This window comes from Shewanella sp. SR44-4 (genome assembly GCF_014163715.1).
GTDB lineage: Bacteria > Pseudomonadota > Gammaproteobacteria > Enterobacterales > Shewanellaceae > Shewanella.
In genome coordinates this window covers 1-56,976 of the sequence record NZ_JACJDU010000033.1, presented here as the reverse complement: position 1 = coordinate 56,976, position 56,976 = coordinate 1, and the positions used below count along the sequence as shown (strand labels likewise).

Annotated in this window: 42 protein-coding genes; 18 read left to right on the top strand and 24 right to left on the bottom strand. The window is 40.7% G+C overall.

Annotation, left to right across the window (positions count from 1 at the left end; genetic code table 11):
* Positions 1 to 314: 314 nt before the first annotated feature.
* The 5 genes from H5125_RS14995 to H5125_RS14975 form a co-directional block, all read right to left on the bottom strand.
* The gene (locus H5125_RS14995; RefSeq protein WP_182744644.1) at positions 315 to 2,096 is read right to left on the bottom strand and encodes a M1 family metallopeptidase; all 1,782 of its coding nucleotides are present in this window, start codon (positions 2,094 to 2,096) and stop codon (positions 315 to 317) included.
* A gap of 560 nt (positions 2,097 to 2,656) precedes the next feature.
* Positions 2,657 to 3,628 carry a PstS family phosphate ABC transporter substrate-binding protein gene (locus H5125_RS14990; protein WP_101086502.1) on the bottom strand — a complete coding sequence of 324 codons (972 nt, stop codon included), beginning with the start codon at positions 3,626 to 3,628 and terminating at the stop codon, positions 2,657 to 2,659.
* 474 nt (positions 3,629 to 4,102) lie between these two features.
* A complete protein-coding gene (gene phoR / locus H5125_RS14985) occupies positions 4,103 to 5,398 on the bottom strand; it encodes a phosphate regulon sensor histidine kinase PhoR (protein WP_162023578.1) in 1,296 nt (431 codons plus the stop codon).
* 176 nt (positions 5,399 to 5,574) lie between these two features.
* The gene (gene phoB, locus H5125_RS14980) at positions 5,575 to 6,264 is read right to left on the bottom strand and encodes a phosphate regulon transcriptional regulator PhoB (protein WP_011638217.1); all 690 of its coding nucleotides are present in this window, start codon (positions 6,262 to 6,264) and stop codon (positions 5,575 to 5,577) included.
* Positions 6,265 to 6,460: 196 nt separating this feature from the next.
* Positions 6,461 to 7,405: a porin gene (locus H5125_RS14975; RefSeq protein ID WP_182744643.1), complete on the bottom strand. Its 945-nt coding sequence runs from the start codon at positions 7,403 to 7,405 to the stop codon at positions 6,461 to 6,463.
* Positions 7,406 to 7,730: 325 nt separating this feature from the next.
* On the opposite strand from H5125_RS14975, the gene rdgC reads away from it, so the two are divergent.
* Positions 7,731 to 8,642, top strand: coding sequence for a recombination-associated protein RdgC (gene rdgC / locus H5125_RS14970; protein WP_101086499.1), 912 nt, complete (start codon positions 7,731 to 7,733; stop codon positions 8,640 to 8,642).
* A gap of 17 nt (positions 8,643 to 8,659) precedes the next feature.
* The gene (locus tag H5125_RS14965) at positions 8,660 to 9,217 is read left to right on the top strand and encodes a glutathione S-transferase family protein (protein ID WP_162023579.1); all 558 of its coding nucleotides are present in this window, start codon (positions 8,660 to 8,662) and stop codon (positions 9,215 to 9,217) included.
* Positions 9,218 to 9,619: 402 nt separating this feature from the next.
* On the opposite strand, the gene H5125_RS14960 is transcribed toward H5125_RS14965, so the two are convergent.
* A complete protein-coding gene (locus tag H5125_RS14960) occupies positions 9,620 to 11,446 on the bottom strand; it encodes a M61 family metallopeptidase (RefSeq protein ID WP_182744642.1) in 1,827 nt (608 codons plus the stop codon).
* Between the two features lie 328 nt (positions 11,447 to 11,774).
* On the opposite strand from H5125_RS14960, the gene H5125_RS14955 reads away from it, so the two are divergent.
* The 5 genes from H5125_RS14955 (at position 11,775) to H5125_RS14935 (ending at position 18,394) form a co-directional block, all read left to right on the top strand.
* Positions 11,775 to 13,805, top strand: a complete 2,031-nt coding sequence (locus tag H5125_RS14955; RefSeq protein ID WP_182744641.1) for a lipopolysaccharide assembly protein LapB — start codon at positions 11,775 to 11,777, stop codon at positions 13,803 to 13,805.
* A 202-nt stretch (positions 13,806 to 14,007) separates the two neighbouring features.
* Complete coding sequence (locus H5125_RS14950) at positions 14,008 to 15,564, top strand: GGDEF domain-containing protein (RefSeq protein ID WP_182744640.1); 1,557 nt, start codon at positions 14,008 to 14,010, stop codon at positions 15,562 to 15,564.
* Between the two features lie 60 nt (positions 15,565 to 15,624).
* Positions 15,625 to 16,989 carry a nucleotide 5'-monophosphate nucleosidase PpnN gene (ppnN, locus tag H5125_RS14945; RefSeq protein ID WP_101086494.1) on the top strand — a complete coding sequence of 455 codons (1,365 nt, stop codon included), beginning with the start codon at positions 15,625 to 15,627 and terminating at the stop codon, positions 16,987 to 16,989.
* Positions 16,982 to 17,749 (top strand): flap endonuclease Xni, encoded by a 768-nt coding sequence (gene xni / locus H5125_RS14940; RefSeq protein ID WP_182744639.1) that lies wholly within the window; start codon positions 16,982 to 16,984, stop codon positions 17,747 to 17,749. The genes ppnN and xni overlap by 8 nt, the downstream gene beginning before the upstream one ends.
* A gap of 246 nt (positions 17,750 to 17,995) precedes the next feature.
* A complete protein-coding gene (locus tag H5125_RS14935) occupies positions 17,996 to 18,394 on the top strand; it encodes a DUF3192 domain-containing protein (RefSeq protein ID WP_101086492.1) in 399 nt (132 codons plus the stop codon).
* Positions 18,395 to 18,493: 99 nt separating this feature from the next.
* Here H5125_RS14935 and H5125_RS14930 read toward each other — a convergent pair whose 3' ends face one another.
* Positions 18,494 to 21,355, bottom strand: a complete 2,862-nt coding sequence (locus H5125_RS14930; RefSeq protein WP_182744638.1) for a prolyl oligopeptidase family serine peptidase — start codon at positions 21,353 to 21,355, stop codon at positions 18,494 to 18,496.
* A 439-nt stretch (positions 21,356 to 21,794) separates the two neighbouring features.
* On the opposite strand from H5125_RS14930, the gene H5125_RS14925 reads away from it, so the two are divergent.
* Positions 21,795 to 22,805: an isocitrate dehydrogenase gene (locus H5125_RS14925; protein ID WP_162023585.1), complete on the top strand. Its 1,011-nt coding sequence runs from the start codon at positions 21,795 to 21,797 to the stop codon at positions 22,803 to 22,805.
* Positions 22,806 to 22,907: 102 nt separating this feature from the next.
* Here H5125_RS14925 and rlmM read toward each other — a convergent pair whose 3' ends face one another.
* The 4 genes from rlmM to H5125_RS14905 form a co-directional block, all read right to left on the bottom strand.
* Positions 22,908 to 23,996, bottom strand: a complete 1,089-nt coding sequence (gene rlmM / locus H5125_RS14920) for a 23S rRNA (cytidine(2498)-2'-O)-methyltransferase RlmM (RefSeq protein ID WP_011638229.1) — start codon at positions 23,994 to 23,996, stop codon at positions 22,908 to 22,910.
* Between the two features lie 96 nt (positions 23,997 to 24,092).
* Complete coding sequence (locus tag H5125_RS14915; protein ID WP_011638230.1) at positions 24,093 to 24,473, bottom strand: DUF423 domain-containing protein; 381 nt, start codon at positions 24,471 to 24,473, stop codon at positions 24,093 to 24,095.
* Positions 24,474 to 24,649: 176 nt separating this feature from the next.
* On the bottom strand, positions 24,650 to 25,360 hold the full coding sequence (locus H5125_RS14910) for an alpha/beta family hydrolase (RefSeq protein ID WP_182744637.1): 711 nt from the start codon (positions 25,358 to 25,360) through the stop codon (positions 24,650 to 24,652).
* A complete protein-coding gene (locus H5125_RS14905; protein WP_011638232.1) occupies positions 25,341 to 26,252 on the bottom strand; it encodes a transcriptional regulator GcvA in 912 nt (303 codons plus the stop codon). The genes H5125_RS14910 and H5125_RS14905 overlap by 20 nt, the downstream gene beginning before the upstream one ends.
* 179 nt (positions 26,253 to 26,431) lie before the next feature.
* On the opposite strand from H5125_RS14905, the gene H5125_RS14900 reads away from it, so the two are divergent.
* Complete coding sequence (locus H5125_RS14900; RefSeq protein ID WP_162023587.1) at positions 26,432 to 26,656, top strand: hypothetical protein; 225 nt, start codon at positions 26,432 to 26,434, stop codon at positions 26,654 to 26,656.
* Between the two features lie 192 nt (positions 26,657 to 26,848).
* On the opposite strand, the gene thiI is transcribed toward H5125_RS14900, so the two are convergent.
* The 3 genes from thiI to pomA all read right to left on the bottom strand — a co-directional run bounded on the left by thiI (position 26,849) and on the right by pomA (position 30,306).
* Entirely contained in the window at positions 26,849 to 28,303 is a 1,455-nt protein-coding gene (thiI, locus tag H5125_RS14895) for a tRNA uracil 4-sulfurtransferase ThiI (RefSeq protein ID WP_162023588.1), read from the bottom strand.
* 305 nt (positions 28,304 to 28,608) lie between these two features.
* On the bottom strand, positions 28,609 to 29,535 hold the full coding sequence (locus tag H5125_RS14890) for a flagellar motor protein MotB (protein WP_182744636.1): 927 nt from the start codon (positions 29,533 to 29,535) through the stop codon (positions 28,609 to 28,611).
* Positions 29,536 to 29,538: 3 nt separating this feature from the next.
* On the bottom strand, positions 29,539 to 30,306 hold the full coding sequence (pomA, locus tag H5125_RS14885; protein ID WP_101086485.1) for a flagellar motor protein PomA: 768 nt from the start codon (positions 30,304 to 30,306) through the stop codon (positions 29,539 to 29,541).
* 338 nt (positions 30,307 to 30,644) lie between these two features.
* Between pomA and xseB the strand changes: the two genes are divergently transcribed.
* From xseB to dxs, 3 genes are read left to right on the top strand one after another with little or no spacing between them, the layout of a single operon-like run.
* Entirely contained in the window at positions 30,645 to 30,881 is a 237-nt protein-coding gene (xseB, locus tag H5125_RS14880; protein WP_011638237.1) for an exodeoxyribonuclease VII small subunit, read from the top strand.
* A gap of 39 nt (positions 30,882 to 30,920) precedes the next feature.
* The gene (ispA, locus tag H5125_RS14875) at positions 30,921 to 31,802 is read left to right on the top strand and encodes a (2E,6E)-farnesyl diphosphate synthase (RefSeq protein WP_182744635.1); all 882 of its coding nucleotides are present in this window, start codon (positions 30,921 to 30,923) and stop codon (positions 31,800 to 31,802) included.
* A gap of 22 nt (positions 31,803 to 31,824) precedes the next feature.
* Entirely contained in the window at positions 31,825 to 33,690 is a 1,866-nt protein-coding gene (dxs, locus tag H5125_RS14870) for a 1-deoxy-D-xylulose-5-phosphate synthase (protein ID WP_101086484.1), read from the top strand.
* Between the two features lie 228 nt (positions 33,691 to 33,918).
* Here the strand turns inward: dxs and grpE are convergent, their stop codons facing one another.
* Positions 33,919 to 34,524 (bottom strand): nucleotide exchange factor GrpE, encoded by a 606-nt coding sequence (gene grpE, locus H5125_RS14865; protein WP_162023589.1) that lies wholly within the window; start codon positions 34,522 to 34,524, stop codon positions 33,919 to 33,921.
* Positions 34,525 to 34,688: 164 nt separating this feature from the next.
* Here grpE and nadK point away from each other — a divergent pair, with 164 nt between their 5' ends.
* The 3 genes from nadK (at position 34,689) to H5125_RS14850 (ending at position 40,446) form a co-directional block, all read left to right on the top strand.
* The gene (nadK, locus tag H5125_RS14860; protein WP_182744634.1) at positions 34,689 to 35,567 is read left to right on the top strand and encodes an NAD(+) kinase; all 879 of its coding nucleotides are present in this window, start codon (positions 34,689 to 34,691) and stop codon (positions 35,565 to 35,567) included.
* Positions 35,568 to 35,897: 330 nt separating this feature from the next.
* On the top strand, positions 35,898 to 37,550 hold the full coding sequence (locus H5125_RS14855) for an L-lactate permease (RefSeq protein ID WP_101086482.1): 1,653 nt from the start codon (positions 35,898 to 35,900) through the stop codon (positions 37,548 to 37,550).
* A 91-nt stretch (positions 37,551 to 37,641) separates the two neighbouring features.
* Positions 37,642 to 40,446 (top strand): FAD-binding and (Fe-S)-binding domain-containing protein, encoded by a 2,805-nt coding sequence (locus H5125_RS14850; protein WP_182744633.1) that lies wholly within the window; start codon positions 37,642 to 37,644, stop codon positions 40,444 to 40,446.
* Positions 40,447 to 40,646: 200 nt separating this feature from the next.
* Here the strand turns inward: H5125_RS14850 and H5125_RS14845 are convergent, their stop codons facing one another.
* From H5125_RS14845 to H5125_RS14835, 3 genes are all read right to left on the bottom strand, one after another.
* Positions 40,647 to 41,735, bottom strand: a complete 1,089-nt coding sequence (locus H5125_RS14845; protein ID WP_182744632.1) for a GTP-binding protein — start codon at positions 41,733 to 41,735, stop codon at positions 40,647 to 40,649.
* Complete coding sequence (locus H5125_RS14840; RefSeq protein WP_182744631.1) at positions 41,732 to 43,003, bottom strand: DEAD/DEAH box helicase; 1,272 nt, start codon at positions 43,001 to 43,003, stop codon at positions 41,732 to 41,734. Before H5125_RS14840 ends, H5125_RS14845 begins: the two co-directional genes overlap by 4 nt.
* 141 nt (positions 43,004 to 43,144) lie before the next feature.
* On the bottom strand, positions 43,145 to 46,207 hold the full coding sequence (locus tag H5125_RS14835; protein WP_182744630.1) for an EAL domain-containing protein: 3,063 nt from the start codon (positions 46,205 to 46,207) through the stop codon (positions 43,145 to 43,147).
* 403 nt (positions 46,208 to 46,610) lie between these two features.
* Between H5125_RS14835 and yiaY the strand changes: the two genes are divergently transcribed.
* Both yiaY and H5125_RS14825 read left to right on the top strand, forming a co-directional pair.
* Positions 46,611 to 47,759, top strand: a complete 1,149-nt coding sequence (yiaY, locus tag H5125_RS14830) for an L-threonine dehydrogenase (RefSeq protein ID WP_101086477.1) — start codon at positions 46,611 to 46,613, stop codon at positions 47,757 to 47,759.
* Positions 47,760 to 48,026: 267 nt separating this feature from the next.
* Complete coding sequence (locus H5125_RS14825; protein ID WP_101086476.1) at positions 48,027 to 48,392, top strand: cytoplasmic protein; 366 nt, start codon at positions 48,027 to 48,029, stop codon at positions 48,390 to 48,392.
* A gap of 140 nt (positions 48,393 to 48,532) precedes the next feature.
* On the opposite strand, the gene H5125_RS14820 is transcribed toward H5125_RS14825, so the two are convergent.
* From H5125_RS14820 to H5125_RS14795, 6 genes are all read right to left on the bottom strand, one after another.
* A complete protein-coding gene (locus tag H5125_RS14820; RefSeq protein ID WP_101086475.1) occupies positions 48,533 to 48,901 on the bottom strand; it encodes an acyl-CoA thioesterase in 369 nt (122 codons plus the stop codon).
* Positions 48,902 to 49,124: 223 nt separating this feature from the next.
* The gene (ltaE, locus tag H5125_RS14815; RefSeq protein ID WP_101086474.1) at positions 49,125 to 50,135 is read right to left on the bottom strand and encodes a low-specificity L-threonine aldolase; all 1,011 of its coding nucleotides are present in this window, start codon (positions 50,133 to 50,135) and stop codon (positions 49,125 to 49,127) included.
* Positions 50,136 to 50,181: 46 nt separating this feature from the next.
* Complete coding sequence (gene tpx / locus H5125_RS14810) at positions 50,182 to 50,775, bottom strand: thiol peroxidase (protein ID WP_182744629.1); 594 nt, start codon at positions 50,773 to 50,775, stop codon at positions 50,182 to 50,184.
* Between the two features lie 370 nt (positions 50,776 to 51,145).
* Positions 51,146 to 52,870 carry a ubiquinone-dependent pyruvate dehydrogenase gene (gene poxB, locus H5125_RS14805; RefSeq protein WP_101086472.1) on the bottom strand — a complete coding sequence of 575 codons (1,725 nt, stop codon included), beginning with the start codon at positions 52,868 to 52,870 and terminating at the stop codon, positions 51,146 to 51,148.
* Positions 52,871 to 53,225: 355 nt separating this feature from the next.
* Entirely contained in the window at positions 53,226 to 54,059 is an 834-nt protein-coding gene (locus H5125_RS14800; protein ID WP_194956191.1) for a mechanosensitive ion channel family protein, read from the bottom strand.
* 25 nt (positions 54,060 to 54,084) lie between these two features.
* Positions 54,085 to 54,732 carry an OmpA family protein gene (locus H5125_RS14795; protein WP_101086471.1) on the bottom strand — a complete coding sequence of 216 codons (648 nt, stop codon included), beginning with the start codon at positions 54,730 to 54,732 and terminating at the stop codon, positions 54,085 to 54,087.
* A gap of 533 nt (positions 54,733 to 55,265) precedes the next feature.
* Here H5125_RS14795 and H5125_RS14790 point away from each other — a divergent pair.
* Positions 55,266 to 56,774 carry a peptide MFS transporter gene (locus H5125_RS14790; protein WP_101086470.1) on the top strand — a complete coding sequence of 503 codons (1,509 nt, stop codon included), beginning with the start codon at positions 55,266 to 55,268 and terminating at the stop codon, positions 56,772 to 56,774.
* Positions 56,775 to 56,976 lie beyond the last annotated feature (202 nt).

Here is a 56,976-nt window from a genome sequence, read left to right as displayed (position 1 = left end):
ACCCGGTCTTATTTATTGTACGAACAAGTATGTAATGATTAAAATGTAGTTTGAAGTAAGTGCAGTATGATGAGTTAGCCTTCTCCCCCGGAGTTAATTGATGACACTGCTTAGTGATTTATCCTACTTACCTCAAACTTCAGTTAAGATTGAGTTACTGCTACACCGTTTTAATGTTCATCATCATCCCCATTGGGAAGTATTAACACGCTAGCGCACCGTTAATGACAACCCGGAAAGAGTTATTTTGGCAGCCAATATGGCTGCCATTTTTTTTGTCTTTTTTTGATGTTAAAGGTCATAACATTTTCTTGTTAAAAATTGAGTAAATTATCTAACTGAATTTGCAATGAAGGATGATAACCAGCACGAGCTTTTTTATAAATTTCAGCTAATTCTTGTTGATAGCCTGCTATTTGTAATTCAACAAACAAAGGTCTAACAAATTTACCTCTGCCGATACGGCATAAATAATCACTTAATGCTGGTAATACAGGATCATAGTGATTACGGATGGCAACGCGATACCAATCACACGCTATTTCGGCATTGGGACTGTTTGTTAATGTAAAAGTATCATCTAAATCTAATAACGTGGCTTGGCTTACCATTAACGGTAATTGAGTCAGAAAATACTGCCAGTGATGAACTCGCCACTCACTCACCAACAACTCACTTGCTGAAGCGCCTTTGACAATAGCTTCCACAGCCAAGTCAACTTTATCCAAGCTGCTTGATGTAGGGCCTTTAAACCATAGTGGTAATCCTTGCCCGTATACCCATTCATTGAGTTCTGGCAGGGTTAATTTATCGTGATGTTCCACCAGCAATGTCTGTTTTACATAATCAATGAATGTTTCGGTAGTAATCGCGCGAAACGAAAAATGCTCAACATACTGGGATAGAAAGCTATCGAATGCAGGCCGGCCTAATCGGCTTTCAAGTTCATGAACAAACATCGATGCTTTATCGTAGGTAAACCGATTAAATGCCAGATTAGGATCTTGGTCTTGGACATTGGCGGGTAGAGTTTGGTTGACTAAGGGAGTCGATTCCATTTCCTCTTGCAAACGTCCGTACTCGATAACCCATTCGAGTTCTGCCTGCTCTTTACCATAAATAGCTTCAACAATACGATTGGTAAAGTAAGTGGTAAATCCTTCGTTAAGCCATAAATCTCGCCAAGTCGCATTACTGACTAAATTACCTGTCCATGAATGGGCTAATTCATGAGCAACCGTGGACACAAGACTTTTATCCCCAGCAATTAGCGTGGGAGTCATAAATGCCAGCATAGGATTTTCCATACCACCAAAAGGGAAACTCGGTGGCAAAACAATCATGTCATAACGCCCCCAAGCATAAGGCCCTAGTATGGACTCTGCCATTAAGATCATTGATTCAGTATCTTCAAATTCTTTAACTGCAGCAGCAAGCATACCGGGTTCAGTATAAATACCACTTCGAGGCCCAGTGGCTTGGAAGCTTAACTTTCCAACAGCAATGGCTAATAAATGTGTTGGAATGGGTTTGCTCATGCAAAACTCAAACACACCATTATCTGGCAATTCAGGGTTATTTTCAGCACTCATTACCACGCGTAAACCTTGCGGAGCGGTAACTGTCGCATTAAAGGTTATGCGTGCTTTTGGGGTATCTTGTAAAGGTATCCAGCTACGAGCATTAATGGGTTGCGATTGGCTGAACAGGTAAGGCAATTGTTTGCCTAAGGTTTGTTCCGGAGTAAGCCATTGAAGCCCCTGGGCAGTTGTTGATGTACGATAATGGATGACCACCTCAGTTAATCGTTCACCCACATCAATAACCAGCTTTTGACCCAATATGGCATTCACATCACTCACATAATATGACAACACATTAGCGTCGCTGTCGGTGATACCTTCTATGATCAAGTCTCGGCAATCTAGCACTAATGAAAGTGCAGCCATTTTTCGGGTAAACTGCAACCGGGCAACGCCATTGAGTTGCTGCAAGTCAAAATTAACCACAATATTAAGTTCAAGATGATGCACGCATAAAGCATCAGTATTGGCACTTGAATGGTAATCGTGTTGTTCGTTCCATTTTGCAGTCACAAAATATCCTTACAAAGGCAATAAAACATGAAATCTAGCAAAGATAATAGCATTAGCATCACCAAAAATATGCTGTAAAAATCCGCATTAATACCGAGTCACTCAGAGTCACTACGATTGTCAATTCAAGGCATATAGATTTATTAAGCAGCAAAGTTAGCTCTGCACTTCCAACTTTCGTTTTATGCTGCTTTGAACTTAATGGAGACTATCGATCAATACCTTCACATTTAATGTCTACCGCTACATTGATATCTGGATTTTCTACTCAAATTTATTTTAAATAAAAATAAGTACTTTTTTTGCATTCAAGGGAACTAACTGAAAAATGACTAGTCTGAATATATGAACCGAATTTTCATTACTTTATTAATAGCTAGTAGCGTTTTTTTGTTCATCATCATTCTCCTATTTGATAGTAGTAACAATCTATCGACAGTATTGCCCTTAGCAATAGCAGCAACCTCTTAGTTAGGTTGCTTTTTTTTATCTTTTTTTCAACGAAAAAAAACAAAAAAGGCCTCAAAGAGGCCTTTTTAAGTTTACGGAAAGTTCCCTAATTAAAGCTTGATACCTACTTTCTCTAAATCTTTAGTAATTACAGATGTTGGTAATGGAACATAACCATCTTTCTCAACAATTTGTTGACCTTGCTTAGACAATACGAAGCGTAAGAATTCACGATCCATTGGCGTTAGGTCTTTGTTAGGATGCTTGTTCACATAAACATATAAGTAACGTGAAAGTGGGTAAGTACCGTCGGCAGCATTCGCAGCTGTGGCTTCGATAAACTTATCACCCTTCTTAGAGATAGCGACCGCTTTTACACCAGCAGTTTTATAACCAATACCTGAATAACCAATGGCATTCAATGACTGTGATACAGACTGAACAACTGAAGCAGAACCTGGTTGCTCATTTACGTTTGGACGGAAATCGCCTTTACATAACGCTTTTTCTTTAAAGTAACCATATGTACCAGACACTGAGTTACGACCGTAAAGCTGAACATCTTTTGCAGCCCAGTTACCATCTAAACCGGCATCACCCCAACGGTTAATTTCTTTACCGCCACACTTATGTGTAGAAGAAAAAATCGCATCAATTTGTTCAATGCTTAAGCCTGTTATAGGGTTATCTTTGTGTACGAATACAGCTAACGCATCGATTGCAACACGAACTGCCGTTGGCTGGTAGCCATAATGCTTTTCAAACGCTTCAACTTCATTAGGCTTCATCTTGCGGCTCATTGGGCCGAACTGAGAAGTTCCTTCAGTTAACGCTGGTGGCGCAGTAGAAGAACCTGCCGCTTGAATTTGGATATTAACGTTAGGGTAAATATGTTTGAACTCTTCAGCCCATAACGTCATCATATTTGCTAATGTATCAGAACCAACAGAAGACAAGTTACCAGAAACACCACTTGTTTTTTCGTATATTGGTAAAGTAGGGTCAATAGCAGCCATTGATGCTGCTGAGAATACGCCAGCGGCTGTAAGAGTAATCGCGCCGACAAGTTTGTTCAGTTTCATTTTAATGCTCCAGAATTAAGCGTACTAAGTTTTTAAAACGTAGTCAGTATCGACCTCATTGATGACAAGTCTATGACATTGACATGACAGTTGTGTGACACCAGCAGTAAAACTGTCTTATTTGACAAAACAAAAACAAAGCCAATTAATATCAACAACTTAATGGATATAGGTAATAAGAAATTATTTAGTACAATAGATAAACACCCACTAAACACATTACAAACAAGATAATTACTGCTTAAAATTATAGCAATAACGCTACATTATGACATTCATCATACCGGTTTAATTGATGCAATTTATGCAATACCAGCGATTGATTCAACGCCATCTCTCTAAGACTAATTACATTAGTGCTCCTCAGCGGTTTTGAACTGATTAGCTCATTATTATTAGCCATTTGAACTGAGGAGCAGCAATAAAAAAACAGCACGTATGCTGTTTTTTAAGGATTGAAAATCTAGAGGCTAGCTATTGTCGAACTAACAAGTGCGCTGGAATAACAAAGCTGAAGATACTGCCTTTACCATACTCACTTATCACCTTAAGCTCACTGTGATGATGGTTTAAAGCATGTTTTACAATCGCTAGCCCCAAACCACTGCCGCCAGTTTTACTTGAACGGGCATTATCTACTCGATAAAAGCGTTCAGTTAAGCGGTTAATATGTTGTGGAGCGATACCCACTCCGGTATCGGTCACCGAAAACAACGCTCCGGTTGCAACACTTTTCCAATTAACCGAAATCGTTCCACCGGGAGTGGTGTAACGTATTGCATTTGAAATCAAGTTGGAACAAGCACTGCGTAATTGCAATTCATTACCATGGGTATTCAAACCGGGTTCGCAATTAAACACTAATGTATAGTCGGTGCCAGCAAGAGCTTTGGCTTCTTCTTTAAGAATTTCCATCATCAATGACATATTGACCGTTTGCGATAAATCAATATCAACCGCGTCTTCAATGCGCGACAGTGCCAATAACTGTTCAACCATCGACTGCATCCGAGTCGTCTGTTGCTGCATCAATGATAGTGGTTTGTGATTAGGAGAGTCTGCATCTTCCATGGTTTGCATAATTTCTAAATACCCCTGTAATACTGTCAATGGGGTCTTAAGCTCATGGGAAACGTTTGCCACAAAATCTTTGCGCATACCTTCTAACTGATGAATTCGGGTGACATCTCGAGCGATTAACAGCAATTGTCGATCACCATAGCTCATTACTCGAATTTCAAGTAAACGCTTATCGGACACGGGAGAAGGGATTTCTAATGGTTCTTTGTATTGTGCTTTCTTTATATAAGTCGAAAAATCAGGATGGCGAATAAGGTTATCAATTCTCTGACCATTATCCTGAGGCCAAACAAAGCCTAAGATTAACTGAGCGAGCTTGTTACACCATAAAATATTATGTTCGGCATCAAGCACTACAGCCGCATCAGGCAAGGCCTCAGCGCCTTGACGAAAACGGGCTAACAACGTAGCTAACTGACCCACTCTTCGTCGATTCTTGCCCTGCAGACGATATATTCCATTGAACACGCCCTCCCAACTTCCCCGCCCTTGTGGAGGCGTAAGCTTTTTATCTTTCCATAACCAGAAGTTTAAACGAGTAATTTGACGATAATGCCACACAAGTAATGCAATCGAGCCTAATAGCATAACGATAACAACTTGATTGAATAAAGCGCCGATAAGCATGAATAAAACAAGCAATATAGCTAACCGGAAAAATAAACGATATCCAGAGTACGAGATAAACATAGGCTACCTAAATACGAAAGTAACGCCGCCAACACATTCAGTGCCGTTACTGATTATTAGGGCTAACGAGGAACCACAAGATAGCCTAAATCGACTATTATGGCTAGACAGCGAAAAAAACAGTTTTTAAAAAGCTCTGCCTAGCATGGCAGAACTTTTCGAGCCGCCAATACGAATTACATTCTGGTTGAAAATCGATAACCAGCACCACGAACAGTTTGGATCAATTTATCATGTCCACCCTCTTCTACGGCTTTTCGTAAACGTCTGATGTGCACATCGACAGTTCGATCTTCAACATACACATTGGTGCCCCAAACGTTATCGAGTAACTGCTCTCGACTGTAGACTCGCTCAGGATGGGTCATAAAGAAATGCAATAAGCGAAACTCTGTCGGTCCCATATCGAGCACGGCGTCACCAACGGTCACTCTGTGACTCACAGGGTCGAGTTGTAATCCTTGCACATCAATAGTTTCTTCTAGGCGCGTTGGTGCGCTTCTGCGCAAAACGGCTTTAATTCGTGCGACGAGCTCTTTAGGTGAAAAAGGTTTAGTTATATAGTCATCAGCGCCCACTTCAAGGCCCTTCACTTTATCTTCCTCTTCTCCACGAGCTGTCAGCATAATAATCGGGATCTGACGCGTAAATTCATCTTGCTTTAAACGTTTAGCTAATTGGATGCCACTACCACCAGGGAACATCCAATCCAATAAAATTAAGTCAGGGTATGGCTCTTTAAGCAACTCAATTGCTGAATCAAAATCTTCAGCTGCAGCTGTCGTAAAACCATGTTGATCCATCACAAATGTCAGCATCTCACGGATTGCTGATTCATCTTCTACTATTAATATCCTAGCTGTCATATTGGGTTTCTACGTTAATTTGCCACGAGACTATTATTGGACACTTTTGTTACAGATTTATGATCTAACAGCTGATTCTGGCATTAAATACGCCTTTCTGTCATAAAAAATTCATTGCTGTTAATGCCATGTAACAAAAAAAGGGCCTAAGCCCTTTTTAATTGATTGAAGATTTAACCATCACATGATGACTGGTTTAGAACTTATGTTCGATACCAATACCAACATAGCTATCATCTTGGTCATTTGAATCAAACGAGTTGGCTGTGTAGAAAGCAAATAGTTTAGTTGGTTTACCTAGCTTGTAGTCAGCACCTACAGACCATGAATCGCCTTTGTTTTCCATGTCGACATACTGAGCTTTTAATGTCGCATCATTGATGTCATAAGCTGTACTTAATAAGAAACCGTTATCTGTTACACCGCTATCTATTGCTTCTTGTTGCTGGTACATACCACCAATAACTAAGCCAGCAACTTTACCTTGAACCGTTGCACGTGCAGTGTCATAACCTTTTACTTTTGAATCATAAGCAATCGCTGCATATATTGGTGTACTTTTAAGACCTGCATCACCGTACATTACAGCCATGCTCACACCATCTTCACCAGTTGTATTGTCACCAACAACTTGGTCTGAATCGCCAGATGCAACATACGTTACACCCGCTTGAAAATCACCAAACATAGGTGTGTAGTATGTCGCAGTTTGCGCCATACGGTTTTCACCTTTGAACATGTTTTTTACGTCACCAGATAAATCGTTAAACTGGTCAACTTTACCTTGAGATACTTTAAGGATAGTGTCGTTACGACCTACAGAAACGGCACCAAAGTTACCTTTTAAACCAACAAATTGGTTACGAGCTAAAAAGTTTTCTTTGTCATCATCACCGGTATTAACTTCGTATTCGATGGTATAGAAAGCTTCTAATGATTTGCTTAACTCAAACTCACCGGTTACACCAAAACGTGATGCATTACTTTGAATAGTTGTTTCAGTTTCATCATTAACATCATTAGACTGTGCTGTAACATTTAATTTTCCATAAACTTGTAGAGGATCTGCCGCATAAGCACTTGATACTAAAGAGGCTGCCATTGCAGAGGCTAATAGAGTTTTACAAAAAACATTCATCATTTCATCCTTTCGACGCATATTTCGTCATGGTTATTCTGGGTTAGTTGTATCGGAACGAGCAGAATTTTGCCTTGCGAATGTTTCAGAAATATTGCAATGCTTGATTAAAAATGAATATTTGCCATACCGAACCACATTATTGTGCAGTAGATCTAGCTACAGCGGTGGTTTCAAGGAAGTTTGGGGGAATGTGACAATTTGATGAATTCTAACCCTAGCGACGACAGCGATCGTATTATTAGTGTTTTTTTGTAGGTTTACCGCTTTGCATCTATCCCGTAAACTGCAGTAACTTATTTTTCCTGTTAATTAATGAGAGCCTTCTATGTGGTTTAAAAATCTCACCCTGTACCGATTCAACAAACCTTTTACGACAGATACCGAAACATTAGAAAATGCCTTAGCTGATTTCACTTTCTCTCCTTGTTCAAGCCAAGACATAAGCAAGTTTGGTTTTTCTAATGCCCTAGGCAAAAAAGGCCAGGCATTAGTCCATAGTGCCGAAAATCGCTATCTAATTTGCGTCACGAAAGAAGAAAAAATTCTCCCAGGCCAAGTAATCAAAGAAGCCTTAGATGAAAAAGTGGCAGAGATTGAAGAGTTAGAGAATCGGAAAGTCACTAAAAAAGAAAAAGACACCATTAAAGACGAAATCACCACAACATTATTGCCTCGTGCATTTTCTCGACGTAGCCAAACTCATGCACTCATCATGCCTGAGCTAGAAATGATTTTAGTTGATAGTTCTAGTGCGACTAAAGCGGAAGAGTTGTTGGCACTGCTTCGTAAAGCGATAGGTAGCTTACCGGTTATCCCGCTAAGTTATGCCACACCAATCGAATCAACATTAACGCAATGGTTGCAAGCGGGTGAAGCACCGGCGCCATTTGAAATGCAAGATGAAGCCGAGCTTAAGTCAGACTCTGATGAAGGCGGTATCGTTCGCTTTAAACAACAAGTGCTTCAAGAAGATGAAGTGCTTGCCCATATTGCGACAGGTAAGCAAGTGCACAAATTGGCATTGCATTTTGGTCAGTCGATTGCTTTTTTAATGCAGTCTGATGCCAGTATTAAACGACTTAAGTTTTCTGAAGAGTTTAGAGCAGGTAGTGATGACGTTGGTACCGAAGATCCATTAGCACGTTTAGACGCTGACTTTGCCTTGATGGGCAGTGAATTAGTGGCTTTCGTCAACGCGGTAAATCAAGCATTTGGTCCTTTAGAGCAAAGCGTTTAATACCATAAGGGTATCCCATGAAACTTTACGGTAGCTTTACGTCTCCCTTTGTTCGGCATTGCCGAATAGCCTTATTGGAATCAACATTAGATTATCAATTTATTGAAACAGATCAGGCTAGCAGCGCAACGCTATCCCCTACAAAACGGGTTCCTTTTTTACACGATGGAGAGTTATCGTTAACGGATTCAAGCGCTATCTTGCGCTACATCCGTCATAAGTCATCAAAAACGTACCTTGATACCGTGGTAGAACTTGATCAGTTTTGCATGATCAATACTGCTCTAGACAGTTCAATTAACTTGTTTTTCTTGTCTCGTGATGGCGTTGATATTGAACGTTTTGATTACACAATCAGACAAGCACAACGCATTAACGCAACACTAGCTGAATTTGAAAAATTCGAACTACCGCTGTACGGACCGTTTAATGATGTGCAATTGCGTTTAGGTTGTTATTTAAGTTGGGCGGTTTTCCGCCAACGGATTGATATCGAAGATTATCCAAAACTGAAAATATTTTTAGCCACGATAGAAAAAGAGCCATTTTTTATCGAAACAGCTCCTCCGGCGTAATCGTCACATAATAATGCCCTGTTCTCAGGGCATTTTATTTATCATAACGGCTCGCATCTCAATACTGAATGACATATTCAACCAAGCCACTTCAACATGCTCGTTTCAAAGCCCCGTAGGATAACTGAACAAGGCAGTGATTGAAGAGAATTAATATCACTATTCTTAGAGCGCTGCGCTGCTAGGACGCTACGCGGCTAGATTCTATAAAAGCAGACAGCACAGCGAAGCTGTCACAACCGCTTGAGGTAGCAAGCGGTGACGAACGAAAGGGCGATAACAAGCCGCGAGACCGCTTTATCCGTGAGCGCAGCGTTCGCTTGTTATCGTTTCTGAAGCGTCACTTCTCCACATGCTGGATCCTGCATTTCAAGGTCGTTTGGGTATATGCAAATCAACATTTTAGTCAGTAGTATTAATCCACTCACCCTTGTCATCAAACGGCCATTCAACCCCCAACCATGCTTTATAAAACGCTTTCTGCACATCAGTTACCTTATCTACTGATGCAATTGATAAGTCACCTTTGGGTTGTTCAGTCAGGAGTAAACTCACTTCCTTTAACCGCTCATCCCTGAATATGCTTAGTTTAATCGTATCACCAACATTAAAATCATTAAGACGTTTAGTTAAACCATCCGCGGTAACCTTTAAACCATTAACAGCAACAATTTCATCTCCGGCAGCAACACCAGCATTCCAAGCTGGGCCATTTTTTAGCACACTCGCAATAATTAAATCGTTATATAAGCCAGACAACATCATTCCGGCATCTACTTCTGTTTTAGGAGATTTACCATAAGTCGTGATCAAACCAGCATGTGCCAACAAGTCATCAAAAGATAAACTAAACGGTTGGTTTACATATTCAGCCCACCACGACTGGTAATCTTTACCAGAAAGATTTTTTAAAATAGATTGCACGTCCGCGACGTTATAACTTAATGGAATTTTATATTGTTGATAAAGCGCTTTATGGACATCTCTATATGAATGAGCAAGTTGCGTATCGCTTAGCAAACTAAAATCAAGTGCCATTGAAGCCAAGTAACCTTCAGAGTAAATATTCACACTGTGATTAACCGCATAATCGCCCCAAGTGCTACTCCACTGGCCTAAACTGGCTTCTGCGACAGATTGGACTTCACGACCTGGGTTATGTTGATTAAGCACAATACGTTGACTTAAATCGTCAAAGAACTCTTTGGCGGTTATCACTCCTGCGCGTAACAATAACTGATTTTGGAAATAACTGGTGGAGCCTTCAGCCATCCACAGTAAATCGGTCATATTTTCCGACTGATAATCATACGGAACCAGCCCTTGAGGTCGGTAAGCTTTAACATTCCATGTATGAATAAACTCGTGCGAGGCGGTACTGATAAAGCGTAAATAATCTTCGCGTTCACGAAAATTAAATCGTGGTAATTGGATAATAGTAGAATTGAGATGCTCTGTTGCGCCACGAGCACCGCTGGTTGCATGCACCATGTACACATATCGTTTAAATGGATAATCAGGCCAAATAGCCGATGCCTGACCACTAATTTTGGTGAGATCTGTTACAATTTTTTGAGTATCGTAATTACCTTCGCCCCAAAATACCACGTCGTAATCACGACCGTCAGCCTCAAAGCTGACATGTTGGTTTATGCCTGTTTCTATCGGTGAATCAACTAACACATCATAATTGGCCGCTTTAAATGAATGTGATGTGCTGCCTTTATCCATGCCAGAGTAACTTTTCCAACCTTCAGGAACTTCCATGTTGACCGTAACGGGTTGCTGACGAAATGCAGGGCTATACATAAATACACCACTGGCATCTAAAAAAGCATGGCTACTATCAATGTGACGTAAACGATCACCAAGCTCATTGGCATGTAATTGATATGTCACCTTCACCGATGTAGGTTTGGTTAAGGCGATTTGCCATTCGCCACTGGCAGTGCGTTTCCAAGGTAATGATTGTCCTTTACTGTCGGTCGCATTAAACAACCTTACGCCATCTGCAACGGGTAATACTTGATAACGACCTGTTCGCCATACCGGTAAATTGACCGTTAATACATCCGAATTGGTTTGAGGGAATGACACACTCACTTGGGCTAAATGGTGTGTGGGTTGGTTAATATCGATATGGTAATCGACATCTGCAAGTGCAGGCATTGCCCAACTCATCGAAAAAATAGCACTGCTGGTTAAAATTGCAAGAGAAGTAGGTTTCACTCTAGGTTCCTTCTGGTATGATTCTATTGTTTTTATTTTAAATTCCGAACAATTATAACGATCTAGACTCATTAACACAGTGGCAATTTGCAATTTAGTGGAAAACACCCGGTGAGATCATCTGACCCAGGTAAATTTATTTATTCATTCCACGTAAAAATGAAGTCCACGTTAACTAACACTATAAAAGGTATCTCTTACTATGCTGCGATGTTTTCCTCTGGTCATATTATGTTCGATACTATTAAGTTCAGTGGTTTCAGCAAGGGATATTGAGCAGCAAGAAATATTTTTCAAAGAAAATCCTCAAAAGCTGTATACAAAACTAATGAAGACCACAGAGTTTCCTTTACAATTTTCAAATAAGGAGGAATTTGAGCAAGCCGCAAATGAATTAAGTTACCCACCCAATGAACTTCATCGCGATTTAGAGCTGCTGGCTCGACTGAATTTAGAAGCAAAGCTTACATCACCTACTAAGTATAAAGACGCTAAATTGCTCATAACACAATTAGACGCCATTGCATCAACCACACTTGAGCAAGCCGTCGTCATCATGCTTAAAGCGCGAATTAAAGGCCGTCAAAACCAAGAATATAATCAGGTGATTGTTGAATCAAATAATGCGTTGAATATGGTTAATACAGATGTCAGTTTAGAAAGTACGCTATTTAAATCAACACTTCATGAACAACTCAGCATGTTACATTCATTGCTACTTCAACCTACGCCGGCATTTTCTCACTTAAATCGTTACCGCGATATCGCTTACCAATTACACAATAATTATTTTATCTCCGATGCCGAAACCCAGTTAGGTCGTTATTACAATCTTAATGGCGATCAAGCCAAGTCACTCCAGCACTACAGTGAAGCATTTCGTTTAGCCAATAGTCTGGATTACCCCGGAATTAAAGCCCATACACAACTTAATCTTGCGCGTACATACCGAGATTTAGAACAATGGGATGATGCCCTAAAATATGCCCATAATGCTGCCGAAATACTTCAAGCGATAGGTCAAGATGTCTACCTAGCAGAGACCTTGACGGTCATCGCAATGATTTACGCTGGCCAAGATCAATGGAATAAAACCATCGACTATTATTTAAATGTCCAGCAAGTTAATGAGCGTATGGGAAATGAAATCGCCATAGGGCTCACATACCACAACTTAGGCGAGGCTTACTTCAAATTAAATAATATCCAAGCAGCATTGAACGTAATGCAACGTGCAAATGATATATTTAGAGCTCGGAAAGTAGAACATTACTTAGTCCATAATGAACTACTATTTGCCCAAATAAATACCAGTGAAGGCATGTGGAATGAGGCTATTGATCATGCGAGCAAGGCTATTGAACTGGCTAAAAAGAAACATTTAAATGATGTGCAAACAGAAGCATTAGGCTATTTATCTACCGCATATCGCAAAACAAACAACCTCAATGCAGCACTTGCAACAGTCGATGCCATTGTTGAGCTGATCAACACATCGCAACAAAAAACCGAACAAACAAATGATTTTTCTGAACTCACTGAACAAAAATTAAAATTCGAACTGGGTTTATTACGTAATAAACTACATCAACAAACGGCAAAGAATAAATATAGTCAATTTATCATTTTAGTATTAATTCTCGGTTTCAGTATTGCGATTATCGTGTTGTTTTTTATCTACAGAAAATTTCAACAGCGAAATACCTTATACCTTAACGCCCAACATTTAAATACCATAGACCCTATAACGCAAGCCCAAGGTTACAGGGCGTTTATTCAACGCATCAGCACTCTTAAACACACTGAGTCTAAAACGATTGCGTTAGTGAATATCAATAAATTAAACAATATTGATATTCAACTTGGGCTCACTGAATCTATCGCATTGATGCAAAATTTTAATAGCCTGTTCAGTAAACACCTCGACACTGAAGTGTATATAATACGTTCAGGATTGATTGCATGTTATTTCGATAAGCAATACGACGCAGAAAATATCTTACATGCTGTAATTGATTGCCTTAAACAATTACATGAGACCCAATTTACTATACCAAATTTTGCTAACATATCCGCGGTCCAACATGCCAGTATTGGTCACATTAATTTGCCACTACTGGGTAACCCAGATGCCAGCATCAGTGCTGAATTACAATTTGAAACATTGCAATACGCACTGGCTGCAGCCATGGAAATAACTGAGCAACCCGCTTATGTGTCATTGCGACCACTTAATTTCGCTCCAGCGGCTGTTTTTATGCGCCCACTTTATTTAAATCTGACTCAAGCACTTAATCGCGGCATCATTCGTGCAGAAAGTAATCGTAACACCCAAGAGATCAACTGGCCGAAAAACTAATCGATTAATAAACATGCTATTGTGACCAGTTATGAGATTTTGTACGGTAATTGGATTTGCTGCACAACATTATTGAGATAATATTACTATAATGTTAATCGATGATATGTTAATTACTATAAATTCGATTTGCCGTCTAAATTAATATCCTAATCACGGCAATAGATGCCTTTAGCTGAAGAATGAAAGTAGGCACTGCAAAATGAAAGAGTCAAATACAGCGATAACTCAAATTTCGTTGATGAAGCAAAAGCTCCATGCAGCTAAACTTGCTCTCGAAGAAATAAATATCGATCGTAATGATAAATTGAAAACATTAATTCAATTTATCACTCATCTGAGTCTTGCTTGTAAAGGGCAACACTTAGAACTCGATAATAAACTGGCTAAATTGCGCCATCATATGCACAATTTTGAGCAAATTGACGAGGCACTACCTGAACTCGTCGATATCGAAAGACTATTAAAATCTCAATATAGCCATACCATGACTCGTTTAGAAGACAGTCGTAATGGCCTCAATCGAGTGATCCGTCAGATCCAACGAATTAACTCTGCGCCAGACAAACTCAAAAAAGAAATCACTTACTTTAAACAAGAATTAGGCAAACCATTCCATACTGTATGGGAATACATTCCCAAAGTTGAAAAACTGATTTTTTTCTATGAAGAAATTTTAAAACACGAATTTGCTGATGCCGACAATTACGAAATTTTGCCTCACCATATTCAGCTAGCTAAAGAGCTTGCCGCTAAAATTGCTGAAATTGAATTTAGAAAAGATCAACGGGACCAAATTCTAGTCATAAAAGAAGTGTTACTTGGTGATATCAGCTTAAATAACTTACTGGATTCTTACCAATCGATATTAAGCTTACTATTAGAAAATATTGCTCGCGAAAAAACCGCATCACAAGACTTTTTATTTGCCCTCAATGATGCTCTGACTATCGTTCGCGATGTGGTCAACAACACCCATAACAATAACCAACGTTGTGAGCAACTTAAAGGTCAATTAAATAAAGAAATCAATTTACGCGTCAATAATGCCGACGAGTTAGTGGTAGATGCAGATGATCTTAACCAATTAAAGATTCAACTGACGGTGCAGTTATCTTCACTTCGCGATTCACTGTCTCGTAAAGAGGCACTGGAACAACGTGAACAAACCCTTTTACGTAAATCAATAGAGACAATGCGTAAAGAGCTCAATTCAATGAGCCAGGAAGCGAATAGTTACAAAGAAAAGCTATTTGAACATCAAAAGCTCAACCTACTCGATCCGCTTACCCAATTAGCAAACCGTACTGCGTTAGAAGATCGCATGGAGCAAGAGTATCGCAACCATGTCCGCTTTAAAACGCCACTGTGGATAGCCGTTACAGACATAGACCACTTTAAAGGCATTAATGATAGCTTTGGCCACAGTACCGGCGATAAAACCCTGCAAGTCATTGCTATGGCGTTAAAAAACTCATTACGCGATAGCGAGTTTGTTGCTCGTTATGGTGGTGAAGAATTTGTATTACTATTACCTGATATTACTGATGAACATATCTCTCAGCTATTGAATCGAGTGAGAGAGAAAATCAAAAATATTCCGTTTAAGTTTAAAAATCAGAGAATTACAGTTACATTATCTATAGGTGCTGCACAAGTGATGGAAAACGAAACGCTTGAAGAAGCTTTCGAAAGAGCAGATGCTGCATTATACCAAGCAAAAAACAACGGCAGAGACCGAGTCGTTATTGATATCTAGCCTCCCAAGACAGTTTTCTTTGGACTCGGCATCAAACACTCGAGTCCAAAGGAGTTGCTTATGATAGTAAAAATTAGTCCACGTGGTAGTCTAGATCAGCTTTCTCAATTAGAAGTCGAACGTCTGAAACAAGGTGCAAAAAGCGACCTTTACCAATTATATCGAAATTGCTCACTCGCGGTGTTAGCTTCAGGCCTTATCAGCGACAGTTCCGAAGACCTGTTTAGTCGCTATGAATCTTTTAGCCTTAATATTTTACAGCGTGAAAGAGGCATCCAAATTGAACTCATCAACCCTCCTCTACAAGCCTTCGTCGACGGGGAAATCATTGTCGGTATTCAAGAACATTTGTTTGCAGTACTCCGCGATATTATATACATCAGCAATAAGTACGAAAATTTAAAGCATATTGACTTAAGTAATGCCAGCCACATTACCAATGTGGTGTTTGATATTTTACGCAATGCTCAAGCAATCTCGCCAATGAAAGACCCTAATGTGGTGGTTTGTTGGGGAGGACACAGCATCAATGCTGTTGAATACCAATATACCCGCGATGTCGGTTACCAACTTGGGCTACGTAGACTGGATATTTGCACCGGTTGCGGCCCTGGTGCTATGGAAGGCCCAATGAAAGGCGCGGCGATTGCCCACGCAAAGCAACGAGTTCACAACGCCCGTTATATCGGCTTAACCGAACCCAGTATTATTGCTGCTGAGCCCCCAAACCAAATTGTTAATGAATTAGTCATTTTACCCGACATAGAAAAGCGTCTAGAAGCCTTTGTCCGTTTAGGCCATGGTATTGTCATTTTCCCTGGCGGCGCGGGTACGGCTGAAGAACTACTCTACTTTCTTGGTATCTTATTAAATAAAGAAAATTGCCATGCATCCTTTCCACTGGTATTAACCGGACCTGCTGAAAGTGCTGAATACTTTGCCGTTATCGATGAATTTATCGGGGCAACATTAGGCGAAGAAGCACAGAGTAAATATCAAATCATTATCGGCGACCCTGCCAAAGTGGCGCAAATAATGAAGCAAGGCATGGAGCAAGTAAAAATCTATCGCAAAGAAAAATGTGATGCTTACCAGTATCAATGGTCACTCAAAATTGAACCCGAATTTCAATTACCCTTTGCGCCGACCCATGAAGTTATGGCAAATTTGAATCTCTATTTTCAAGAAAATAAGGCAGAACTTGCCGCTAACTTACGTAAAGCGTTTTCAGGTATTGTCGCCGGTAACGTAAAAGGCGATACCATCAAGTTAATTCAAGAGTTTGGTCCCTTTAAGATTGAAGGTGATGCTAAGCTCATGCTAATGATGGATAAGCTATTAAACGCTTTTGTTAAACAACAACGAATGAAACTGCCAGGCAGCGCTTACGTGCCCTGCTACGAAATAATAAAAACCAATGAATAAATTACTCATTATTGATGGACTCAATCTCGTACGCCGCATTCATGCGGTGCTACCTGATGAAAACGATATTACCAGCGTTCAAGAACGTGTTTTAGCAGCATCAAAAAAAATGCTGTTACAACATCAACCGACTCATTGCATTGTCGTTTGGGATGGCAATGAGCCATCTTGGCGCAAAACGCTGTACAGTGATTACAAAAAAGGTCGTAAACCCATGCCGACGGCATTAAGTGATGGCCTGGTAAATATCAAAGCCACATTGGCTGAACACGATATCAATTCTTTCGACGCTCAATCTGAAGCCGATGATGTTATCGCCACCATCGCGATGAAAATGATCAGCAACAAGGGTGAAGTGATTATTGTGTCAACCGACAAAGGCTTTAGCCAGTTACCGACCAAAAATCTCACCTTGTGGGATCACTTTAATCAGCAAGTCTTTGATGTTGCGCAATATGAAAAGAAACTGGGAATAGAGCAATACCAAATGCTCGACTTTATTGCATTAGCGGGTGACAGCGGCAATAAAATTCCCGGAATTATGGGCATAGGCCCAAAATCTGCAGCGGATTTACTCAATAAATTTAGAACGCTAGCTAATTTATATCGTTCTTTAGATAACCTTGGCGCCAAGCAAGCACTTAAATTAGCCGAAGGAAAAGAGATTGCCAGAATTAGTTATAAATTAGCGCAGTTACAATGCGATATTCCACTGAATATTAATTTGAAACAATTTAGGATCAATCCAATAACAAACTAATGCCATAATAAGCTAACCTCTACTCTGGATAAGGGATGGGCTAAAGCGTTAAAAATAAGTGTATTTAACGTCTGCTATCACTCTTGCTATTGATGTTGCCAAGGGTTTTAACATAATAGTAGGCTTATGGTAAGTCGATACAATACAGATAACAAAAAAGTGTTATTTGATAACCGTTTATTATCCAGAGTTGAGTAAAAACACATAACCTCAACGGTATTAATACCATAACGGATTACACAGATTATGAATACAAAAGTGACGTATATCATCGGTGGAATTTTCACTGCCTATTTACTGTTTGTTGCCGTGGTGATTTTTGTTTATGAACCACAGCCAGAAGACCGAGCATGGGATGATCGCCAAGCATTCAACTTACAAAAAATGAGTGAAGTCAGCTTTGGTCAAAGCCTTGATGAGATCAGAACATTATTAGGCAGTGCAGATTTTGTCGAAGCCAAAACCGGCATTGATGGACAATATCAAGTGATGTACTACCGTACCCACCACATAAAATCAGACGGTGAAACCACTAAAGAAGAGTGCACCCCATTGTTATTTAGAGATAATCTGCTGATTGCATGGGGACAAGACACTGAAGATCAATATTTTGCCGTGCCAATAACTCATCAAGAACCACAATAGTTGCTTATTTGTCTGTGGTATCAATAACAAAAACGCCCTATCGGTATCAGCATAGGGCGTAAAAGTTAATTCAGATCAAACATTGATAGCCGTTTTAATCTACTTTTTATACTCCTGATAAGCTTCACCTTGGCGGAGCCAATCTGGGGCTTGCTCAACCTTTAAGTAATGATCGAAGTACTGCTTCATCTTAATGGTATAATCAAGTTTATTGGGATATTTTTTCAAATGATGTGGCTCATCTTCATATTGTAAAAACACCACATCCTTGCCTGCACGACGCATTGCCAGATATAGCTCAATACCCTGCTCCCATGGTACAGCATCATCTTTATCACCAAACATAATCATCATGGGTGTTTGAATGCGATCGACATAAAAAATCGGCGAGTTTTCAATATACTTTTGTGGTGCCTTGAATAGACTCTCGCCCATTCGACTTTGGCCCGTTTCATATTGAAATTGTCTTGCTAGCCCTGAACCATGGCGAATGCCACTATAAGCACTGGTCATATTCGATACCGGAGCACCAGTCACAACAGCTTTAAAGATATTGGTTTGGGTTACCGCATATGCACTCTGATAGCCGCCCCAAGAATGCCCTTGAATACCAACAGCATCAGGATCGGCAATCCCCATCGCTATCAATTTTTGTACGCCTGCGGTCAGTGCTTTTACTGAAGATATTCCCGGATAACCTATCTCGAAACGAATATCAGGCAAGAAAATCGCATAACCATTGTCTGCATACCAAGCAAAGTTAGGTCGATGATTGAGCTTCATATCAGGAAACGCATGTAGCCTATCGCTCATAAACCGATAGAAATACACCAAAGTTGGATACTGTTTACCGGCTTGGTAATTTGTTGGCTTAATGAGTACCCCATCCATGTTAACACCGTCACCATCTCGCCAATGTACTAGCTCCGCATTGCCCCATTTAAAGGGTTTACGCTGCTTATCAAGTTGGGTCACCTGTTGGGCGTTCTGTGGTGAGGTATTAGTTGCAATATATAAATCAGGATATAAATCATAGCGCTGTTTCGAAAACACCACTGTCGAGGCTTTATTAGCTCTGGCAAGCAACGTTAATTTACTGTTGCTTTCGGTTAAGCGCTTCACACCAGCAACACCCATTTTGGCGCTGAAAAAACCGTCTGCTTTTGATAGATGACTATAACCTTGCAATAGCACAGTTTCAGCATCACTAACTACTGCGGGTAACAATTCATCCTTCACTAAGCCAACCAGTCTAAATTGAGTTTTCTGCTTTCGCCCTTCGCCATTGGTTAACATAAACCCTTGGTTCGATGCGGTATTAAACTGCCATACATCATATTTATCATAAACGGTTATCGCACTATCATCAGTTAGCCAAGGGCCAAAACCGTAACCGGGTGCAGCACTGGGATAGTCATGGTCTTCATCAGCAAACGGTGTCGTAATATTAGCAGTCAAATTAACCCGACGTTGAGATGCAATGTCTAAAAGAAACACGTTACCTTGCTGATAATAAGCTAGAAACTTAGCATTCGGTGACAGAGTCGGCATTGCATCACTAGGTTGCTGAGTTAACACTGGAATTTTATTACCGTTGTTTACATCAACCAAATACACATCACGATAAAAACCTGCCCAGGTGATCATTTTTTGATATGGCACATCTGAACTGGCCAATAAAAAACGCGCTTGCTCACCATAAGTAACATCTGGCACCACTTGATCAGCTAATTGGACTAACTTATTTGAATCTAAGTGTAAAACCGCTAAATAAGTGCGTTTTAATTCTTGCTCATATTCTTTGACTTCTTGAGGCTTAATTTTGGCATCATCACCATGCCAAATGCGTAGCTGCTTTTTCGCCGTGATAATCTCTGGATTAAACACATCATTGGTATTTTGATAATCAGCTAATTCAGCTTGCTGAGCAACTTTTGGGACTCGACCAACATACAAACGTTGGCCGTCTTTTGAAAACTGTAAGCTTGAATATTGGTTATATGTCCAAGCTTCAGACTGGGCAAATTGCTGTTGTTTATTCTGCTCTACATCAATAAGCAACATGTTGTGCTCACGGCCATAGCGTGTCGAACTCGCAGCGCCTTTCGTCACGGCAACATATTGACCATCATCGCTGATCGCTAATGCTTCAATATGTTCATCGCGACTACCATAAAGTTGACGCTGTTTTTGGTCATCCAATGCTACCAGCACTAGTTGGTGCAATTGATTTTCACCTTGATTAACGACTGCAATAAAATGCTTCCCAGCTTTATCAAAAGCAAATTGGGTCACATCAGATAGCTGGGTGTGTTGATTGGTAGCCAGATTAATTAACCGAACATCAGAGCCTTTATCTGCTTCCTCAATTTCAACATGAGTATCATCTTCAACCTTAGCAGTATTTTCGGTAACCGTTGATTCAGAGATAATAGATTCAGAAGCTTTAGACTCAGAAGCAATGGATTCAACAGCCTTAGATTCCGATAATTCAGATTTCTCATTCGTAGACTCAGGCTTGTTAATTTTAAATTTTAAAACTAAAAAATGACCATTATCGCTAAATAGGGCAGATTCAACATTCTCAAACGTCTGTTGCTTACCACTTTGAGTATTCAGTAAGACCACTTCATGGGGTAAATCGGCTTTCTTCTTGGTTTCTCGCTCAAATAAGTTCGCTTCAATGGTCGCCAACACAAATTTGCCATCAGCACTGACATTCACATCGGTGCCATTGGCAATTTCATACTGTTTACTGTTATCACTAAAACGGATTAATGCACGACTATTGCCTCTATCAGGAGTAGCCTGTACCGCAATCACGTTGCCATTATCAGAAATAACCGGCTGTTGTAAGGTTTCAAAATGCATAATGTCATCAAGGGACAGTGCACGTTGTGGAGCCGCATGGGCATTAAATGACAGACAGACTGCCAATGGAATTAAATTGAATAATTTCACAGTTTTCCTCTAATGGTAACGTTGATTGATTATTTTTATAGATCACCGTAATAGATCATCGTGTTGGATTATCTCAATATTGACTAGCTAACGTTAAGCCAACCAGCAAAAGACATGACATGCGACCAAAGTCGTCTTTATAAAAAATGCTTACAGAATAAGCTAATGCTGCCAATAAAACATTGAACCGCAGATAAATCTTCAGCATTAAGATACTTTACAAGTAAACGATTTGTAATAAAGGTTCATAGTAAAACAATCAAATTAGAATTGACTTAAAAATAACGGAAATAATGTGATAATACTCACTATTTTCTGTAAATAAACATTAAAAGTCGTTAAAATACGCCGCAGAAAAACGACGCTTTTTATCGTCACCTAGCCGTGCCATATATGCGGTCTATCAATTGCAGTAACCACAACCGTGGAAGGACTATTCATGTCAAAACGTACAATAACCGTGATCCCAGGTGATGGGATTGGCCCAAGCATTATCGATTCAGCATTGAAAATCCTCGACAAAGCAGGATGTAACTTTGAATATGAATTTGCAGATGCAGGGTTAACGGCGTTAGAAAAGCACGGTGAATTAGTACCACAACGTACATTAGACCTTATCGAGAAAAACCGCATTACGCTTAAAGGACCTTTAACCACACCTGTCGGTGAAGGTTTTACCTCTATTAATGTAAACTTACGTAAAAAGTTCAGTCTTTATGCTAACGTGCGCCCGGTGATTTCATTTAAAGGAACCCAAGCGCGTTATGAGAACATTGATATCATTACCGTGCGTGAAAACACTGAAGGCATGTACTCAGGCTTAGGCCAAAAAATCTCTGACGATGGTCAAACAGCCGAAGCGACCAGTATTATTACTCGTCAAGGTGCAGAGCAAATCACCACATTTGCTTACGAACTTGCTCGTAAAGAAAATCGTAAAAAAGTGACTATCGTTCATAAAGCTAACATCATGAAATCAACTTCAGGTTTATTCTTGAAAGTGGCACGTGAAGTGAGCTTGCGTTACCCAGACATCACCACCGAAGAAATGATTGTTGATGCCACTTGTATGAAACTGGTTATGAATCCTGAAAACTTTGATGTTATTGTGACCACTAACCTATTTGGCGACATCTTGTCTGATTTATGTGCCGGTCTTGTGGGCGGTTTAGGCATGGCTCCAGGGGCAAACATTGGTCGCGATGCCGCTATTTTTGAAGCGGTACACGGCAGTGCACCAGATATCGCAGGTAAAAACTTAGCTAACCCAACCTCGGTAATTTTAGCGTCGATTCAAATGCTAGAATACCTAGGTATGTCTGATAAAGCTGAGATGATCCGTAGCGCAGTATCGGCTGTTATTGAAGAAGGCGACCGTACTACCCGCGATTTAGGCGGCACTCACGGCACTACCGACTTCACTCAAGCAGTACTCGATCGTCTAGGATAATTCCATATGGTTACGTTAATGACTGAGTTATCTGTCATTAACTAAAAAGCCCCTTATGCAATGTTGCATAAGGGGCTTTTTGTTAGCGGCGCAATAGTATTTTTATGCGTAGCTCACACCCTTTTCAGGGAATATCCATAAATGCACGGTCACTTCATCGCGGTCATGATAAAGGTGCTTACACTGCATTTTAAAATCAATTTCATTTTCAGTTAAAATGGCACCAATGGTTTCTAAAATCACGCTAACTTCTTTATAGCGGCTTTTCATTGGTAACTTAAGATTAAAAATAGCTTCTTTAAACCAACCATTAATCGCCCATGCTTCCATTAATTCAGCAACTCGGGCTGGCTTTTCAACCATATCACACACTAACCAATACACATTTTTACGCGGTGGCTCAAAACGAAAACCATCTGCACGGTAATGCTTCACTTGGCCTGTTTCCATCAATTTTGGATCCATTGGACCGTTATCAACGGCAGCCACCATCATCCCACGGCGAACTAATTGGTAAGTCCAACCGCCAGGACAAGCGCCTAAATCAACGGCATTTAACCCACTACGACAACGTGTTTCTTGCTCTTCTTTAGTTAAAAAGGCTCCAAAAGCTTCATCTAGCTTAAGGCTTGAACGACTTGGTGCATCTGCAGCCATTCTTAACCGAGGAATACCCATAAAGTGTGGCGAACTATTGTGGCTTAACGAATAACCCGCATACGCTTTGCCTGGTCCGATAAAACACACATGAATAATAGGACGGCGGTCACTTTCAGCGTTAAGCAATGCGCCGCTCTTTTTTAAACCTTGACGTAACGGCACTGTCAATTTGCGACAAAATGCAGATAATTCTTTTGCTTCATTGGTGTCAGGCGTTTCAACGCGTAGCTCACCACATTTTGACAGCGCGGCCAATGAAGCCACAATAGGCCCGACTCGATCTTGTTCAGGCAAATCACTCAACAACTCACCCGCGGCAAACATCTGACGCGCAAAAACTAATGAACTAAGCGCCAATTCCTTAACTAACGTATCGGCACCATTATCGTCAAAACATTGATAAATCACATAGGCATCGTTAATATTGGTTTTAACAAAACCACCCACATTTAATTCTGTTGCACGTTGTTGAATTTCTGCCGCACAGTCTTTTTCATAGCCTGAGCGACAAAATAGGAATAGGTTTTTCATTTGGAGCCTTAGCGTAAGGATATTCGCATAATAGCGAGACAATAATCTCGCTATTATACTCAAAAATGCTCAAGGTGGGAGAATTTAGCTAAGGCATTATTCTGCTGATTTTGCATGCCAAATCGCCGCAGCAAATAACAACCACCCCACTAAGAAGCATAACCCGCCCATAGGCGTAATTGGGCCAATCCATTTAGCCCCCGTAAAGGCATAAAGGTATAGCGAACCAGAAAACAATATTATCCCGGCAATAAAGCTATAAGCTGCCCAGTTGATCAACTTAGAGGGGATCCAATGAGCAGAAAAAGCCAATGCAATCAATCCAAAGGTATGATAAAACTGATAATCGACCCCGAGTTTAAAAATACTCACTAATTCCGGTGGTGCGATAGTTTTAAGCCCATGAGCAGCAAAAGCACCCAGTGCTACAGCCATAAAACCACTTAATGTGGCAAATAATAATAGACCTTTATTCATTTTACTTAACCTCATACAACATAAACCGACAATGCATCATACTATTGAAGCAAGCTGGTTTTCGTGACTTAAACCATCACCATAGTTATTAATGCAGGTATTAATAACTATGGTGACGTTAATAAAAATATCAGCATAATAGACACAACATATGCGTAAAACATCGCGTTACAGGATTAACCTACTCGGGTAATAAACTGACGAATATTCTCAATGGCATGATTAAGATTGCCCTCAAGGGTATAACCAGACGATTTTCGCGGTTGTAAACTATGGTCGCCATCACCAATCCAACAGACTTCTGCATGTTCACCCAAAGTCCAATTGGGTACTTGTTGAAGGTCGCCAAATTTATCGCGTTCACCTTGAACAATCAGCATCGGAATGGAATTGTGCTGAATAGGCGCAAGTCGTGGTTCTCCACCTTTAAGGGGAATAAATGGGTAGCCCAAACACACAATTGCACTAATTTTATTGGCAACATCTTTAACAAGAGGTTGTTGTAATTGATGGTCAGAGCTGGTCAATATCGCCGACATGCGACCGCCCATTGACTTACCCATTAAGATTATCCGCTGACAATTGATAAGACCAAGAGCCATTTTTTGTTGAATATCAAGCAGCACCTGTTCATAGTGCGCAAGTAATTTAGGCGCACGGTCAGGCGGACGACGTTTACCATCTTGCATATTGGCTTGCATATACAAGAAATTAAATCGATACACTTGATAGCCTTGAGCGATTAACTTATCGGTCATCGAAGTCATATATTGATGATGCATATTCGCACCAGCACCATGAGCAAAAACAATCAAGGTGTCACTTTTAGAACCTTGCAAAAGAAAGTCTTCAGCTAATACTGGCGTATTATCCGGTAAGTAACTCACTACGCGACTCCTCTGCAAACATATCGACCATCCACTCTCTAAAAGCTGAAATTTTACCTATCTCTGAATGGTTTTGCTGACACACTAAATAATAAGCATCTTTGCTCACCAGCACCTCAGAAAACGGACACACTAAACGCCCAGCTTTGATATCAGGTCTTGCAAGTACACTATATCCTAATGCCACACCTTGGCCATGCGCAGCGGCTTGTAACACTAATGAAGAATGGCTAAATATCGGCCCTTGATTGACATTGATGTCAGTGACGCCACATTGCCTAAACCATGCCTGCCAATCTTGGCGACTGGAATCATGTAATAGAGTATGGAGCTTTAAATCACTCGGTTGAATTAATGGCTTAGGCCCATTAAGTAATAATGGTGAGCATACTGGAATCAGCACTTCATTACGCAGTTTATCCGCACGTAGTCCAGGCCAGTTACCTTGACCGTAATAAATCGCCACATCGACATCATCGGTTAACGAACTGGCATCACTGTCTACCGCTTTAATACGCACATCAATATCAGGATTTTTTTCGCTAAACTTAGCTAAACGAGGCACTAACCATTGAATAGCAAAACTCGGAGACATACTCACCGTTAACGATCCTACCGCGCTTCGGGCAAGCAGGCGATTAGTTGCCTCGCCGAGTTCAATAAAAATGTCTTTAATGTCCAGAAAATAGCTTTGGCCTTCTTCTGTTAACAATAATGATCTATTTTTACGTCTAAACAGTTTTAGCCCTAAAAAATCTTCTAATGCTTTAATTTGATGACTCACCGCAGCCTGAGTGACAAACAACTCTTCTGCGGCGCGGGTAAAGCTCAAATGTCGTGCTGCAGCTTCAAATGCTTTAACTGCATTCAAAGGAGGTAATCGTCTAGACATAGTGATCAATCTCTCGTTTTTTAATTAGTTTTTCTAATGATTATCGTTATTTTTTGTCGTTTGTAAAGAACACTGTGTTTGGTTAAATTAGCATCATTGAAAATACAGTTGGACAATCTCTACGATGTTACTGGGATAGTCCGGCAAATGTGACTTATTAGCCTGGAGGCTCATCCCCTATGTTCAACCTAAACACTATTTTTGCAGTCGCACTATTATCTATATTGGGTTTATCTTCTGCTCAAGCGACGGAACTAGAACCTATCGATATGATCGATTTACATGCTGAATTATCACAAAGCATTGAAGCGATGCAAATTGATATCAATAATGATGTTAACAGCATTTTAATTGCTGACAATGATGAACAACAAAAAACTTCAGAAGTGGTTCAAGCTAACTAGAGCTAGCTCATCTTAAGCACGTTACTGAGACAATAAAAAACCGCATTAAATGCGGTTTTTTATTGTCTGTGATTCATCTCACTCAAAGCGTATTACTGTTTAAGCTCACTGCCACAACTAACACTAACGTGGATAAATCCCTAAAAATAGACCAAAGTCACGACACCGCAAAGACGGTGTCGTTTCGACGGCTTAAGGGCGATACACTTTAACGTTAGTATAGCCCTTTTCTACAAGATATAAGGCTTGCAGCTTACTCATTACGCCACGATCGCAATATAACAAATACGTTTTAGACTTATCTAAATCGGCAAATTGGGTAGCTAACTTAAAGAATGGAATCGCTTTAACCATTACATTATCAATTAATAATGGGCTACGTTCTTCTTCTTCAGGTGCACGAACATCAATAATTATTTCGCCAGAAGCGACATCGTTAACCGTTTCGGTCTCGGTCACTTGTTGGTTCATTTCAGCTTCAATATCACGAATATCCATTACCACAGCAGATGCAACCACACGGTCGATTAAATCTTCAGAGAATTTAAGTTCTTCGGCTTCAACCTTAGATAATACCGCTTTAACCGTAGGTTTTTGTGAAATAACACCACAATACTCGGGAATAGATTTAGCAAAATCTTCAGTGCCAATAATACGGCTCTGATTAATAATATCTTGTTTGTCCATTGCGATAAGCGGGCGTAAAATCAATAAATCGGTGCTGCGATCGATAACATTTAGATTCGTCAGTGTTTGGCTAGATACTTGACCTAAGCTCTCACCTGTCACTAGTGCTTGAATACCGTATTTGTCAGCAATACGCGTTGCTGCTCGCATCATTACACGCTTAAGTACCACACCCATCTGACCGTTATCAATACGCTCTAAAATCTCTTCAACTACAGGCTCAAATGGCACCGACACAAAACGTACTTTGTGAGACTCACCGTACTTCTTCCATAGATGGTAAGCGACTTGCTTAACGCCAATTTCGTGCTGAGCGCCACCTAAATTAAAGAAACAGTAATGGGTACGAGCGCCTTTTTTAATAAACTGAAAACTCGACACACCAGAATCGAAACCGCCTGAAATAAGCGACAACACATCTTCTTGGGTCGCCATCGGAAAACCACCCAAACCTTGAATACGACGCTCAACCATGTAAAGCTTATCTTGATTGATTTCAAGATTAACGGTCACGTCAGGGTCTTTAAGTTTTACCCCTAGCGCCTCAGTGTGTTGATTTAATCCGCCACCGACATAACGCTCAACATCAATTGAATTAAAGTCATGATTACCAGAACGTTTTACGCGGACACAAAAAGTTTTACCGGCAATTTCATCGCGGTACTTTGGTAAAGCTTGCTGATAAATATGATCGATTGAATCAAAAGTGTACTCACTCACTTGCACCACGTGAGCAATACCTGGAATACACGCTAGTCGCTCTGCAAAAACGTCACATAACTGCGGTTTATCGCTCGGTACTTGCACGATTATACGATCGTATAAGCGTTGTACTTTTGCACCTTCATCCACATTTTTAAGCACATTACGTATATTAGTTTCAAGCATTTTGGTAAAGCGCATTCTTACCGACTTGCTCTTCATCATAATTTCAGGGTACAGCTTTACAATAAACTTCATGGGGCGTCCACAGGTATCACCATCAAATAGCACTACACTCGGTTTTGCTAAATAAAAAAGACAGTAATACCTTGATAATAAATTAAAAAAACAGCACAGCTCTATTTTCTAGATGTGTATACAATCCAGTCAATAGCATAACGTATGCAATAATTCGTCGATTATACCAAATGATGCCTATTAACCAAACATATTCACTTTTTTATCTGTTATTTGTTAGTAAAAGCGCTGTAAGGCACATTTATAAAACAAAAAAGCGCAATCTCTTTAACTTGTAGAGATTGCGCTTATCTTTTGATGGCAAACTATTGAGTTATAATTATTTCATTCGACTCTTTCGCTTTGCCTTGTTCGATAGAGATTTCTACCCGGCGGTTTCGAGCCTGATTTTCAATAGAATCATTGGCGATTAATGGTCGATTAGACGCCTCGCCAACCACTTTCATCCTTGATTCATCAAAACCAGAAACTCTTCTTAGTTCATGAGCCACAGCCACAGCTCGTTGGCTTGATAGTTCCCAGTTTGAGCTGTAAAGCTCATTATTGATATCAGCACCATCAGTGTGACCCGACACCGTAATAATCCCAGGGACATCTTTTAATAATTCACCAATTGAGCGCACAATAGGTTTGAACTTAGGTTGTAAAAAGCCTGAGCCCGAAGCAAAAGAGCCTTTCTCACGGATACGAATAATAATTTGTTGGCCTAAAGATTCAATTTCAATGGCGCCATCGACAATTTCTTCATTGAGTTTTTCAGCCATTTTTTTAACTTGATCATTAATGTTTTCTTGCGAAGAGGCAGCGTCTTTTTTAACGGCTTCAGCTTCTTGTTGCGCTGTTGCAGCTGCATTGCCACCGCGTTGCTCACCATTCTGTTTTTGAGTCCCACCCGCGCTGTCTTCTTCACCCGCCTGATATTCTATCGTCGGTTGAGTCATTTCATTGGTTTGTTGATTAATGATCTCTATTGGAGTGGGATCGGGGCGACCTGGGCGGAATTCAAGTGCAATAACAGACGTCCCCTTAGGAATGTCTTTTACTTCAACTTTGTTTTGTACCCCGAATGCATACTTCATTGAACCAGCGATTTGTTTAAACTTCATCACGTCCATTTCAGAGAACGCTAACAACAACACGAAGAAACACATCAGCAACGACATTAAGTCTGCGAATGTGGCAAGCCACATAGGGGCGCCAGCGGGTGGACAATCACACTTGGCCTTAGCCATGAGTTACTCTCCGTCCGTTGTATCGATTTTTCGCACACTTTCAGCCAAATAGTTCTTCAAAAAGCCTTCAATAACCCGTGGATTCTGTCCATCTTGAATCGCTAATACTGCATCCATAATTAAATTACGATTAAGCAATTCTTCATTCATCCGTAATGATAATTTATCCGCCATCGGGATGGCGATCATGTTGGCAATCACCGCGCCGTAAAGAGTCGTTAACAATGCCACTGCCATTGAAGGTCCAATAGACTTTGGATCGTCCATGTTAGATAGCATTGCCACTAAACCAACTAAAGTACCAATCATGCCCATTGCAGGTGCCACATCGCCCATGGCTTTAAAAATACCCACCCCTGTTTTGTGGCGTTCTTCAGTTAATGCGATGTCTTTTTCTAATGCGTTGCGCACCACATCACCGTCATGGCCATCAACTAACATATCAACGGCTTTTTGCATAAAGGTGTTGGTAATAACCGCTTCTTCTAATGCTAAAAAACCGCCTTTACGGGCAGCATCAGCCATGGTGACAGCTTGTTCTATCAAGTCTTCAGGTTTATCTAATTTAAACATGAAGGCTTTCATACCAATCTTTATTGAACCTAAAAATTGCTTTAGGTTAAATTTCATCATCACCACAAATAAAGAGCCTGCCACAACAATCAAAATTGACGGTACATCGATAAATAATCCGATACCACCACTGGTGATCATCGCACCAATAATAAATGCAAAAGCACCGATAATACCTATTAGGGTAGCTAAATCCACAACCTCTCCTCAATCGCAGTCGTTATGCTGCTTATTTGTGCTACTTCCATCGTGCTGTTAGCGCACGTTATATGATCCGAATAATCCGACAGCATTTTGTGTTGATAACAATGCCCATCGTTATGTATTACAGCAAAAGTTTCAATACTATTTTTGCTAGCAAATTTAAATCATGACTTGTTATCGGACAAACTTGGCTCAAGTTTAGCTTGTTTTTGTACATTCTAAACAAAATTCAATAACAAAGCGTGCTGTTGAGCAAATAACCAGCGACTGTATTTGACCGATACGCTGGGCTGATATACCTTGTCACACGCTGAATGAAAGGAATATTACTCGTGGCTAAAAAACCTGAAAATCTCAGTTTTGAACAATCATTAACTGAACTTGAAACCATTGTTGCTCATTTGGAGCAAGGTGAAGTGTCGCTGGATGATGCACTTAAGCAGTTTGAGCGTGGCATTAAGTTAGTACGTCAAAGCCAAGCCAAACTTGAGCAAGCACAGCAAAAAGTCTCTATCTTATTAAATGAAGATGATGCTGAATTAGCGTCGTTCACTGTAGAAAGTGAATAATCGTCAACATAGTGTGTATTAAATAATAGGTCTTGATACGTGTTAGCTGAAGCAATAACAACATACCAAAATCGCGTTAATGGTATTCTTAACCAACATTTAACGCTGCTCGATGACGCTGCACCAGATTTAAAAGCAGCGATGCTCCATGGTGCGCTATTGGGTGGGAAACGCATAAGACCATTTTTGGTCTACAGTGTAGGTGACATGCTCGGTGTCAATATCAATGCACTTGATAAAGCCGCGGCTGCTATTGAGTGTATTCATGCCTATTCATTAATACACGATGACTTACCGGCAATGGATAACGATGCACTTCGTCGTGGCCAACCAACTGTTCATATTGCATTTGACGAAGCCACCGCGATTTTAGCCGGTGATGCGTTGCAAACATTGGCTTTTGAAATTATCACAGCCCCTTGTAATGACTTACATCCGAAGCAACAACTGGCGATGGTCAGAGTACTCGCAAAAGCTTCAGGGTATCAAGGTATGTGCGGTGGGCAGGCGATTGATCTGAGTGCAACAGATCACAGTATAAATTTAGACCGATTAACCGAATTACATAATAAAAAAACCGGAGCGTTAATCAGTTGTGCGGTTGAGCTTGCCTTAATCGCTGCTGACGTACCCGATGAGCATTATAAATTAATGATGAAATATGCCCATACGCTTGGGCTAGCTTTTCAAGTGCAAGATGATATTTTAGATATTACTGCTAGCACCGAAGAGCTAGGCAAACCACAAGGCAGCGATCAGCAATCGAATAAAAGCACTTTCCCGAAACTATTGGGTCTCGATGGTGCCAAAGCCTGTGCAGAACAACTAATACAAGATGCACTATCAGCGCTGACTAAATTACCATACAATAGCCAGTTAATTGCAGACTTCGCCTACTACATTATTGAGCGAAGATTATAATAAAGAGTCAGACAATCTCGCTATGAGCTTCGATATTTCTAAATTTCCAGTACTAGCGAAAGCTAATACACCAGAAGAATTAAGGAAGTTACCTCAAGGTTTACTTCCTCAAGTGTCTGATGAACTCAGACAGTTCTTACTTCAGTCTGTTGCTATTTCTAGCGGACATTTTGCTTCTGGCTTAGGCACAGTTGAATTAACTGTGGCACTTCATTATGTCTACAATACCCCATTTGATCAGTTAGTTTGGGATGTAGGGCATCAAGCTTATCCACATAAAATCCTTACCGATCGTCGTGAGCAGATGCATACTATTCGACAAAAGAATGGCTTACATCCTTTCCCATGGCGTGAAGAAAGCCCATACGATACGTTTAGCGTGGGTCACTCTGGCACCTCTGTTAGCGCCGCCTTAGGTATGGCGATTGCGGCAGGTAAAGAAGGTGCGGGTCGAAAAGTGGTTGCTGTTATTGGTGATGGCGCCATGACCGGGGGAATGGTGTTTGAAGCCTTAAATCATGCTGGCGACTTGCACAATGACATGCTCGTGGTACTGAATGACAATGAAATGTCAATTTCTGAAAATGTTGGCGCGCTTAATAATCATTTGGCGCAGCTGATGTCAGGTCGTTTTTATACCACCATTCGAGAAAACAGTAAAAAGGTCCTTAAAGGGATGCCGGTCATTAAAGAAATGGCTAAGCGTACTGAAGAGCACCTTAAAGGCATGGTGGTGCCTGCAACGTTATTTGAAGAACTAGGGTTTAATTATATTGGCCCAATAGATGGTCACGATGTTGATTCTCTCGTTGAAACAATGCGTAATATGCGTAACCTCAAAGGTCCACAGATACTGCATATCATGACAAAAAAAGGTCGTGGTTATGAGCCTGCTGAAAAAGATCCTATCGGCTGGCACGCGGTGCCTAAATTTGATCCTAGCCAGTTTAAGAAACCGACAACGAAACCAGGTTTACCTACGTTTTCACAAGTGTTTGGTAAATGGTTATGCGACATGGCTGCCACAGACGACAAATTAGTCGCTATTACGCCCGCTATGCGTGAAGGCTCTGGCATGGTTGAGTTTTCGCAACGATTCCCAAGCCAATATTTTGATGCTGCCATTGCCGAACAGCATGCGGTCACCTTATCCGCAGGGTTTGCCTGTGCAGGTCTAAAGCCTGTGGTTGCTATTTACTCGACTTTTTTACAGCGCGGATACGATCAACTTATCCACGATGTGGCTTTGCAACGTTTACCAGTATTATTCGCTATTGACCGTGGTGGTATTGTTGGTGCAGATGGCCCAACTCATCAAGGGGCATTCGATTTAAGCTTTATGCGTTGTATTCCTAATATGATCATTATGGCGCCATCAGATGAAAACGAATGCCGTCAAATGCTCTATACAGGTTATTGCTATCAAGATGGGCCGACTGCGGTACGTTACCCTCGAGGGTTTGCGACTGGGGCTGAACAAGTCGAGGCCATGACATTAATACCGATAGGTAAAGGGGTATTAACCCGTCAAGGTCAAAAAATTGCCATTGTTAACTTTGGTACCACACTTGAAGCTGCTACCTATGCTGCTGAAAAACTGGATGCTACCATTGCCGATATGCGCTTTGTTAAGCCACTAGATTTAGCCTTGCTTGAACAACTTGCCAATAGCCATGATGTTATCGTTACCGTTGAAGAAAATGCGATTATGGGTGGTGCGGGTTCTGGAGTGATTGAAGCATTACACAAAATGCGGATCGTGAAACCTGTGTTACAGATTGGTTTGCCTGATGAATTTATTCAACACGGCGCACCTGATGAAATCATCACGGATCTTCAACTTGATGCTGAAGGTATTTTAGCGCAAATCCAAGCATTTATGGCTTAATATTCTACTGTTATTACTGGCAGAGGATCAAAAAAGGACTGAAAATTCAGTCCTTTTTTATGGCTCGCGTTCTAGTGATCATAGTGCACGTAACTATGATAAATAGCACTATAATAAATAGCACTATAATAAATAGGACTATATGAATAGCACTATGTTGAAGAACATTATAATGCTATTGGCTACAGCTCTAGTGTCAACAAGCGAGTATTGAGATTAACGTTATCGTTAAGCTTCAACATCCACACTGCCACCGCCTTGAGATACCATCACCATCGCAGGACGCAGTAAACGGTCATTCAATAAATAACCTTTCTGCATGACCATCATGACAGTGTTGGCAGGAAATTCAGCACTTGGCTGCATCCCAATAGCTTGATGATGTTCAGGGTTAAATGCTTGGCCTTGTGGATCAACTTGAGTTACACCAAACTTTGCCACCGAGGTTAAAAACCCTTTCATGGTCAGTTCGACACCCTCATAAATCGCTTTAGTCGCTTCATCTTCAGGGTTAGTCCCCTGTAAGGCGCGTTCCATATTATCGATTACAGGTAAGAGTTCGTTAGCAAACTTTTCCAAGGCAAACTTACGTGCTTGCTCGACATCTTTTGCCGCGCGAGTACGAATGTTCTGTGTTTCTGCCGCTGCGCGCATTTCAACATCTTTACGCTCAGCTAACGCAGTTTCAGACTCAGCCAATAGTTGCTCTAGTTCTTCAATTCGAAAATTTGCTTGGGTTACTTCATCCATCAAACTTGCCTCATCAGCCACAACTTCAGGAGTTACAGCTTCTTCCACTTGATCTTGCGATGTGTTGTTCGATTCGTTGCTCATTTTCACTCCAGCTAAAAAATGCGTTATTTCGTATTCTACGACAATAAAATAAAGTGGCCATTTACTGATAAATTAACAGCAAATCTCACACTTCTAATAAGTTTGAGTATATTATGGGGATCAATTCTTATGTTTCAAGGCCTAAAGGCATAACAAACTCGAATATGACTAAAATGTTCCAGACAATCGGTCTCATCGGTAAACCACATCATCAAGGGACTAACCTCACGTTAACCCGATTGCATCATTGGTTAAGCATGCAGGGCTTTAGGGTTATCGTTGAAGGACGAGTCTCTGCAGAGCTGGGGGTAGATGTTTGTTCAATGGACCTACTTGAAATGGGTGAACATTGTGATTTAGCCATCGTAGTTGGTGGTGATGGTAATATGTTAGGTGCAGCCCGAGTATTGGCGCGTTTTAATGTTGCCGTGATTGGTGTAAACCGGGGTAACTTAGGTTTTTTAACTGATTTACCTCCTGATAACTTCGAAGAAGCCTTGTCTAAAGTGCTCGGCGGTGAATTTGAAACTGAACACCGTTTTTTACTGGAGGCTGAAGTTCACCGTCACGGAAAAATAACCGCCAGTAATACCGCCGTCAATGAAGCTGTACTTCACCCTGGCAAAATTGCTCATATGATCCAATTTGAGGTTTATATTGATGAACAATTTATGTATAGCCAGCGCGCTGATGGCATGATTGTGTCCACGCCAACAGGTTCTACTGCCTATTCTTTGTCTGCTGGCGGTTCAATATTAACACCTAATCTGCAAGCGCTTATTTTAGTGCCGATGTTTCCTCACACCTTGTCATGTAGACCCATTGTGGTCGATGCATGTAGCATCATTAAATTAGTGGTCTCACCTGAGAATGGTGAAAACCTCGAAGTCAGTTGTGATGGTCATGTCCATTTAGCTGTATTACCAGGCGATGAAATTTTTATTCGCCGCTCAAATGAACGCCTAAGACTCATCCACCCCAAAGGTCATAATTATTTTCACGTATTACGTAACAAATTAGGCTGGGGAAGTAAACTTTTCTAACTGTTTGAACTCGATCACAACACCGTCGCCTTTCTAGTGAGCCCCTTCACATTACCAAATGCTAATTAAATATATTGTAAGCCAATCGATAACTCGCTTGGTTTTACTTTATATGACCTGTTATATCCCTATAAAGCGTGATCTCAACCACGCACTAAAAACCTTGCACCGGATGCGCTTCACAGTTCTGTTGGCTAATGCACTTTCTCGTTTGTTAGATGATCTCGATCAACACTTTTAACACTTAAATAACGTCTATTACGCCCTAGTTAGACAAATGCTGACAAATAATAACAATTTAGTACCCACTTATAGTGATACGAGGTATGCATGACAATATTACAGATACTAGCAAGCTTGACCCCCATTATTAGCGTAATGGTATTTTTAGTGCTTATGCGCCTACCGGCGTCTAAAGCAATGCCCATATCAATGGTCGCTACAGGCCTTGTAGCAATGTTTATTTGGCAAATGGATACGCAACTCCTTGCGGCATCTGTTGTCGAAGGTCTTCTCGCGGCGTTAACACCACTGACCATTATTTTTGGTGCGGTATTTTTGTTAAATACCCTTAAATATTCTGGCGCCATGGACACTATTCGTTCAGGCTTTACTAACATCAGTGCCGATGCGCGAGTTCAGGTGATTATTATTTGCTGGTTGTTTGGATCGTTTATTGAAGGCTCTGCAGGCTTCGGTACTCCAGCTGCAATCGGTGCACCGCTACTAGTATTATTAGGTATCCCACCCATTGCTGCAGCCGTAGTGGCCTTGATTGCTGATTCAACATCAGTGTCATTTGGCGCAATTGGTTTACCTGTTCTATTTGGGATGGAACAAGGCCTAACAGAAGGCGGCGTTAACATGGCGGCAGCTCAAATTGCTGAACATGGTGGCACCTTCGCAGGTTATGCACAGTATATTGCTAAACACATGATCACCATCGACTTAATAACAGGTACATTAATTCCGTTAGTGATGGTTTGTGTATTAACAGGATTTTTTGGTCGCAACAAGTCGATTAAAGAAGGTTTACAAGTTTGGAAATTTGCAATATTTGCGGGTTTTGCCTTTACCATACCAGCATGGTTAATTAACTATTTTGCCGGTCCTGAATTCCCTTCTGTTATTGGTGCTCTTGTGGGTATGGCGTTAGTTATCCCTGTCGCGAGAAAAGGCTGGTTACTGCCATCAACACCTTGGTGTGACTTCAGCGAAAACGACAATAAATCAGATGAAGAGCTCGCGATTAATCAAACACCGGTTAAATTCTCACAAATTGCCGCTTGGTCTCCATACATCATTATGGCGTCGTTATTAGTCTTATCTCGTGTCGTTACTCCATTTAAAAGCTGGTTGCTTGGCTTTAATATTAGCTGGACGGGTTTATTAGGCACAGAGCTTAAAGCCGGCTTTGCTACATTGTATGCACCGGGAATCTTCTTTGTTGTTGTATGTTTATTCGGTTTTATCTTATTTAAAATGAAACCTACTGCAATGAAGCAATCAATCACCGTATCTTGTCGTTCAATGTTACCAACGATCATTTCATTAGGTGCATCAGTACCTATGGTAAAAATATTCCTAAACTCAGGTGAAAATGGCGCTGGTCTCGCTTCAATGCCAGTTGCATTAGCAGACCTACTGGCCAATAGCATGGGCTCAGTTTGGGCTTGGGTTTCACCTATTGTCGGTATTTTTGGTGCCTTCCTGTCAGGTTCTGCGACTTTCTCAAACATGATGTTCTCAGGCTTACAGTATTCAGTTGCAGATAATATCGGCATGAATCACGCCATCGCGTTAGCGTTGCAAGGCATTGGAGCCAATGCGGGCAACATGATGTGTGTAATGAACGTCGTTGCTGCTGCTACCGTGGTAGGAATGGCAGGTCGTGAGTCTGAAATTATTCGTAAAACAATGCCTATCGCACTGGGTTATGCCTTAGTTGCAGGCACTATTGCTGTTATCTGGGGTGGATTCTAATTAACGATAAAGTTACTTATATTCTAACGATAACAATACAACAGCAGGCACAAAATGCCTGCCGTTCATTCGAGTGTAAAGAGAGCATGTTATGACTATTAATTATCAAGTAGTGATGGATACGTTAACGTCACAGCTCGGCAGTCACGCCGTATCCAATGATCCAGTGCGTCGTTTTGCTTGGTCAACTGATGCCAGTTACTTTCGTATCGTACCTGAAATTGTGGTACACGCAGATACTCCAGAACAAGTTAAAATAACCCTTAATATCGCCAGAGCACATAATGTGCCAGTAACCTTTCGTGCTGCCGGTACCAGTTTATCTGGCCAGGCAATTGGTGATGGTATTTTACTTATTTTGGGCCATGATGGTTTTAGAAACATTGAAATCAGTGAAGATAGAAATTCAATCACTCTAGGTGCTGCGGTCATTGGTTCAGATGCCAACATGGCATTAAAACCCTTCAATAAAAAAATTGGTCCCGATCCAGCCACACTAGCCTCTGCACAAATTGCCGGAATGGTAGCAAATAATGCATCTGGAATGTGTTGTGGCACCGCGCAGAACAGTTATCAAACCATTAAATCAGTTAAATTAATGCTTGCCGATGGTACTGAACTTGATACAGGTTGTCCGCATTCAAAAGCAGCATTTAGCCAATCTAATCCTGCGTTACTTACGGCGTTAACCGATCTTGCGCAATTAACTCAAAATAATCCAACCCTATCGGCGCGGATCCGTAAAAAGTTCTCGATTAAGAACACCACGGGTTACAGCATTAATGCACTGGTAGATTTTAGCGATCCATTTGACATCATTAATCACTTAATTGTGGGCTCAGAAGGCACACTTGCGTTTGTAAATGAAGTCACTTATCACACCGTTGAAGAAGCTCAATTTAAAGCTTCTGCCATGGCGGTGTTCTTCAATATGGAAGATGCTGCCAGCGCAATACCACCGATTAAAGGTGATAGTGTGGCCGCTGCAGAATTACTTGATTGGGCATCGATTAAATCGGTTACCGGTAAAACTGGCATGCCGGAGTGGCTAAGTGATTTACCAGAAGGTTCAGCCATTCTATTAATTGAGTGTCGTGCTAATGACCCCGAAACGTTAGTGCAATACACTCAAGATGTGATCACAAAAATCGCTCACATTGACACTGAACGTCCAACTGAATTCAGTAATGATCCAGCAGTATTTGGCCAGTATTGGGCAATGCGCTCTGGTTTATTCCCTATTATTGGCGGTGCAAGACCTAAAGGCACATCGGTTATTATTGAAGATGTTGCATTCGAATTACAACATTTAGCCAGTGCAGCAGCAGACTTAACCGCTTTATTCCATCAACACGGTTACCCCGAAGGGGTGATTTATGGCCATGCTTTAGCCGGTAACTTCCATTTTATTATCACGCCAACGTTTGCCTCTCAAAATGATATCAATCGTTTCCAAAATTTCATGCAAGATGTCGCTGAAATGGTGATCAATAAGTACGATGGTTCGATGAAAGCAGAGCATGGTACTGGTCGAGCTGTAGCCCCCTTTGTTGAAATGGAATGGGGCACTGACGCATATACATTAATGAAGCAAATCAAACAAATTTTCGACCCAAGTAAATTGTTAAATCCTGGGGTTATTCTCAATGATGACACGCTGGTACATGTTAAAAACATCAAACCTTGCCCAGTGGTAGATGACTTTATTGATAAATGTATTGAATGTGGTTTTTGTGAGAAAACCTGTCCAACATCGGCGCTTAACTTCTCTCCGCGCCAACGTATTGCGGTATTGCGTGAAATTGAACGTTTAGAGCAATCGGGTGATAAAAAAGCCGCCGCAGAAATGCGTGCCAGTGCCAAATATGATGTGGTTGATACCTGTGCAGCCTGTCAGCTATGTACTATTGCCTGCCCAGTTGACAACAGCATGGGTAATTTGGTGCGTAAACTGCGCACACCGTACATCACCACCACAGAACAAAAAGTGCTCGACTTCCAAGCCAAGCATTTTGGCGCAGTAAACCAAGTGATCAGCACCGGCTTTGATATTTTAGGTATTGTGCATAAAATAACTGGCGATGGTATCACCAACTCGTTGATGAAAGCGGGTCGTTTGATTTCCAAAGAAGTACCTTATTGGAATCCAGACTTCCCTAAAGGTGGCAAAGTGGCAAAGCCATCAGCCCATAAACCGGGTCAACAAACAGTTTTATACTTCCCTGCATGTGGTGGCAGAACCTTTGGTCCAACACCAAAAGATCCTGACAACCGCACCTTGCCAGAAGTGGTTATGACTTTACTTGAACGCGCTGGCTACAATGTGATCATCCCAGAAAATACCCGCCATTTATGTTGCGGTCAGATGTGGGAATCAAAAGGTGATTTTAAAAACGCCGATGCTAAGCGTGATGAACTTATTGACGCACTCAGTACACAGTCTGAAAATGGCAAAGTGCCTATTATCGTTGATGCATTGTCTTGTACTTATCGCACATTAACCGGTAACCCTAAGGTGAAAATAACCGATTTAGTCGAGTTTATGCACGACGAGATGTTACCAAACATGACAATTACGAAGAAATCTAACGTCACTTTACACCAAGGCTGTAGTGCCCGTAAGATGAAATTAGAGCCTAAGCAACAAGCTATTGCTGATGCGTGTGCTAACCATGTAGTGTTGCCCGCGGGCATTAGCTGTTGTGGTTATGCCGGTGAAAAAGGGCTTTATAAGCCTGAAATTAATGCCAGCGCACTGCGTAACATTAAAAAGCTCATTCCGGCAGAAACGAAAGAAGGTTACTACGCTAACAGAATGTGTGAAGTCGGCTTAACCCAACACAGTGGTATTTCATACCGCCATTTAGCCTATTTATTAGAAGAATGTACTCGTTAAACTAATGGACCATCACAGTAAATAGCGTAAACAATAAGGGCATTGATATCATATCAATGCCCTTAATTTTTGTTACCATACTTAACACTAATATCCGAACTCAGCGTTAATTAGCGTACTCAAACGAGTCATCCTACTCAATCGAGAGGTACTATCAAAACGACATGTCCTATAAAACGAATTGCCCATCTCAACTCAGACTAAATCAATAAACACGCCAGTAACTGTTGCTGCAATCTTTCATGTTCAAGCGGCATATCGCTAATAATTTCGACCCGTGTATCTAGTGCATCATCAAGTTCATTAAGCATCAACTTATCATCCACCATATTGACACTGAGCACCCCATCCTGGGTAATAACAATAGCTTTTAATCTCAGTACCTTGTCCATTTTAACCGTGTCTACCCACGCCATAAATTGCTCAAACTGAAAACAATGTACTGCTGAAAATATCCAACCACTACTGTAACAACCCTCACCTTGGTTAGTTTTGTGAATAAACCCAGTAGGGGAAAACTCAGGGGTATCGATATCGCTCAGTGGTGGTTCGTTAGACAGCCAGTTATCCATAAGCGTTTTCCGCCCCAATAGCCGTTGTCCCGCTGGCACCGTTTGATACTTTGTCGGGGTATTTAAGCGCAATAATAACTGTTGGATTAGGTCAACATCAGTAAAGTGATTATCGACACTAATTAGTGGCGTCTGTTGTAAATGTAACTTGCTGAGGAATTGCTGTAACTGTAAATGATCTGTTTCAGTGTAATGCTGGGCTTTATTGGCCAACAGCACATCTGCCATCTGTAATTGCTGCGTAAACGTATCATGATTTCGATAGCGCGGATCGCTGACTTTACGCGCATCAACCAGACATACACTACTTTGCAAAGTAATAACATGTTGATAATATTCAGATGTTAATAACTTCACTATTTCAGCAGGATGCCCAAGCCCAGTAGGTTCTATCAATAACCGGTCCGGCTTAGTTTGCTGAATAAGTTGATTTATCGCGACTTGTGTTGGTAAGCCGGAGACGCAACACAGGCAACCACCTGGCACTTCTTTTATGACAATACTGGCAGGCTTTGCTGGTGTAACATCAGGACTATTATTACCTGCAGCAGTCGCATTTAACAAACCGCCATCAATGCCTATTTCGCCAAACTCATTTACCAGCACAGCCCACACTTCGTCTTTGGGCTTATGAGCTAATAATTGGCTAATGAGCGTGGTTTTACCCACACCCAGAAAGCCAGTAATAATATTGGTGTTAATCGGTTTTGTGATCATTTTTTCGCTTTAGCGTATTTACCCTTTCGAGTAGGTTTCACATCGGTTTGCGATGGCTTGCCACGTTTGTACTTAAGGACTTTTTTCGGTTTTTCTGCCGCAACATCGCGATATCGAGCCGGTAATGGCGCCCCTTCCTCGTACCCTGTTGGTACCAATATCGGCAATGATTGTTCAATAAGTTGTTCAATCGCGCCAAGTAACTCTAACTCTTGAGGACTCACCAGCGAAATGGCTTCACCGCCTAATCCCGCACGGCCTGTACGCCCTACTCTATGGATGTAATCTTCGCATTCTTCAGGTAATTCAAAGTTAATGACTCTTGGCAGAGCTTGAATATCAAGCCCTCGAGCGGCCAAGTCTGTAGCGATTAACACGCGTAATTGACCAGCTTTAAACTCTTCCAACGCACGATTTCGAGCCCCTTGGCTTTTATCACCGTGAAATACCGATGACTTAATACCGTCTAAGCTTAACTCGCGGTATAAATGATCTGCTGTTTCTTTACGGCTGGTGAACACCATAACTTGTTGCCAGTTATGCTTGCCAATTAATTCAGATAACAACTCAGCTTTTCGGCGGGTATCCACTTGATAGACTTGCTGGACAACATTAGCGGCAGTAGTTTGGGTTTCAACATGAACGTATTTAGGATTGTTTAGCATTTTAGCCGCTAGCGTTTTAACTTCTTCAGAAAAAGTAGCAGAAAACATCATAGTTTGATGTTGCCTGGCGATTAAACGCTTCACTTTTTCAATATCTTTAACAAAACCAAGGTCAAGCATGCGATCAGCTTCATCAATCACTAAGTGAGTAACAAAAGATAGATCCAATTCATGCTGGCCAATAATGTCAAACAATCGTCCTGGCGTTGCCACTAAAATATCGACGCCTTGTTCTAATGCCTTACGCTGAGGATTGATGCTCGCGCCACCATAAACGGCTAAGCTGGTCAGATTGATAAACTGGCTGTATTTAACTAAATTTTGCTCAATCTGAATTGCTAGCTCGCGAGTCGGTGTCATGATTAATGCGCGTAAACGATTTGGTGGCAATAAGTCTGAATGATCTTGCGCCATTAAATGACTTAGTAACGGTAACGCAAAAGCAGCTGTTTTTCCGGTACCGGTTTCGGCACTGGCCAATACATCTCGGCCATCGAGCGCTAGTGGGATCACAGCTTGTTGGACAGGAGTAGCAGTTTGATACCCAGATTGATTAACCGCATCTAATAATAATGGCGGTAACCCTAGCGACGTAAATGACATAACAGACCCAATAACACAAATAAAAATAGGTCGCTATTGTATACTAATCTAAACATCATTAACTATTACATTAGTGATGGCATTAGCCATATCATCACGATGGGTCACGCCGGTTTTGAATGAACAGTCACAGTACTAACGTTATATCTGCTGACTAACCTGCAATGGTATTACCTTTTCCACTAAATACTTTTGCTCAAAATCATCGCGACACAAGGCATGCGAAAATACATATCCTTGGCCATAATCACAACCAGCAGACGCCAATAAACGCCGTTGACTTTCGGTTTCAACACCTTCGGCAATGACTTTGATACCGAGTTTATGAGCCATTGCAATAATCGCTTCACACAAACACATATCATTGTTTTTGGCAGCCAATCGACCCACAAAAGATTTATCAATCTTAAGATAATCAACATTATATTTGGTTAAATAGGGTAATGATGAATAGCCAGTACCAAAGTCATCAAGCGACAATTGCATACCTGCATCACTATAAGCCTGCAATTTAGCCTCAACATTAGGTTCAATGTCATGTAGTAAGTTTTCAGTAATTTCAATACAAATGCTATTGGTAGGCAGCGCGAGTAAAGACATGTGTTTAAGCCAATTTTCAACATCGGTCGACTCGTCTTTAAACTGTACTGGTGACATATTAATACTAATCTGAATATGGTGATTAAATTGTGTCTTCCATTTTGCGACTTGCTCGCAGGCTTGATAAAAAGCCCAATTGCCAATATCGATTATCATCCCAGTATCTTCAGCAATAGAGATAAAATCTGCCGGTGGAATTAACCCCATTGTTGGATGGTTCCAACGAATTAACGCTTCCACCTTGATGATCTGCTGACAGCTTAAATCCACAATAGGCTGATAATACAACTCAAATTGCTGCTGGATAATCGCCACTTTAAGGTCTTGAATCAACGCCATCCGCTTTTGTGCATCGTCTTGCATTGCGGAGGTAAAATAATTAAACCGATTACGACCATGGGATTTTGCCGAATACATGGCTTGGTCGGCATTCTTCAATAATGCTTCGGTTGTTTTTGCATCGTCTGGAAATAACGTAATACCAATACTGCCACTAATATAGGCCGTTTGATCACCTAATAAATAAGGCTCTGCAAGTCGTTTAAGTATTTGTTGTGCAACACGTTCTACCCCATGGGTATCTTCAAGATTAGTTAACACTATGGTAAATTCATCACCACCAAGACGGGCGACAACATCGGTTTCGCGTACGCTGTTTTTTAAGCGTTCCGCCGTCTCAATTAACAATACATCGCCCATATCATGGCCCAACGTGTCGTTAACCTCTTTAAAAAAATCCAAGTCTAAAAACATCAATGCAAAATGATTATGCTGTCGGTCAGAATGGAATACCTCTTGATTCAAAAATGTTAACAACATCCTACGATTTGGCAAACCGGTAAGTGCATCATAATTAGCCTGGCGCCATATCAACTCTTCAGTTTGCTTTTTCTCGGTAATATCAGAAAATAACGCAACAAATCGCGCAGCCTGCGACTTTGTTCGGATGATTGAATTAATGGTTAATAAAATAAGGTAATTTTCACCATTTTTACGACGCATCCACACTTCACCATGCCAATGTCCCTGCTGGCTAAGCTGTTGGCTTAATTGTTGATAAAAATGTTGGGGTTGAAGATCTGTTTCAAACATACGTAAATGCTGATCTTGTATGTCTTGTTGACTGAATCCAGTGATAAAAGAAAAGGCAGGATTTGAATCAATGATAATGCCCTTTGCAGTAAACACACTCATGGCTTCACTGGAGTTTTGGTATACAGATGCTGCAATACTTAGCGAGTCTTCAACCTGCTTGATATCAGTGATATCACTATGAGTACCACACATTCTAAGCGGTTTACCTTTATCATCAACGTCAACCACTCTTCCTGTTTGCAAAATCCACCGACTGTCGCCGTCCATGTTAGTTAATTGATATTCCACTCGTTGGCTTATACAGCGACCTTTTACAATTTCATTAATGCTGCGAAGAAACTTAAATTTATCTTTTAGCTGTATCGCATTTATCCACAATTTAGGATGCTGATTAAGCTCTTCCATTGAGCAACCTAAAATGTCAGCACTGTATCGATTCGTACGAATTCGATTCTGTTTGACATCCCAGTCCCACACGCCTAACTCACTGCTATCGAGTACCAGCGCAAGTTGCTCGTTACTTTGCAATAAATCTTGTTCGGCCTGTTTCTGATGAGTGATATCAAGAAAACCGGCAATAACTAGGAAAGTATTGTCTTGAACATGACGGCGGCAGGCGATGGTCACATGGGTATAAATGACCGAACCATCTTTGGCAATAAAACGCTTATCAATTTCATATTCATTGAGTTCGCCTTTACTCATTTTCTCAAATAATAATAAATCTTTATTCAAATCATCTGGGTGTGTTAATTCAGCCCACGTTAACGCCTTTAATTCATTTTCGCTGTAACCGAACATTCGACATAAATAGGGGTTAACTCTCAACCAATGCTTAGTTTTAGTGGTAATAGAAATACCAATATTGCCAATATCAAATTGATTGTTGAAAAGAAAATCTTCTTGCAATTTGACTTGAATATCGCGCCCACGAAACACTATTTTTGCAAGTAAATGACCGATGACCATAGTCAATAAAGGTAATACCAGCATGATAGGCAAAGACACAACACTGATAGCGTGTAACGCTTGATCAAATGGCAATAAAAATAGCCATAACAACAATAGGGAATGAACAATAACGCCAAAAAGGTAGAATTCACGATAACGAATTTGATCTAATTCATGCCGACGGTACCGACGCCACACTAATCCAATGACCGCACTACTGCTTAACGCAAATATACCAACCCATACAGCAACGCCACCCAAATGATAGCGATAAAGCGCCATGATAATGGTTGCGACAAGTGTTGGAATACCTCCAAAAAACAGTCCACTTAAACAGAGTACTACCGAGCGGGCATCAAACAATATTTCCTGTTGATGAACCAAGGGATCCATCATAATAACAACGCCAATAGTGCCAATAACTGCGCCCATTAAAAATTGCCATAAAAAAGGCGTCACCTTACGTTGATGCGTAGGAGAGAGTGAGTAAACATAAACTAGCGCAAGTAATAGCGCTGCATTTTCTAAAATTGAGAAAAAAACATTTAGACCAAACATCTATACATTTCCCTTATCCATCCTTAACAAGCACAGTAGCATCCAAGCTGTCTCTATTTAGTATAGTAGAAGTAAACTAACACTATGATTTTTCGTCTTTATACCGTAAACCATTCTATATATAAAGGGCATAATATTCATCTGAAATTTCGATAATATTATTTAAGAGAAATTGTCATCCTATCCAACACAACAAAATGCGCAATAACCGACCAACCATAGTGTCGGTGTCAAAAAATATCACCCTAGATCACAGTTACTTGGAAAATGTCGTGTTGGTAATAAAACGGCCTATTGATTGTGACTTAATCGACGTTAACGAGCTTCACGTCACATAATAGCTGCAATGTTATTGGTATGTTTAATTCAGAGAAAACTTAATTCTATATAAAGGACAATCAATATGGCGACTAAATTTTTCATTCCAAGCGTCAACATTCTGGGTCAAGGCAGCGTAGATGAAGCGATTAAAGACATCAACGCGTTTGGATTTACCAAAGCACTTATTGTCACCGACAAACCACTAGTGAGTATTGGTTTAGTGGCGAAGGTTGCAGATAAACTCAATGCCAATGGTATTGAAGTGGTTATTTTTGATGGCGTTCAACCTAACCCAACAACAGGTAATGTTGCTGCAGGCCTTGAACTACTAAAAGCCAATCAGTGTGATGTGATTATTTCTTTGGGCGGCGGTTCACCGCACGATTGCGCTAAAGGAATCGCACTCGTGGCCACCAACGGCGGTAGCATTAAAGATTATGAAGGTGTAGATGTATCAACTAAAGCACAAATGCCTTTAGTCGCGATTAACACTACCGCAGGCACAGCAAGTGAAATGACCCGCTTTTGTATTATTACCGATGAGGCAAGGCACATTAAAATGGCCATTGTCGATAAAAATACCACACCTATTCTATCTGTAAACGATCCTGAACTGATGCTAGAAAAGCCAGCATCACTGACTGCTGCAACCGGGATGGACGCATTAACACACGCAATTGAAGCTTATGTCTCTATTGCAGCCAATCCCATCACCGACGCGTGTGCAATCAAAGCTATTGAACTGATCCAAGCCAATTTAATTAATGCAGTTAAAAAAGGCGATGACATTCAAGCCAGAGAAAACATGGCTTATGCACAATTTCTAGCGGGCATGGCCTTTAATAATGCCAGCCTTGGTTATGTGCATGCTATGGCACATCAACTTGGCGGTTTTTATGACTTACCACACGGGGTTTGTAACGCATTATTGCTACCTCATGTACAAACCTATAACGCCCAAGTTGTGCCTGCACGCTTAGCTGATGTCGCAAAAGCTATGGGTGTCGACATAGCAGCAATGACAGACGAGCAAGGCGCTAAAGCGGCCATTGACGCCATTAAGCAATTATCAAAAGCGGTTAACATTCCAGCTAATTTAACCGAGCTAGGCGTAAAAGCACAAGACATCCCAACTTTAGCAGACAATGCTCTCAAGGATGCTTGTGGCTTTACTAACCCGAAACAAGCGACACATCAAGAGATCTGTCAAATTTTCACAAACGCTTTATAACTAACCTCAGCAAGGGATAATAAGCAATTATCAAATAGTTATTAACCAGAATTAAGCTAAGCTCGTTTTATAGCACAGCATAAAGCCCGTATTTTATTACGGGCTTTTTTGTCTGCCGTTTAATGTAAAAAATCAACAATGACAACAGCTTATTTTTAATTTAGTAAAAAGTGATGCTTAGATCTAAGTTCTTGAAATAAGGATTGACCAATATAAAAAATAAGGTCTATAGTGAAAACACTTAGATAGCGAATAGGTAGGTAAACAATGACAGCAATCACTCATATATATAATTACACCGTTCGATGCCCGCACTATAAAGAAAACGAACAAGCTGCAACATGGCTCAACCATATCGAAGTAAACCAATCTTGCGAAATTGCTCTAGACCGTATCACTAAATGGCACAACCTCTCTGGCACCAAATCATTTGAACTAGACGATTTTGTGGTTCGAAAGGCCGATAATGAAGAAGCTTATTTTGCCATGCAAAGTAGCCGCCTTAAGCATGATGGCCATGCCCTTGTCACTTTTAAAATCTATTTAGACAACTGCTGCCAAGATGCTTCTCCGAATCAAATAATGGAGCATTTAATCGATGATTATCAACAGCGTATCGCTAAAGTCGAATAATACATCAAGTCTATTTACCATCAACATTAAGGAGCTATCATAGCTCCTTATTTTTTGCGGTTTTATTGTCAATGGCTATAAGTTCTTGCCCTGTCGTAACACATACTTACGAACACGAACCCACGATAATAGAAATACAATTAAGCGGCATTGGCTCGCATACCGTGCGGAATGGGTAAGCCATTCTCATTCACGTTGACAAATACCATCTTATCGATGAAAGCAATCGGCGCATGATTGACTTTATTACGTATTTTACAGCGAACAGTGACTGAACTTTGACCTAAGCTTACTAGCTCAAACCCAAACTCGATAATGTCGCCTGTTTGTGCCGGTGCCATAAAATTAATTTCCGATATCACTTTGGCAATATGGAATTGGCTGCGCATTTGGCAACTGGCAAAAATTGTTGCTTCCTCATTAACCCAACTTAATAACTGGCCACAACATAAGCTTTGAGTGCTATTAAGATGAATAGGCATGATGATATGACGTGAGAAATATTTCATAGTGACCTCATTATCTGACTTATTAATTTTGCGTCGTTAGGCGCATACCTCTAAATAAGTAGCAACGATCAAGCCAAGTATATTAAGCTTTAATAATCAATGTGATAAATAGATTTTTAAATTAAAAAACTCTCAGAATGCCCAAAATAAATGCATCTTCGCACCAAAAAAGAAAAAGGCCACACTGAGTATGGCCTTTAAAATGAATATTAACTGATATTGATTAGCGAATAATTTGCTTCAACGTATTCACAAAAACACTGATGTCATTAGCACTAATATCTTTATGAGTCACCAAGCGCAACTGTCGGCTCGGACTAATGATAATGCCTTTATCGGCCAGTTTGGCAGTAAGCATTTTAGGGTCGATATGTTCTGCGAGTGTGGCGAAAACCATATTGGTCTGCACCAAACTAACATCGACAGCAAACTCACTCATTTCAGCCAACAACAAAGCCAAGGTTTTTGCATTGTAATGATCATCCGCTAAACGATCGACCTGCTCAGTTAACGCCAACTTAGCCGCTGCAGCGATAATACCTGCTTGACGCATTCCACCACCGAGCATTTTACGCCAACGTGTCGCTTTACCAATTAATCGCTCATCGCCTAACAAAATCGACCCAATCGGTGCACATAAGCCTTTTGATAAACAAATCGATACAGAGTCAAAGTATTGAGTAATATCGGCAATAGCAATGCCCTGCGCTACCGCAGCATTGGCAACCCGGGCACCATCTAAATGGATTTTAAGCCCACGATTAAACGCAAGACTTTGTGCCTGGGATAAATAATCTTGGTTTAATACCTTGCCGCCTATGGTATTTTCTAAGCTCAACAACCGTGTTCTTGCAAAATGCACGTCATCAGGCTTAATCGCAGCTTCAATATCATTCAATAAAATACTGCCATCAGCTTGATTATTCAGAGGCTGAGGTTGAATGCTGCCTAATACCGCTGCCCCGCCGCCTTCAAACTTATAGTTATGAGCTTGTTGACCACAAAGATACTCATCTCCGCGTTCACAATGAGACATCAATGCCAATAAATTAGCTTGCGTACCAGAACTGACAAACAGAGCACCATCAAAGCCAAACATCTCTGCTGCCATATCTTGTAAATTATTGACGGTCGGATCATCACCATAAACATCATCACCGACCTCTGCCCTCGACATGGCTAAACGCATTGCTTCAGTCGGTTGAGTCACCGTATCACTTCGAAAATCAATCATGCTGCATCTCTATCCTCTTTCACTCAACATTATGGAAGCTACGCAACTACTTCGCCACTGATGAAATTTCTGTTAATGCCGCTAAAGCAGCATCGTAGTTTGGGTGTTCACTTACTTCCGTCACTAATTCTTGATATTTCAATATGCCTTGAGAATCAATAATAAAAATTGAACGGGCTAATAAACCACGGTCTTTGATCAACAAACCATACTTTTCGCCAAAATCACGCCATACGGAGTCAGACAACACTTTAATTTTATCCACATTTTCGGTTTGGCAAAAACGCTTCTGAGCAAACGGTAAGTCTTCGCTAATGGTTAACATGACCACATTGGCATCATATTGAGTAAACTCTTTATTAAATCGTTTGGTCTGTAATGCACACACGCCAGTGTCTAAACTGGGTACCGCGCTAATGAGTATCGTCTTACCTTTAAAGTCACTCAAACTGACTGGATTAAACTTTTCATCCACAACAGTAAACAAGGGTGCAACCGTATTTATACTCGGTATTTTACCTTCTAAAGCAACAGGGGTTCCCCCCATAGTAATCATGGTTTTCTCGCCAGCAAAACTGGGGGCACTCATAACCGATGAGGATAATAATGTGATCACTGCAATGGTAGAAAATAGCTTCATGGAAAACTCCTGTTAAAGGTACTGATGAGCGGTTTGAACTGGGTGCTAACGAGAGATCTTAGTAAACATGACACCAGTAGAAATAGTTAGAGCCAATAGTTACGCAAATGATAGCTAATGGCTCAGTGCTCTTATGATAAAGATAGTTAATCAGTTTTAATATTATATATTTAACTTTGAATCGATATTACTCGATAAAAATTTCTCGATACTCTTTAAAAGCCAGTTTAGTGACTTAATAAGCCTCAATCTACAGTTTAGACATTATTAGTTATTGTAGTATCGACAAGGCATTTTACGATGTAACGCTTAACGATCATATACTTTCCTAAAGGGCTAAATGACCGAGCCCAATAAGAACGGGATTTGATTAACGTGACCAGTTGGTTTTACTCAGTTCAACAATTTCATTACCTTTACCATTAATTAGCGCTTTCATCATGTAAACGCTAAAGCCTTTCGCCTGTTCGAACTTAATTTTTGGTGGCATCGCAAGCTCTTGTTTCGCCGTATCGACTTCAAGAACAACTGGCCCAGAGTGCTCCATCATTTCCGCCATTGCTTCGGGTAGTTTGCCTGGATCGTTGACATGGATCCCTTTCAGACCACAAGCTTCAGCAATTTTTGCAAAGCTTGGATTCTCTAGATCAGTATCATTTGATAAGTAGCCACTGGCTTTCATCTCCATGGCGACAAAACCCAGTGAGCGGTTGTTATAAACAATAATTTTAATCGGTAGGTTAAGTTGTTTCAGAGAGAGTAGCTCTCCCATCAACATCGAAAATCCACCATCACCACACATTGCAATTACCTGACGATTACGATCCAGTGATTGAGCTCCCATTGCCTGTGACAATGCATTAGCCATTGATCCATGGTTAAATGATCCAATTAAACGACGTTGACCATTCATCGATAAATAACGAGCAGCCCAAACTGTTGGCGTGCCAACGTCACAGGTAAAGATAGTATCTTGACCTGCTTGCTCATCAAGCAGACGGGTTAAGTATTGTGGATGAATTAAATTATGTGATGTTTTACCATTGGCGAGAACATCCAAATCTTTTCGGGATTCTTGATAGTTTTTAACACACTGCTCTAGGTGAGCGCTAGAACGGCCTTCCTTAATAAGTTCAAGCAGTGAAGTGACGGTATTTTTGGTATCCCCTAGAACACCAAAATCAATCTGCACATGTCTCCCGAGTGACGCGGGTTGATTATCAATTTGTAAGATAGTGATGTTTTCTGGATAGAAAGCTCGATAAGGGAAGCTGGTGCCTATCATCAACAACGTATCTGCTTGTTGCATTGCGTGGTAACCAGATGAAAAGCCGATAAACCCAGTCATCCCAACATCGTAAGGGTTATCATATTCAAGGAACTCTTTACCGCGCATGGCATGTACAATGGGTGCTTGTAGTTTTGCGGCTAAGGCAACAATTTCATCATGAGCATCTTTACAGCCAGCACCACACAATAAAGTGACTTTGCCGCTTTTATTAAGGTGAGTAGCAAGTGTTTTTGTGTCAGCTAAATCAGCGATATAAGAAGCAGGTTTTGGGACGTTCCATTTTGGTTTGGTCGTTTCAGGCATCGCCTTAAGCGCGATATCTCCCGGAAGCACCAGCACACTAACATCATTATGTAAGATAGCCTGACGCATGGCTGTTTCGAGTAAATATGGCATTTGTTCAGGGCTGGAAACTAATTCACAAAAAACACTGCACTCTTTAAATAATTCTTGTGGGTGAGTTTCTTGGAAATAATTGCTGCCAATTTCTGATGAAGGTATATGAGCAGCAATGGCTAATACTGGAACTTTATTACGATGACAATCGAACAAACCATTAATCAAATGAAGATTACCTGGACCACAAGAACCAGCACAGACGGCCAACTCTCCTGAAATATGTGCTTCTGCACCTGCGGCAAAAGCAGCGCTTTCTTCATGGCGTGTTCCTAGCCATTCAATCGTACCCATTTTTCGCAAGCTATCACTAATTCCGTTAAGTGAATCGCCAGTTACCCCCCAAATCCGTTTCACGCCTGCTTGTTCAAGGGTTTGAGTAATAAAACTTGCGATACTTTGACTCATATTAAGATACTCCTAAGTATGAAATTTGATGAAAAAAGGTGCAGCAGTAGATTTTTAATCAATGACAACCAAAAATCTTACCTTTAATTATCATCCTCTTGGAAACGCTGCTTAACAATGCTAAATGGTTATTTTTTCATAAACATTTATTTTTAATATGTTCAAAAAAATATATATTTATGAAATAAGGCGTTATGGCTGCTAAAAACAGTAAATAGTAAAAGTAAGACTAACTAGATGATTATTGACGCACAAAAAACAACTCAATTAAGGATGTTTTTGGGGAGTAGAGCGGATATTAGGTATAAAAAAACCAGCAAATGCTGGTTTTTAGAAGATTAACTTATCTGCAATATTATTTTGCTGGAACTTCTTTCACATGCAAATCCATTTGTGGGAATGGAATTTCAATCTCAGCTGCATCTAATGCATTCTTGATTTGCTCAAGCAATTCAAAACGCGCAGTCCAATAGTCTGGTGTTTTAACCCACGGACGTACAACAAAGTTGATTGAAGAGTCAGCAAGCTCAGCTAGACCGATAGTATAACTAGGGTCTTTTAACACAAACTGATTATTATCTAAAATATCCGCTAATACCTTCTTAGTTTTAGCGATATCAGCAGTATACGAAACACCAATCGTTAAATCGATACGACGCTTTTCTAGTGCTGAATAGTTGGTGATAGTGCCGTTCATAATCGCTGAGTTAGGCGCGATAATCATTTTGTTGTCACCAGTACGTAAACGGGTTGAGAAAATGGTAATTTCATCAACTACACCGGCAACACCAGCCGCTTCGATAAAGTCGCCTACGCGACATGGACGGAAAAGCACCATCAATACACCTGATGCAAAGTTCGAAAGTGAACCTTGTAATGCTAAACCTACTGCTAAACCCGCGGCACCGATAACCGCAACCAATGACGCAGTTTGCACACCAACTTGACCCAGCGTGGCGACAATAGTAAATACAAACACCAACATCCACGCTAAGTTTGCCACAAACGAAACAACTGTTGTATCCACTTTGCGGTTGGTCAATAATTTGGTTGTTATGCGTTTTGCTACACCGGAAAAATACTTACCGATGAGAAAAATAACAATAGCAGCTAGCGCTTTAAGACCATAAGTCATCAAAAACTCAGGTGCCTGCTCCACTAAAGCATCTAAACCTTCTATATGTTCCATTTCTTTCTCCATTTTAATAGCAGTCTTATTCTGCCGATATAATAAATTCTACTCGTCGATTACGCTGACGCCCTTCTATAGTGGCATTATCCGCGATCGGATTTTTGTTACTCATGCCAACGATCTCAATCGACGTCGGTTGAAATTGGTACTCATTTACGAGTAAATCTTTAATGGTGGCTGCACGTTTAAGTGATAGTGAGCGGTTAACAGCATCACTACCAATATTATCAGTGTGTCCCTCTAAACGAATAGCCACTTGAGGATGTTGCTCAATGTATTGCTGTACCCTAACCAAGGTTGGTCGCTGAGTTAACAACACTACTGATTTATCAAAATCAAAATACACAGGTTGAAGAATAGACCCAAAACAATCCACTGCCACAGAAACATCTCGTTGTTGACGACATTGTTCAGCAATAAGGGCCGAATTATTTGTTACTGTCGCGCCTAATTCAGCTTCATCAAACTCAGCATCATCTTCGGCATCCTCATCAACAATCAACAATTCAGTATCAATACAACCATTTGCCATAACAACACTGTTAACAGGGGTATCATTACAGGCATCTTTTTTATCAGGAACGCCGTCAAAATCTGTATCGACCCAGGCATGGGCAGTGCAGATAAAACAGCCAATTAAAATCAATGTCACAGCTCGAATGATAGTCATAAATACCTCTTCGACATGACATCGAAATTTGTTAAAGAATCGTATTTTAACTGTTTATCGCTGAAATTAAAAGACAACACTTTATAATCAACACCTTGCACCATCATGCTTAACTAAAATGTCACTTAAGCGTGATATAGGTATCGGCTCGATGCCAGAAAACCTTATTAATTTCCAGCTAACTTTGCAACAAAAACAATACAAACAACTAACATTACTGATAGTTGATTGTTTGTATTGACACATTTTATAACAAGCTTAACCTCTCTGTTCCCCGCATTAACATTGACTTTGCCGGCATGAAAAGGGTATATAAGGTTAGCTTTTTGATGTTTGGTTAGCATTCAGCGTCAAACTGACATTATTTAATATAAAAAATAAACAATAAAGTTGCTCAGTATTGCTTCATCACGGTCAAACACCCGTTATTTCAAGTGTTAGTTGATAAGGCAATCATAGACAACTCTTGCAAACAATTATTTCTGTGACGATATTTTCTCACAGGCAATCACAAGCTTAAGGTGGAAGACTTAATGAGTGACGCAAAACCACAAGGTACATTGTTTGGACACCCTAAGGGGCTGTTCTTGCTTTTTACAACAGAACTATGGGAACGCTTTAGCTATTACGCAATGCGTGCAATTTTAGTACTTTATTTGGTAGATAAAGTGCAAAGCAATGAAGCAGGTGGTGGTTTAGGCTGGAGCCAAGCAGACGCATTATCTCTATATGGTACTTTTACCGGTTTAGTTTACTTAACACCATTAATTGGTGGCTGGCTAGCAGATAACGTATTGGGTCAACGTAAAGCTATTTATATTGGTGGCTTCTTAATGGCAGCGGGTCAATTTACGCTTGCAGCACCACATAGCTGGATGCCGGGTTTAGAAACCACTATGTTTTATATTGGTTTAGGGACGCTAATTATAGGTAACGGACTATTTAAACCAAATATCTCCACAATGGTAGGTGATTTATACCCTGCTGGTGATCACCGTCGTGATGGCGCATTTACCATATTTTACATGGGCATCAACTTAGGTGCAGCCTTGTCAGGCTTTATCGTTGCTTGGGCTTACACTTCATTTGGTCATGAAGTGGTTATTGGTGGTGAAGACGTGTTTATCAATAACTGGCAAGCAGGCTTCTTCTGCGCCGGTGTTGGTATGATTTTATCGTTGATTATTCAATTTTTCTTTGCCCAAAAATTACTTGGCGACATCGGTACCGAACCGGCAGCTAAAGTAGAACAAAGAAAAAATGCAGCGAGAGGTGAAACCAGAAGTGAACCACTAACTAAGATTGAACGTGACCGTATTAAAGTCATTATGGTAATGGGGTTATTCACCATTATTTTCTGGGCTGGCTTCGAACAAGCAGGCGGATTAATGAACTTGTTCACCAACAATTTCACCGATCGTATGATTGGCTCGTGGGAAGTACCGACCACTTACTTCCAATCACTCAATGCTATCTTTATTGTTGTTTTTGCCCCAGTGATTGCCTCTATTTGGATCCGCTTAGGTAAAAATGAACCTAACTCACCCGTTAAATTTGCGTTAGGTTTATTCTTACTGGCCATTGGTTTCTTATTCATGATGGGCGCAGTGTTCGAAATGGGTGGCGACGCTTCAGTTAAATCAAGCATGTGGTGGTTAGTAGGAGCTTACTTCTTCCACACCATGGGTGAATTATGTTTATCACCAATTGGTTTATCTATGGTCACTAAACTGGCTCCACTGCGTATTGCATCATTAATGATGGGTGCATGGTTTCTATTTATTGCTGCAGCAAACAAAATTGGTGGCCTAGTCGGTTCATTGATTGGCCATGGCGGCGAAGTCGAAGAACAACTCGCTAACGCAATGGCAATTTTTGCCGGCATTGGTATTACCGCGGTCGTCTCAGGTATTATTTTATACCTAATGTCAGATAAATTAGTTGACTGGATGCACGGTGCAGAAAACAAAAATGAGACTGAAGAAGAAGTATTAGAAGAAGAAATTGCAGTCACGGCCGAACATGAAGGAATTCAACGTTAATTGGTTTTGATGTAATTGTTATTCTTAATAAAATCCCCTCCAAGTTTCACTTGTGAGGGGATTTTTTATATACCCACATCATCCTGCTAGGATCGCTTCGCTGCTAGAGCTGACTGCGTCCTGCTAAAGTCGCTTCGCTGCTAGAACGGACTTCGTCCTGCTAGAGTCGCTTCGCTGCTAGAGCGGACTTCGTCCTGCTAGA

What these genes read in the sequence shown, in the direction of transcription:
- tpx (WP_182744629.1), bottom strand. Translation starts at nt 50,775, where the DNA reads ATGAAGCTATTTTCTACCATTGCAGTGATCACATTATTATCCTCATCG.
- H5125_RS14890 (WP_182744636.1), bottom strand. Translation starts at nt 29,535, where the DNA reads ATGGCTAAGGCCAAGTGTGATTGTCCACCCGCTGGCGCCCCTATGTGG.
- xni (WP_182744639.1), top strand. Translation starts at nt 16,982, where the DNA reads ATGAATAAATTACTCATTATTGATGGACTCAATCTCGTACGCCGCATT.
- H5125_RS14900 (WP_162023587.1), top strand. Translation starts at nt 26,432, where the DNA reads ATGTTCAACCTAAACACTATTTTTGCAGTCGCACTATTATCTATATTG.
- dxs (WP_101086484.1), top strand. Translation starts at nt 31,825, where the DNA reads ATGAGCTTCGATATTTCTAAATTTCCAGTACTAGCGAAAGCTAATACA.
- H5125_RS14800 (WP_194956191.1), bottom strand. Translation starts at nt 54,059, where the DNA reads ATGGAACATATAGAAGGTTTAGATGCTTTAGTGGAGCAGGCACCTGAG.
- poxB (WP_101086472.1), bottom strand. Translation starts at nt 52,870, where the DNA reads ATGAGTCAAAGTATCGCAAGTTTTATTACTCAAACCCTTGAACAAGCA.
- H5125_RS14975 (WP_182744643.1), bottom strand. Translation starts at nt 7,405, where the DNA reads ATGATGAATGTTTTTTGTAAAACTCTATTAGCCTCTGCAATGGCAGCC.
- H5125_RS14935 (WP_101086492.1), top strand. Translation starts at nt 17,996, where the DNA reads ATGAATACAAAAGTGACGTATATCATCGGTGGAATTTTCACTGCCTAT.
- H5125_RS14790 (WP_101086470.1), top strand. Translation starts at nt 55,266, where the DNA reads ATGAGTGACGCAAAACCACAAGGTACATTGTTTGGACACCCTAAGGGG.
- H5125_RS14915 (WP_011638230.1), bottom strand. Translation starts at nt 24,473, where the DNA reads ATGAATAAAGGTCTATTATTATTTGCCACATTAAGTGGTTTTATGGCT.
- H5125_RS14820 (WP_101086475.1), bottom strand. Translation starts at nt 48,901, where the DNA reads ATGAAATATTTCTCACGTCATATCATCATGCCTATTCATCTTAATAGC.
- ppnN (WP_101086494.1), top strand. Translation starts at nt 15,625, where the DNA reads ATGATAGTAAAAATTAGTCCACGTGGTAGTCTAGATCAGCTTTCTCAA.
- H5125_RS14990 (WP_101086502.1), bottom strand. Translation starts at nt 3,628, where the DNA reads ATGAAACTGAACAAACTTGTCGGCGCGATTACTCTTACAGCCGCTGGC.
- rlmM (WP_011638229.1), bottom strand. Translation starts at nt 23,996, where the DNA reads ATGAAAAACCTATTCCTATTTTGTCGCTCAGGCTATGAAAAAGACTGT.
- H5125_RS14955 (WP_182744641.1), top strand. Translation starts at nt 11,775, where the DNA reads ATGAAGACCACAGAGTTTCCTTTACAATTTTCAAATAAGGAGGAATTT.
- grpE (WP_162023589.1), bottom strand. Translation starts at nt 34,524, where the DNA reads ATGAGCAACGAATCGAACAACACATCGCAAGATCAAGTGGAAGAAGCT.
- H5125_RS14795 (WP_101086471.1), bottom strand. Translation starts at nt 54,732, where the DNA reads ATGACTATCATTCGAGCTGTGACATTGATTTTAATTGGCTGTTTTATC.
- nadK (WP_182744634.1), top strand. Translation starts at nt 34,689, where the DNA reads ATGACTAAAATGTTCCAGACAATCGGTCTCATCGGTAAACCACATCAT.
- rdgC (WP_101086499.1), top strand. Translation starts at nt 7,731, where the DNA reads ATGTGGTTTAAAAATCTCACCCTGTACCGATTCAACAAACCTTTTACG.
- phoR (WP_162023578.1), bottom strand. Translation starts at nt 5,398, where the DNA reads ATGTTTATCTCGTACTCTGGATATCGTTTATTTTTCCGGTTAGCTATA.
- H5125_RS14835 (WP_182744630.1), bottom strand. Translation starts at nt 46,207, where the DNA reads ATGTTTGGTCTAAATGTTTTTTTCTCAATTTTAGAAAATGCAGCGCTA.
- H5125_RS14950 (WP_182744640.1), top strand. Translation starts at nt 14,008, where the DNA reads ATGAAAGAGTCAAATACAGCGATAACTCAAATTTCGTTGATGAAGCAA.
- H5125_RS14905 (WP_011638232.1), bottom strand. Translation starts at nt 26,252, where the DNA reads ATGTCTAGACGATTACCTCCTTTGAATGCAGTTAAAGCATTTGAAGCT.
- thiI (WP_162023588.1), bottom strand. Translation starts at nt 28,303, where the DNA reads ATGAAGTTTATTGTAAAGCTGTACCCTGAAATTATGATGAAGAGCAAG.
- phoB (WP_011638217.1), bottom strand. Translation starts at nt 6,264, where the DNA reads ATGACAGCTAGGATATTAATAGTAGAAGATGAATCAGCAATCCGTGAG.
- H5125_RS14850 (WP_182744633.1), top strand. Translation starts at nt 37,642, where the DNA reads ATGACTATTAATTATCAAGTAGTGATGGATACGTTAACGTCACAGCTC.
- H5125_RS14845 (WP_182744632.1), bottom strand. Translation starts at nt 41,735, where the DNA reads ATGATCACAAAACCGATTAACACCAATATTATTACTGGCTTTCTGGGT.
- H5125_RS14825 (WP_101086476.1), top strand. Translation starts at nt 48,027, where the DNA reads ATGACAGCAATCACTCATATATATAATTACACCGTTCGATGCCCGCAC.
- H5125_RS14855 (WP_101086482.1), top strand. Translation starts at nt 35,898, where the DNA reads ATGACAATATTACAGATACTAGCAAGCTTGACCCCCATTATTAGCGTA.
- H5125_RS14965 (WP_162023579.1), top strand. Translation starts at nt 8,660, where the DNA reads ATGAAACTTTACGGTAGCTTTACGTCTCCCTTTGTTCGGCATTGCCGA.
- H5125_RS14925 (WP_162023585.1), top strand. Translation starts at nt 21,795, where the DNA reads ATGTCAAAACGTACAATAACCGTGATCCCAGGTGATGGGATTGGCCCA.
- ltaE (WP_101086474.1), bottom strand. Translation starts at nt 50,135, where the DNA reads ATGATTGATTTTCGAAGTGATACGGTGACTCAACCGACTGAAGCAATG.
- yiaY (WP_101086477.1), top strand. Translation starts at nt 46,611, where the DNA reads ATGGCGACTAAATTTTTCATTCCAAGCGTCAACATTCTGGGTCAAGGC.
- H5125_RS14840 (WP_182744631.1), bottom strand. Translation starts at nt 43,003, where the DNA reads ATGTCATTTACGTCGCTAGGGTTACCGCCATTATTATTAGATGCGGTT.